The organism is Nocardia citri (assembly GCF_054065835.1).
This window is the reverse complement of the sequence record NZ_JBSUQM010000038.1, coordinates 1-43,847: the sequence shown is the minus strand read 5'-3', so window position 1 is coordinate 43,847 and position 43,847 is coordinate 1. Positions and strand designations below refer to the sequence as shown.

Genomic DNA, 43,847 nt, shown 5'->3' with positions numbered 1-43,847 from the left:
CGCGATGCCCAGGGTCGCGTAAACCAGTGTGGTGTAACCGAAGATCGGCTTACGCGAGAAGACCGGGAAGATCTCCGAGACGATGCCGAAGAACGGCAGCGCGATGATGTACACCTCGGGATGTCCGAAGAACCAGAACAGATGCTGGTAGAGCAGGATGCCGCCGGTGGCCGGATCGTAGATGTGGCCACCGAGGTGGCGGTCGTAGGCCAGGCCGAACAGCGCGGCGGTCAGCAGCGGGAAGGCGAGCAGCACAAGGACGCTGGTGACGGCGATATTCCAGGTGAAGATCGGCATCCGGAACATGGTCATACCGGGGGCACGCAGGCAGACCACGGTAGTCAGCATGTTGACGCCACCGAGGATGGTGCCCAAACCGGAGACCGCGAGACCGAGGATCCACAGGTCGGTGCCGACGCCGGGCGAGTGCAGGATGTCGGTCAGCGGCACATATGCCGTCCAGCCGAAGTCCGCGGCACCGCCGGGGGTGATGAAGCCCGCGGTCGCCATGCTCGCGCCGAACAGGTACAGCCAGTAACTGAAGGCGTTCAGCCGTGGGAAGGCGACGTCGGGTGCGCCGATCTGCAGCGGCAGGACGATATTGGCGAAGCCGAACACGATCGCGGTCGCGTAGAACAGCAGCATGATCGTGCCGTGCATGGTGAACAGCTGGTTGAACTGTTCCGGGGACAGGAATTGCAAACCCGGCCGGGCCAGCTCGGCACGCATCAGCAGAGCCATCAGACCACCGATGAGGAAGAACGCCATCGAGGTGGTCAGGTACATGACACCGAGGACCTTGGGGTCGGTGGTGGTGACCATCTTGACGATGAACGAGCCCTTCGGCCCGGTCCGAGCTGGATACGGCCGAGTCGCTTCCAACTGAGGGACTGGCTTTGGCTCTACGGCAGTCACTGATCCTCCTGAAAGGTGCCTTTAGGTCGCTCCGCAGGCTCCGCTGCTCGCATCCGTCCCACTACCGGGGACAGACGAGGAGTTCGCTTGCGCTCCTGAGATCGTAAACGGTGCGGCCGCAGCCATCCGCACGGGTCCTACTCTGCGTCGTATTTCGTCATCGGGGCGGCGGTCCCCGCGTGCTCGGCGATCATGAGGTTCGCCACGGAGCGTGCGATTACTTTCGCAGGCAGCCGCCGTCTGTATAGGTGACAGTGTTCCGATCTCGGCAAGGAGACCACGATGAGTACAGCATCGCGCAACGATTCGATGACGGGTGGTGGCCGGGCGACGGGTGGTCCGACACCGAAGACCGGCGATCCGTGTTGGGTCGAGGTCTACACCTCCGATCCGGAAGGTGCCATCGCCTTCTACGGCCAGTTGTTCGGCTGGACCGCCGATCGCGCGGGCGAGGAGTTCGGCGGCTACATCACCTTCCGCAAAGACGGTAAGGCCGTGGCGGGCGGTATGGGCAAGACGGCGCACGGGGCCGATGGACCCGATCAATGGACGGTGTACCTCGCCTCGCCCGATGCGAAGGCCACCGCAGACGCGGCAGTCGCACAGGGCGGCGTGGTAGTCGTGGCCCCGATGGATGTGGGCGATCTCGGCGCGATGGCCGTGCTCGGCGATGTCGGCGGTGCGGGTGTCGGCATCTGGCAGACCGGCACCTTCGGCGGTTTCGAGGCCATCGGGATCGCCTCGGGCGGCAACTGGAGCGGCCACGTCGGCATCCCGTCCTGGTTCGAACTGCACACGCGCGAATACGCGCGCTCCCTCGACTTCTACCGCGATGTCTTCGGCTGGAGCGATACCTTCGCCATCGCCGACACCCCGGAGTTCCGCTACACGACCATCCACGCCAGCACCCCGATGCTCGGCGGTGTCATGGATGCCTCGGCCTTCCTGCCCGAGGGTGTGCCTGCCGGCTGGAAGGTGTACTTCGGCGCCGAGAACGTCGACGCGGCCGTGGCGAAGGTCGTCGAGTTGGGTGGGACCGTACTGACCCAGCCCGAGGACACCCCTTATGGCCGGATCGCGCAGGTCGCCGATCCGACCGGGGCACGTTTCAGCATCGGCGGCAACACTGGGTAGCCGATTCGTCTGCGGCGCGGAATCCGCTGTGCGACAGCGGAATTCCTCGCGGTCGCGGCCGTGCTCCGAAGGCGGCGGGCGCGCGGTGATGGCCTTCGCATCCCGGCAGCCACCGAACGCGGTACCCTCACCCGCATGCCGGTGAGCGCCCTTGTTCGGACCCGAAACCGCACCGATAGCGACCACAACACAGACTCCCGCCGATACGGCACCGCATGGAATCGCGCGGTCCGGCACGGGGGTTGCGCGGTCGCTCTGCTCTGCGCCGCATTGCTCGTCGCGGGCTGCGGTCAGAAGGACGACGCCAGCTCGATCGTTCGTACCACGACAAACATCGCGGGCGCGGGTGTGGTCGGCCTCGAGCGTGACACCTCGCGAGCCTGCCCGCTGCCGAGCGCACCCGATCCGGCGAACGGCAAGACCCGCACCGTCGCCCATGCCGCGGGCACCTCGGAGGTGCCCGCCGATCCACAGCGCGTCGTGGTGCTGTCCACGTCCGCATTGGATGCCGCCTGCGCGGTCGGCCTGTGGGAGCGGGTAGTCGGCGCGGTGACGATCGACGGACCCCGCTCGCAGCCCGTCTATCTCGGTTACGGCGTATTGAAGATTCCCGCCGTCGGTTCGGCGGCACAGCCCGATCTCGGGCAGATCGCCGCCTTGCATCCCGATCTGATCATCGGCGATATTCCAGGCGGTCCAGACGGTTTCGCCGCATTGCAGGCGATCGCGCCGACCGTCCTGGCCGATCCCGACAGTGGTTGGCGGGCCGAATTCGGCACGCTCGCAGCGGGTCTCGGCCGCTCGAATGCCGCGGCAACGGCATTGGAGAACTACCGCACCGAGGCCCGCGATACCGGTAATGCGTTGGCCGCCAGCCAGTCCCAGGCCTCCGTGGTCCGCTTCACCGCCGACCACGACCAGGTCCAGGGCAGCAATAGCTTCGCGGGACAGGTCCTCGCCGATGTCGGCGTGCAGCGGCCGACCGCCCAACGCGGCAGCTCCTTCGATGTGACCGAGCAGGACCTGATCAAGGCCGAGGGCGACATCATCTATGTCATCTTCGCGGGCGAATCCGGTGCGGAGCACGGTGAGAAGGTGCTGCGCAGCGACGCGTGGAAGGACCTCGGCGCCGCCGGCGACAAGCGCGTGTTCGCGGTCGAGGACACCGTCTGGCACGGTGCCGGGCTCACTGCCGCCCGCGCCCTGCTGGCCGATCTGCGCAGCAGTTTGAACGGGTACGTCACCGACTGACTGTGTTTGATTTGCCACGCCTGCGGCGCGGCGGGTTCGCGGCCCCCTGGGGTCTCGCGTCCGAGCCGTCGAGACTCGCGCCTGCGGCGCATGCGCTTCGACAGCTCGGACGCGAGACGGGCCGCGAACGTCGCTCGTAAGACTCGCTCCGTGGTGGTCGCTGATGGCGGGTTGTTCGGCACTTCATGCACGCGCGCTGGACGGGCGAGTCCAGTGCCTGCGGCGCATGCGCTTCGACGACTCGGACGCGAAACGGGCCGCTTGCAAGACAGAGAGGATTGGTGAGAGCCCCGCATCATTGCGAGTGGCCTTATCGATCCTGTCGTCCCCACACACCTTGGGTATCGATTCACTCACCCTTGGAGTGCGCTCACCAGCATGTGGGTAGCTGTCGCCAACCTCTCCCGGCAGCGAGATTGGAAGGGCACCGAGAACGAGACGGAACCTGTGAGGGGTCACAATGAGCGCACTGGTCGAATCGCCCGCCACCAACGTCATCCAGCTGCAGCCGCGCCCGCGCAACGCAGCCGAACTCGAGCAGTGTGTGGTCCCCGGCGACTCCGGGACGCTCGCCAACGTCGAGCTGGATCGTTGGGCGAACCGGCTGGCCCGGGTACTGATCGCCCGTGGCGCCGCCGTGAACGCGCGGATCGCGCTGGCGATCGACCCGCAGATCATTGAAGCAACGGTTGCCGAGTCCGCCGTCGTCAAGCTCGGCGCGACCCCGGCACCGGTGGCCGAGGATGCGGCCGCCGTCCCCGGTGCCTACCTCGGCGTCACCACCAAGGCCCGCCGTCCTGAGCTCAGCGATGACATCGACTGGCTGCTCCTGGACGACCGTTCGACGCTGCGGCGCTACCTGGTCAGCTCCGACGCCCCGATCACCGATGCCGATCGGCTGACCGAGCGGAAGTCCGCCTGACCTGCTCTTCGGCCTGCGCGCCCGAACCCACGGAGTTCGGGCGCGTTACGGCGCGTATACCGGGCCCCGGAGGCGGCAGCGTCGCGCAATCACACCGGCCCCCGGGACGCGGCCGATCGAACACAGTGTTGTCAATACGCCTTCGGTCGGCTCGGCGCCGGTCCAAAATGAATTTGCTACTACGCGACGGTCGGGACCAGCGGTGCGCAACCGCTCCAGACCTCAGAACGCAGGTGTGCTTATGCAAGAGCCATCGTTTTCGAACGGAAAAATAGGCACCGCACCGCCCGACAGCGCGTTCCCGCTGTCGGCAGCCCAGCGCGGCATCTGGTTTGCCCAGCACATCGCGGGCGATACGCCTATCTCGATCGCCCAGTACGTCGAACTGATCGGCGAACTGGATCTCGACGCACTCGCCGCGGCCGCCAAGCAGACCGGACGCGAATTCGGGACCGGATATGTCCGGCTGCTCGATGTCGAGGGTCAGCCGTACCAGTTCGTCGACACCACCATCGCCGACGAACTCACCCTCATCGACCTGCGCGATAAGCTCGATCCCGAGTCGGCGGCACATGCCTGGATGCGTGAGGAGTACTCCGCACCGCTCGATCTGATGCACGACCGGTTGGTCACGGTGGCCATGCTGCGGCTGGCCGAGGACCGCTGGTTCTGGTACTCGCGCATGCACCACATCGTGCTGGACGGTATGGGTGCGCTCGCCCTGGTGCAGCGCACCGGCGAGATCTACAACGCCGTCATCGAGGGCCGCGAGGCGCCGCCTGCCAAGGCCGAACCACTACAGCAGATCGTCGACGCCGATCTGGCCTACCGTGGCTCGGACCGATTCGACGCCGACCGCGAGTACTGGCGCGAGCATCTGGCCGGTATGGCCGACCCGGTCAATCTCGCGGGTCGTGAGGCCGACGTCGACGCGCCGCCGAGCCGGGTCTCGGGCGCACTGCCCGCCGCGACGGCCGAATTGCTCGATACCGTGGCGAAGGCGGCGGGCTCGAACGCCGCGCCGACCATCGTCGCCGCCTTCGGCGCTTATCTCGCCGCGATGACCGGTGCGCCCGAAGTCGTACTGAGCCTGCCGGTTTCGGGACGCACCACGGCGGCGCTGCGCCGCTCCGGCGGCATGGTCGCCAATGTGGTTCCGATGCGGCTGACGTTGTCGCCGACCACCACGGTCGGTGACCTGATTCGGGCGGCGCAGAATGAGCTGACCGGGGCCCTGCGCAGGCAGCGTTACCGGCAGGAGGACATCGTCCGTGATCTCGGCTGGTCGATGGACGAGGCGTCGTCGTTCGGTCCGGCCGTCAATTTGATGATGGTGGACACCAGGATTCAGCTCGGCGCGGTCACCGGACGACTGCACGTGCTGACGTCCGGGTTGATCGATGACGTGTTCTTCAACCTGTATCCGGGCGTCGGCGGCGAGAGCACCCATATCGATCTACAGGGCAACGGGAACCTGTACAGCACCGATGAATTGGCGGCACACCATGCCCGCTTCTTGATGTACCTGCACGAGTTGCTAACCGCCGGACCGGATGCGCCGCTGTGTACCGTCCCGGTCATCTCCCCGCAGGAGCGGGATCAGCTGGTGCCCGCGCGCGGACCCGAAGCAGTCGCACCGCGCACGCTCCCCGAAATCATCGCGGCCGGTGCCGCACTCGACCCGGATGCGGTGGCGCTGCGCGGCGGCGACACCAGCATGACCTACCGTCAGGTCGACAAGTACACCAACCGCCTGGCCCGCGTGCTGATCGCGGCGGGCGCCGGACCCGAACGCACTGTGGCGATTTCGATTCCGCGTTCGGCCGAATCCGTCCTCGCCACGCTCGCGGTGGCGAAATCCGGTGCGGCATTCGTCCCCATCGACCCGACCTATCCCGCCGACCGGATCGAACATATGGTCGGCGACAGCGGTGTCGTCGCGGGCCTGACGGTGCACCCGGCGCGAAAGTCCTTGCCGGACCGCGTGAATTGGCTGCTGCTCGACGATGAAGCCACGGCCGCAACCGTGGACGCGCAGGATTCGGCGGCGATCACCGATGCCGAACGCCGCGCGCCGGTACTCCTGGATCAAATCGCCTACATCATCTACACCTCCGGCTCGACAGGACTGCCCAAGGGTGTGCTGGTGTCGCATCGCGGCCTGGCGAATTTGGTCACCGGTTCCGGCGCCGGATTCGGTGTCAGCGCCGATTCGGTAGTGGCACACGCGGTTTCGCCGAGTTTCGATATCTCTGTCGAGGAGATCCTGGTCACCCTCGCGGCGGGTGCGACCCTCGCCGTCGTGCCGCCGTCGGCGTATGCGGGCGAGGAGATGGCCGAAGTTTTACGCGCGCACCGGGTCACCCATCTCAACGTCACCCCGACGGTGGTGGGATCCCTGGACCCGGCGACGCTGCCGGATTTGCACACGATCGTCGTCGGCGGTGACGCGTGTCCGCCGGAGCTGGCGACCACCTGGTCCGGGCGGACGCTGCTGAACGGCTACGGGCCCACCGAAACGACCGTCACCGTAACCCTGAGTGGACCCTTGCGCCCCGGCGGGCCGGTAACCATCGGCAGCATCGCACTCGGCGTCACCGGTGTCGTGCTCGACCAGTGGTTGCGGCCGGTGGCACGCGGCGCGGTCGGTGAGCTGTACCTGGCCGGCGCTGGTGTTGCGCGCGGCTATCACCAGCGCAATGGGCTGACCGCCAGCCGTTTCGTCGCCAACCCCTACGCGCCGGGTGAGCGGATGTACCGCACCGGTGATCTCGTGCGGTGGCGCGCGGATGACGAACTGGAGTACCAGGGCCGCAGCGACTTCCAGGTCAAAGTGCGCGGGTTCCGCATCGAACTCGGCGAGATCGATGCCGCGCTGCAACGGCAGCCCGATGTCGACTTCGCGCTCACCATCGGCGCCGAGACCCCCGCCGGAGCGACCGCGCTGGTGGCATACGTGCTCGGCAAGCCCGGCACCGAGATCCACCCCGAGGCGCTGAAAGCCGCTGTCGGTGAGAGGCTTCCGGCCTACATGGTTCCCTCGGTCATCATGGTGCTCGACAGCATCCCGCTGACACCGCTCGGCAAGGTGGACCGCAGGGCGCTGCCCGCACCGGATTTCAGTGTCCGAGCCGTGGTGAGCCGGGCGCCGTCGACGCCGCGTGAAGCCGCACTGGCCAACTTGTTCGCCGATGTCCTCGGACTCGAGACGGTCGGTGTCGACGACAGCTTCTTCGCACTCGGCGGTGACAGTATCGTCTCGATCCAGCTGGTATCGCGCGCGAAGGCCGCCGGGATCGGCTTCAGCGCACGAGATGTGTTCGAGCGCAAGACCGTTGCCGCGCTGGCCGCCATCGCGACCGACGTACGCGCGCAGACGGTCACCGAACTGCCCGGCGGCGGGGTCGGCGCTGTGGAACTCACGCCGATCGTGCACGCCATGGTGGAGCAGGGACCGACCTGGAACCGCTTCGGTCAGGCCGTCTTGATCGGTCTCCCGGAGGGTTTCGACCGCGATCAGCTCAGCGCCGCGGTCCAAGCGCTCATCGACCATCACGAGGTGCTCCGCTCCACCCTGCGGCACACCGAACATGGATGGGAATGGGTTGTCGCCGAGCGTGATTCGATAACAGCCGACGACCTGATCGAGGTGGTCGCGGCGGACGTGGACTCCGACGACAGCTACGAGCGCGAATTACAACAGGCGGCGGATAGGCTCGACCCCGAGGCGGGTGTCGTCACGCGCTTCGTGCTGATCGAGCGGCCGGGGGCCGACCCACGGTGCTGGCTGGTGCTGCATCATCTGGTGACCGACGGCGTCTCCTGGCGAATCCTGCTGCCGGACCTGGCGATCGCGGCGACGGGCGGCACACTCCTGCCGGTCGGCACCTCCTTCCGACGGTGGGCATACGGTCAAGCGCAACAGGCGGCCGAGCGGGTGGCCGAACTGCCACTGTGGCAACAGATGCTGGCCACCCCGGATCCGCTCATCGGCTCGGCGGCCCTGGATCCCGCGGTCGACGTCGTCGACACCATGGGCCAGTGCCGGACCACCGTCGAGCCGGGTATCGCCAACACCGTGCTGGCCACATTGCCCGACCAATTCCATTGCGGCGCAGATGATGTGCTGCTTACCGGCCTGGCCCTCGCGGTGGGCCGCTGGCGCGATCGCGATACCGCGCTGCTCACCCTGGAAGGCCACGGCCGCTCCGAAACGCTGCTGCCCGGCGCCGATATCGCCCGCACGGTCGGCTGGTTCACCAGCGTCTACCCGGTGGCGGTCGATGTGACCGGCATCGATCTCGACGACGCGTTCGCCGGTGGCGTCGCGGCGGGCACGGCGATCAAGACGGTCAAGGAACAGCTGCGCGCGGTGCCGGATAAGGGCATCGGCTACGGCATGCTGCGCTATCAGCATCCGGACTCCGCCGCCACCCTCGCGGACGCGCCGATCCCCCAAATCAGCTTCAACTATCTCGGCCGTGCGCTCACCGGCGGGCACGCGGGAGCGTGGCTGCCACAGCGTTTCGCGGCGACGCACAACCAGTCGGCACCGCTGGCCGCGGTCGTCGATATCAATGCCGTACTCACCGACGCTGGTCTGGAGGTCACCTGGGCCTACGCCTCGCGGCTGCTCGACGAGGCGGATGTCGGTCAACTCGCCGAGCTGTGGTCACAGGCGCTGCGGGCGCTGGCGGCGCACGCCGGCGCGCCGGGCGCGGGCGGGCGCACCCCATCCGACTTCGAACTGGTCCCGGTGCGGCAACAGCAGATCGAGAGCTGGGAACGCACCTACCCGAATCTCGTCGACGTGTGGCCGCTTTCGCCACTGCAGTACGGTCTGCTCTTCCACACGCTCTACGACACCGACACCTCCGACGACTACACGATCCAATCCATACTCACCCTGGCGGGCACCGTCGATTCCGCCCGCCTGCGCAATGCGGCACAGGCCTTGCTGGAACGGCACGAGAACCTGCGCGTGGCCTTCGCCGAAACCGACGACGGTCCGCGCCAGCTCGTCGTCGCCGATGCCGAAATCCGCTGGCACGATATCGATCTCACCGACATCGCCGACGTGGACGAACGCGGCCGCGAAGTCGACCGCCGCATCGCCCTCGATGCCCGCACCCGATTCGAACTCGACCGCCCACCGCTGATCCGCTTCACTCTCATCCGCACCGGGGCCGATATCTATCGGCTGGTCATGACCAACCACCATCTGGTACTGGACGGCTGGTCGACGCCGCTGCTGGTGCGCGAGCTGCTGACGCTCTACGTCACGAGGGGCGACACCTCCGCACTGCCGCCCGCGCATTCCTACCGGGAGTTCCTGAAGTGGCTCGATGAGCAGGACGGCGAGGCCTCGCTGGCGGCGTGGACACAATCGCTGGCCGGCGTGGATACGCCGACGCGTGCGGTCCCGACGCTGGCCGGGATCGAATCGACCGAGGCCGGAATGATCACTCACGACCTGCCTCGCGCCACGGTCGAGCGGCTGGAGACCACCGCACGCGAATCCGGCGCCACGGTGAATACGATGGTGCAGGCCGCATGGGCCATGCTGCTCGCCATGTCGACCGGGCGCACGGATGTGGTGTTCGGCGGCACCGTATCCGGTCGGCCACCGGAGCTGCCCGGTGTCGAAGAGATGGTCGGACTGTTCATCAATACGCTCCCGGTACGGGTCCAGCTCGATCCCGCGGAGAAGGTCGCCGACCTACTGACCCGCGTCCAGGCCGAGCAGGCGCGCCTGCTGGACCACCAGCATGTGGGGCTGGCCGCCATCCACCGTGCCGTCGGTCTCGCCGAACTCTTCGACACGCTCACCGTATTCGAGTCATATCCGATCGACCGGGAGGCGCTGTCGCAGGCGCTCGATATCGCGGGTATGCGGGTGCTCGATATCGAGGGCACCGACGCGACACCCTATCCGTTGGGCCTCATGGTCATTCCGGTGCACGGCGAAGGCGGGCACGACACGCTACGCATCAGCCTGAAATTCATGGCCGACCAGCTCGATCTCACGGCGGCACAACCACTGCTGGATCGCTTCATCCGGCTACTGAGCCAACTCGCCGACAACCCGCATGCCCTGGTCTCCCAATTGCGATACTGCGACGATGCCGAACTGGCTACTCTGGTGCCGGTGCGCGGCGCGGAATCGGTTCCGCCGCAGACACTTCCAGACATCCTGTCGGCGGGCGCGCGGATCGATCCCGATGCCATCGCGATCACCGCGGGCGATCTAGCCATGAGCTATGGCGAGCTCGACGCCTGGTCCAACCGCTTCGCCCGGGTACTGCTCGGCCGCGGTGTCGGTCGGGAGGTCTTCGTCATACTCGCACTCACTCGATCACTGGAATCCGTGGTGGCCGTCTGGGCGCTCGCCAAGTCGGGTGCGGCCTTCCTGCCGCTGGATCCGAGCTACCCGGTGGAGCGCATCGAGCACATGCTCACCGATTCGAAGGCGCCGATCGGAGTTACCGTCACGGCGACCGGTGAAACACTGCCCGGCAGCATCGACTGGCTGCTGCTCGACGACCTGAACACGATTCGACGGGTCATGCTCGTCTCCGACGCGCCCATCACCGACGAAGAGCGCGGCGGCCCCATCAATATCGACCAGACCGCCTACCTGATCTACACCTCGGGCTCCACCGGTAAGCCCAAGGCGGTCCTGGTCAGCCACCGTGGCCTCACGAATATGGCCACCGCACAACGAGAGGCCCTCGAACTCGATCCCTCGATCAGTTCGCTACAGGTCGCTTCGCCGAGTTTCGACGCATCGGTCATGGAGCTGCTGATGGCGCATTCGACGGGTGGCCGCCTGGTGGTCGCGCCACCGGATGTCTACGGCGGCGGCGATCTCGAACATTTGCTGCGCACCGAGCGGATCACCCATGCCGTGATCACGCCGTCAGCGCTCGCCACCATGGAACCGACCGATCTGGCCGACCTGCGGGTGCTCGGGGTCGGCGGCGAGGCCGCCGCACCCGAACTGATCGACCGGTGGGCGGTCGGGCGGCGGATGGTGAATCTGTACGGCCCCACCGAATTCAGCGTGTGTGCGACCAGCCCGGCCGAACTGCTGCCGGGGAAACCGATCACCATCGGCGGTCCGATCCGCGGCGCGTCGAGTCTGGTGCTCGATACCTGGCTGCGCCCGGTACCGGTGGGCATCGCGGGTGAGCTGTATCTGGCCGGTCCGGCGCTGGCACGAGGTTACTTCAATCGATTCGAGATGACCGCGGCACGCTTCATCGCGAATCCGTATGGCGCGGCCGGGGAAAGGATGTATCGAACCGGCGATATGGTCCGATGGGTCATCGGAGCCGAGGACGCGCTCGAACTGGAATACCTGGGCCGCAGCGACTTCCAGGTCAAGATCCGCGGGTTGCGCATCGAACTCGGCGAGATCGATGCCGTGCTCTCCCGTGACGAACAGGTCGAATACGCGGTGACCATCGGCCAACCGGGACCGGCTGGCGCGACCGTGCTGGTCTCCTATGTGCTGCCCGCCAGCGGCACCGAATTGGACGCTGAGCGGCTGCGGGACCAGGTGGCGGCCGAACTGCCCGGCTATATGGTCCCCAGCCATCTCGTCGTGCTCGACGAGATCCCGCTCACCCCGGTCGGCAAGCTGGATCGCAAAGCCCTTCCGGTGCCGGACTTCTCGGTCACCCAACGGCCGTATCTCGCCCCGCGCACACCCGTCGAACAGGCCGTTGCCGAGGTATTCGGCACTGTACTCGGCAGTGAACAGGTGGGCGTCGACCAGTCGTTCTTCGAACTCGGCGGGAACTCGCTCAGCGCCACCAAAGTTGTCGCACGGATCAATTCGACTCTCGGCTCGACCATCGCGCTGCGCGATCTGTTCGACGCGCCGACCGTCGCGCAACTGTCGGCGCGGGTGATCCCGGCCACCGATGGCAAACCGGGCCGTTTCGTCCTCGCACCACGGATCAGGCCGGACCGAATTCCCTTGTCCCCGGCCCAGCAACGCATGTGGGTGCTCAATCGGCTGGATCCGACCTCATCGGCGTACAACATCGCGGTCGCGCTGCGGCTCACCGGCCACCTGGATATCGACGCGATGCGCCGGGCGATGGCCGATGTGATCGGCAGGCACGAGAGTTTGCGCACGCTGTATCCCGTCGACGCCGAGGGACCACGTCAGGTGGTCGTCGGCGTGAAGATGGCCGCGCCGCCCATGCCAGTGCTCGACAGCGAAGACGGCGCGCCGCTGCGCGCTCGGATCAATGAGCTGGCCGGTACCGGATTCGATCTCGTTACCGAGCCGCCGGTGCGGGCCGGGCTGTTCCGGATCGTGGATCCGGTCGCTGCCGCATCGAATTATGCCGCCGGCGATGTGCCGGAGGCGGCGGAGCACTCCTGCGGCAGCGCACCGATCAGCTCGAGCCCGTCCGCCGGCGTCCCGCCGGTGTCATCGGGCCCCTCCTCGGGCCTGGCTTTGGTTTCCTCGAGCTACACCGCGACGGATGTCTCGGTCTTGGATTCCAGCGGTGACGTACCGGCCGATGTGCACGTCGTCGTGCTCGTCGTACACCACATCAGCGCCGATGGCGCATCGATGGCGCCGCTGGCGACCGATCTGGTCGCCGCTTACTCCGCGCGGGCCAGCGGGGCCGAGACCGCCAGGGGGCCGCTGACGGTGCAATACGCCGACTTCGCCCTCTGGCATCGGGAACTGCTCGGCAGCGAGACGGATCCGCAATCGCTGGCGACACGACAGATCCGGTATTGGACCGACACCCTCGCCGGTGCCCCGGAGCTGCTGGAGCTGCCCGCGGACCGCCCGCGCCCCGCCGTGCAATCGATGCGCAGTGCCGATCTCGGTTTCACCCTCGACGCGCCATTGCACCGTGCCATTATCGAATTCGCGGCCGCGAACAACGTCAGCGTATTCATGGTCGTACACGCCGCGCTCGCGGTACTGCTCGCGCGGCTCGGCGGTACCGATGACGTGGTGATCGGAACGCCGGTCGCCGGTCGCGGTGCAGAGGCACTCGACGAACTCGTCGGCATGTTCGTCAATACGCTCGCGCTGCGCACCCCGGTCGATCCGGGGACTGGGTTCCGCCAGTTCCTCGCCACCGTGCGGGCCGCGGATCTGGATGCGTTCGGCAATACCGATGTGCCCTTCGAGCGACTGGTCCAGGTACTCAACCCCACCCGATCGACCGCACACCACCCGATATTCCAGGTCTCGTTGTCACTGCAGAACTTCGTCGAACCGGTCCTGGAACTTCCCGGATTGCGATTCGAGGTAGAGGATTTCGACCGAGCAGCTTCACAGTTCGACCTGACGCTCGATTTGCGCGAGCGCTTCGGCGTCGATGGCCCGGACGGTGTCGAGGGTGTAGTGACCTATGCGACAGATCTTTTCGATGCGAGCACGATCGCGACCTTCGCCGCGCGGTGGCGTCGTGTACTCGCCGCGGTCGTCTCGGATATCGATGTGCGTCTCGCCGATATCGATATCCTCGGCGAATCCGAACGCACACAGCTTGTTCCGGTGCGTGGTCCGCAGTCCGCGGGGACGACGACACTGGCCGAGGCCCTCACCGCATCCGCCACGTCGTACCCGGACCACCCCGCAGTAGTCGCCGACGGTCGAACGACGACCTACCGAGAGCTCGACGTGCGGTCGAATCAGCTGTCCCGGCTCCTCCTCGAAGCGGACATCGGACCGGAAACCGTAGTGGCGCTCGGGCTCCCGCGCTCTGCCGAACTGCTGACCGGCATGTGGGCCGCCGCGAAGGTCGGCGCGGCCTTCCTGCCGGTCGATCCGAAACATCCCGTGGACCGCATCGATCACATGCTTACCGATTCCGGTGCGCGGATCGGGATCACCCTCTGCGCCTATCGGCCGCTGCTGCCCGACAGCACCGAATGGCTCGTCCTCGACGACATCGCATTCAGCGCACGCCGGCAGGCGGCGAGTGCTGCTGCCCTGCCGCCGAATTCGATCCATCCCGACAATCCGGCCTGGATGATCTACACCTCGGGGTCGACCGGTACACCGAAGGGCGTCTCCGTCTCACATCGTGGCCTCGCCGATCTCATTGCCGCACAACGAGAATCGCTCGGCGTCGACGCGAACTCCCGGATATTGCAGGTGGCCTCACCGAGTTTCGACGCATCGGTGTTCGAGGCGTTGATGGCATTCGGGTCCGGTGGCGCGTCGGTTGTCGCACCGCCGGAGGTCTTCGGCGGCAGCGCACTCGCCGAACTGATCGCCGCCGAACAGGTCACGCATATGGTGATCACGCCATCGGCCTTGGCCACGATCGATCCCGCCGAGGTTTCGAGTGTGCGGGTGCTCGCGGTGGCGGGCGAGGCGGTCGGTGCCGAACTCGTCGAGCGCTGGTGCACCGACCGGACCATGGTGAACCTGTACGGTCCGACCGAATTCACCATCTGGGCGACGGGTTCGGCACCACTGGTCGCGGATACGCCGGTCACCATCGGTGCGCCCATTCGCGGGGCCGCCGTATTGGTCCTCGACGATCGGCTGCGCCCGGTGCCCATCGGTGTCGCGGGCGAGCTATACCTCACCGGGCCCGCATTGGCCCGCTGCTATCACGCTCGGCCGAGCCTGACCGCGTCGCGGTTCATCGCCAATCCCTTCGGCGAGCCCGGCGAACTCATGTACCGCACCGGCGACCTGGTGCGCTGGACCCGTACCACGGGCCAGGCTCTGATGCTGGAGTACATCGGCCGCACCGACTTCCAGGTCAAGGTGCGCGGCCAGCGCATCGAACTGGGTGAGATCGACGCGGTGCTCGGCCGCGCGGCAGGCGTCGATTTCGCCGTGACGCTCGGCGTCCCCGGCCCCACCGGATCGACCGCGCTGGCGGCCTATCTCGTGCGCAAGCCCGGTGTCGAACTCGATATCGCGCAGGTACGCGCGGTCGCCGCCGACGCCCTGCCCGCGTATATGGTGCCCGCCGCCTTCGTCATCCTGGATGCCATCCCGCTCAACGCCGTCGGTAAACTCGACCGAAAAGCCCTGCCGGAACCCGAATTCGTCGTCGAGGAGACCGAATACCGCGCCCCCTCGACCGCGACCGAGCAGTCCTGGCACATATCTACGCCGAACTCCTCGACCGCGACAAGGTCGGCGTCGATGATTCGTTCTTCGCGCTCGGTGGCGACAGCATCCTCGCGATCCAGCTGGTATCCCGTGCGAAGCTGCGCGGCATCCAGTGCACGCCACTGCAGCTTTTCGAACATCGCACCGTGGCCGCGCTGGCTGCCGCCGTCGACGCCGCCCACGGGGTCGTCCCGCTCGATGAACTGCCCGGCGGTGGTATCGGTGAACTGCCGCTGCCCCCGAATATCCGCGCGATGGTCGAGCGCGGCGCTAACTTCGATCGCCGCGCGCGGGCCGCGGTGTTGGAACTTCCGGTCGGTATCGAACGCCGCCAACTGGTCGCCACCGTTGCCGCCGTGGTCGACCGGCAAGACATGCTGCGCTCGCGGCTGTGGCAGACCGAGGACGGGTGGCAGCTACGGGTCGACGAGCCCGGATCGGTCGATGTCGACGCGCTGGTCCACCGCATCGAATTCGATGCCGCCGCCGACTCGCTCGATCTGCGCGAATACGCGGTAGCCGAATTGGATGCCGCGGCGGACCGGCTTCGTCCATCGAATGGCATTGTGCTGCAATGTGTCTGGTTCGACCCGGTCGGCAACGCGGGAGCCAGGACGAGATCTGGCCGATTGCTGGTGTTGGTGCACGCGATCGCCATCGACACCCCGTCGTTGCGAATTCTGGTGCAGGACTTGATCTCCGCATGGGCGCAGGTGTCGGTCGGGAATACGCCGGTACTGGCCGAGACCGGCACGTCTATGCGCCGGTGGTCGTACGCCCTCGTCGATGACGCGCATACCGACCGCCGTATCGCCGAACTCGACTATTGGCGCCGCGTGCTCACCGGTCCCGATCCGCTGGTCGGCTCCCGCGAACTCGATCCGGCGATCGATCAGGCGCACACATTGCGCACGGTCGAACTCGAGGCCTCCGAGCAAGTAACCGACGCGCTGCTCACTACCCTGCCTCGGCTACTGCGCAGCACCGGCACCGATACCTTGCTCGCCACGCTGGCGCTGGCGCTGAATCGCTGGCGAGCACGCCACGATGTCGACGAACCGACGGCCGTGCTGCGCCTGACGGCCGATGGTCGAGCGGGGCAGGCGATCGCGGGCGCTGACCTGAGTCGGACTCTGGGCTGGATCACCCCGACCTATCCGGTGCGGCTGGATCTGACCGAGATCGATATCGATGACGCCTGCGCAGGCGGCGTCGCCATGGGTGCGGCCATGCGCGCGGTCAAACATCAGCTGCTCGCCGTGCCGGACCAGGGCATCGGATTCGGTGCCCTGCACTACCTCAATGACGCTGTGGCACAACAACTTCCGACCAAGCTACCGGGCCGAATCGGCTTCGAATATTGGGGTCGGCGCGCGGCCGGCGATATTCCGGCCGGACTCGAAGGGCTCGGCTGGTCGCCCACCGACGAATTCGGTGAGCTACACGCCGACGAGCACCCCGATGTCCCGGTCACAGCCGCGATCGATGTGACAGCGGTCGTCATCGACGATCGGTTGCACGCGAATCTCCACTTCCCCGAAACACTCCTGGACCGCGCCGAGGTCGCCGAACTCGCGGCCCTGTGGTCCGATGTGCTCACCGCGGCAGCCCATTTCGCGCAGACCCCAGCAGGGCAGCAGGCCGCCGCGGACGAAACTGCCGCTTTGGCGGCGCAGGCAGCCGCACGCGAAACCGCCACCGCGCCAGCCGGACTCGGCCTCGACGTGCTGCTGCCGATCCGGCTCGGCGGCACCGATCCGGCCTTGTTCTGCATCCACTCCTCCTCCGGAATGTCGTGGAGCTACCTGGGATTCGCGGAGCGGCTGCGGCCGGGCCGCCCGATCTACGGCCTGCAAGCACCGGATCTCGGTGGCGAACCGTCGACGCACTCCATCGAGGAGTCCGCCGACCGCTACATTCGCGAAATCCGCGCCGTCCAACCGAGCGGGCCGTACCACCTGCTCGGCTGGTCCTTCGGCGGTCTCATCGCCCATGCGATGGCGGCGAAACTGCAGGCGGCGGGCGAAACCGTCGGCGTCGTCGCGCTATTGGACTCCGACCACGCCGATATCGACGGCGACACCATCGAACGGCTCTCGGCGGGCGCGTTCGTCAATACCTTCGGCTCGATCTTCGGCATCGACGACGTCCCCGCCGAGGCGACCGCCCGGGAAGCGGCCGACCTCATCAAGGCCCGGCTGGGAATGGAGGTCATCGATGCCGAGATCATCGAGCGAATGGCCAATTCCTACAACGCGTCCGCGCGCACCCGTACCGGATACCGCCGTCCGGTCTACGACGGCGACCTGCTCTATTTCAGCGCCACCGTCGATACCTCCGATATGGTCGGCCCCGACGGTTGGCGTCCCTACGCCACCGGCCGCGTCATCAACCACGATATCGACGTCACCCACAATGAACTGACCTCGCCACAAGCGCTCGCGATCATCGCACGCGTTCTCGACGACCAATTGACCGCCACCATCACCGAGTGAACTCCATATGCGAAGCAACCGGATTGTCAGCGATCGCCGAGAATTCGGATCAGTGCCACGTATTGTTTGCTACGACCGCCTGGCGTCATTCGACGCCCACCGTGATCTGAAGAACTGAAATACCAGGATCACGGGCAGGATAAATGCCTTGAAGACCAGGAAATAGGTGCCCCCTTCGAAGACAAAGGCCAGGTAGAAGCCGTATCCGAAGAACAGTACGCCGACGATGGCGTCGAATGCGCGCATACCCGCGCTCTGCGTCTTGAAGTAACTCATGGCGATCAACGCGATTCCGCTGACCAGCAGTAGAATCACATACCACGAGAACAACGGGTCGGCACTGAAATCCAGGTTCATGGATATCCCCAATCATGTACGGAAACAACAGAGTTGGGCGATACCCCCGATGAGAACCCCCCGGACTGCGATGAAGAATGCCATAGCCGACGAATCCACGCAAACGACAGGCGCGGCACCACTCACAGTGCACGCACAGCTGAGAAGTCACAGAACACCCGGTCCGACAGCGACAGCGGGACGCCACCTGGCCACAGTGGACCGGGCGGACCACCCCCGCGAATGAAGTGCGCCGAGGACCAGGCCCCCGACCCGTACCCAACGGATCGGGGGCATAGCGAAATCTATTGCGCTACTTTGGATCCGAGCTGGCGCGCCAGCGCCCAGATGATCAACACATCGATGGCGATGATCACCAGCGACCAGAACGGATACATCGGCGCGAACAGGAAGTTGTCCATCAGGCTGATCGAGGCCATCACGATACCCGCCCAATAACCCCAGGTCCGTCCGGTCACGATGCCGATGCCCGCGGTAATGATCAGCACCGCGATCACCAGGTGGACCCATCCCCACACCGAGACGTTCACCTGGAAGACCTGATCTTCGGTCAATACGAAGAAGTCGCGCTTCGCGATCGCGGCGATGGCGGCGAGCAGATGCAGTATGCCGTTGATCAGAATCAATACGCCCGCGAAGATCGTCATGTCATTGAGCGCGGGTCCGGTCCTGGTCGGGCCGAGACTGGTCATAACACACACTCCTTCCGAAACGCGTGGTAATCGACGGCCACAACGTAACCCTCGACGCGCCCGAAATGCCGCAGCGCGGCGGCGGGTCACTGACTGAGACTGATCTCCGGTTCACGATCGGCCACGGGCCGCGGCCGGGCCAGCGCGCTCGGCCACCAGATCCGGTCGCCGATATCCAGCGTCAAAGCGGTGACCAGGATCGAACGCACGATCACGGTGTCGAGCAGCACGCCGACGGCGATGACAATTCCCATTTCGGCGAAGGTCACCACCGGCATGGTCGCGAATACCGCGAATGTGCCCGCGAGGACGAGTCCGGCCGAAGTGATCACCCCGCCCGTCGCGGCCAAACCGATGAGCGAGCCCGCCTTGGTGCGATGCTTGATCGTTTCCTCGCGCACCCGCGACATCAGGAAGATGTTGTAGTCGATACCCAGTGCCACCAGGAAGACGAAGGTCAGCAGTGGCAGTCCGGCGTCGGCACCCTTGAAACCGGCCAGATCGAAGATCCAACGACTCAGCCCGAGCGCGGCGAAATAGGACAGCACCACCGTCGCCGTGAGCAGAAGCGGCGCGACCACCGCGCGCAGCAGCACCGTCAGGATCACCATCACAATGGCGAGCACCACCGGCACGATGACCCGATTGTCGTGTGCCACAGCGCGTTTGATGTCCAGCACAACAGCCGTCTGCCCACCGACCCGGGCCGATGGATCCACCTCGTGCACTGCCGCGCGGACCCGATCGATGGTGACCTCGGCCGCCCGACTGTCCGGCGGATCGGTGAGCGTGCCCTCCATATAGGCCAGATCATCTTTGACGATCGGTCGCGACGGCGCCGTGATTCCGGGCGTCGATCCCAGGGCGGTGGCGACCGCGTCGACGCGTGCGGATGCGGCGACGATCATTACCGGCTGACCGGTGCCCGCCTCGAAATGCCTTTGCAGCACCTCGGTTCCGGTGACCGCGGCCGATGAGCCGACGAACGCGTCCTTATTCGCGATGCCCTCGGCTTGCAGCCCGCCGGCACCGAGCGCGAGTGCGCCCAGTGCCAGTGCGGTGCCGATCCAGACCGTGCGCGGCCGCCGGGCAATGGCGAAGCCGACGCGCGCCCAGATGCCGGATTCGGTCTCGTTGACGGTGCCGAAGTTCGGATGCCGCGGCCAGAAGATCCACCGTCCGACGATCACGAGCAGCGCGGGTAGCAGCGTCAACATTGCCGCCAGCGCCACCGTGATGCCGATGGCGCACACCGGCCCGGTGCCCTTGGTGGAATTCATCTCCGCCACCAGCAGCGCCAACATCGAGACGATCACGGTGGAACCGCTGGCCAGTACCGCCGGTCCGGCGCGATGCAACGCGACCGCCATCGCCTCGTGTTTATCGGGATGGCGACGCAGTTCCTCGCGATAGCGCGCAACCAGCAGCAGCGCATAGTCGGTGCCGGCACCGAAGACCAGGACGGTAAGGACGGCCTGGCTCTGCGCGTTGACAGTCAGGCCCATCCTGGTCACGCCGAAAACCGCGGCCTGCGATATCACCAGCGCGAAAGCAACGGCGACCAACGGCAGCGCCCACAGCATCGGGCCGTAGGTGATCAGCAGAATGACGATGACGACCGCGGCGGCCGAGTAGAGCAGCAGACCGTCGATGGTCTTGAACACCGCACCGAGTTCGGCCGCGTACCCGGCTGGTCCGGTGGCATAGAAGGACAATCCGTCGGGTCGGTCCCCGGCCGCGTCATCGATAGCGTCGACCACATTCGTCAGGCGGTTCCAGCCCTCGGATCCCATCGAGATCGGCACCAGAATTTCGAGGGCCTGACCATCGCCGGACTGAATCGGGCCGAACACCTTGTCGGACACCACATGTTCGACCTGCCGGAACCGACTGGCATCGGCCCCGACCGCGAGCCGATCGGCCTCGGTGATCCCGTCGCGGCGCTCGTACACCAGCACCACCGGAACCTGGTCGCTATTGCCGAATTTCTCGGCCAGCTTGAAGGCCTGCGTGGATTCGGCACTGTCCGGCAGCCAGGTGAGGTTGTCGTTCTTCTGTGCGCCGGTGAGCTTTCCGGCGAAGGCGCCGAGTGCCAACAGCGCGATGATCCAGACGCCGAGCACCGCCCATTTGCTGCGACGGCCACTCGGCACCCGCGAGAGCCGGCCGAGCAGGTCGGACATATCCGGATCGGTTGGTGCCGACATCGGGATCCCCTCGGTCGCCGCCACACACTCGGACCGATGCTACTGCGGGCTCCGGTATCCGCGAGTGAAAATGTGACACTGCGCCCACTTCGGTGCAGCCGACCGGGCCCGGCGCACCATCGGTTGCCGCCGAGCGATTGCAGCTATCTCGGTGCCGACACCTGAACCACGCACCGGGCCCGCGACCGGCCGGCTCGCAAACTGCGGGCGACCGCGATGGCAGCGGCGGCATCGATGCACGGATTTCGCGGCGCGTGCCGCACAATGGGTGCCGCACGCGGTGGTCACCGGCGCACCTGCGCCATCACGAAATACACCGCTGTGACACAAGGTGTTGTGCTGCATGGAGTTGTCGCCCCCAAGGAGTAGTGTTCTGGGTGAAGCAATTCCGCCACGGCAGCGTGCTCGGGAAGGGTGTGGAGGCAGGATGAAACTGATCGATCGGGTCTCGTCAATCGTGATGGAAAGGCGGAACCATGTCTCCTGAGCCGCGTGCAACTAAGGCGATCGATCGGGTCTCGGCGATCAACTGGAATCGGGTGCCCGACGAGAAGGATGCCGAGGTCTGGGATCGTCTGACCGGCAACTTCTGGCTGCCCGAGAAGGTGCCGGTGTCCAACGACATCCCGTCGTGGAACACCCTCACCGCCGATGAAAAGCAATTGACCATGCGGGTGTTCACCGGCCTGACGCTGCTGGACACGATCCAGGGCACGGTCGGCGCGGTGAGCCTGATCCCGGACGCCGCGACGCCGCACGAGGAGGCGGTGCTCACCAATATCGCTTTCATGGAGTCGGTACACGCCAAGAGCTACAGTTCGATCTTCTCTACGCTGTGCTCCACCCGCGAGATCGATGACGCGTTCCGCTGGTCGGAGGAGAACCGAAACCTGCAGCGCAAGGCCGAGATCGTACTGGAGTATTACCGTGGCGACGATCCGCTCCAGCGCAAGGTGGCCTCCACCCTGCTGGAGAGCTTCCTGTTCTACTCCGGCTTCTACCTGCCGATGTACTGGTCTTCGCGGGCCAAGCTAACCAACACCGCCGACCTGATCCGCCTGATCATCCGCGATGAGGCGGTGCACGGCTACTACATCGGCTACAAGTACCAGAAGGGCCTGGAACTGCTCGGTCAGGCCGAGCGCGACGACCTCAAGAACTACGCCTTCGAACTGCTGTTCGAGCTATATGACAACGAGGTCGAATACACCCAGGATCTCTACGACGAGGTCGGCCTCACCGAGGACGTCAAGAAGTTCCTGCGCTACAACGCCAACAAGGCGCTGATGAACCTCGGCTACGAGGGCCTGTTCCCCAAGGACGAAACCGAAGTCAACCCCGCCATCCTTTCGGCACTGTCCCCGAATGCCGACGAGAACCACGACTTCTTCTCCGGCTCCGGCTCCAGTTATGTCATCGGTAAGGCCGTCAATACCGAAGACGAAGACTGGGAGTTCTGAGACTTCCTCGATCTCACGCTGACTCGAACTTGGCAAGAGTTCGAGTCAGCTGGGCTCAGATGCCGAGGACCAGTTTGGCGGTGGTGAAGTAGATGATGAGGCCGGTGGCATCGACCAGGGTCGTGACCATCGGGGCCGAGACGACCGCTGGATCGATACGGAATCGCTTGGCGAGCAATGGCATGGTGCCACCGATGGTGGCGGCCCAGCCGCAGATGATGACCAGGGTGATGCCGACGACCAAGGCGGTCCCCGGATCGACGAACAGCGCGCCGATGGCAGCGCCCGCGGCGGCCAGCATGGTGCCGAGGACCAGGCCGACACGGCATTCGCGCCAGATCACCGTGAACAGGTCCGAGACGCGTACCTCGCCGACGGCGAGTGCGCGCACACATGCGGTCGCTGCCTGGGCACCCGCATTCCCGCCCGCGCCGATGAGCAGCGGAATGAACAGCGCCAGATGCGCCGCCTGCTGCAGGGTGCCCTCGAAGAAATCGGTGACACTGACCGTCAGGGTGGCGGCGAACAGCAACAGCAGCAACCACAGCGCACGGTAACGGGCCAGCTGGAACACCTTGGCCGCCATGTAGTGGCCCTCCCACGGTGCCGAACCCGCCTGCTTGGCGACGTCCTCACTGTCGGCAGCCTCGATGACCTCGACGGCGTCATCGATGGTGAGCAGGCCGACCAGCCGGTCCTCGCTGTCGACGACCGGCAGATTGATGACATTGGTTTCGCGCATCAGCCGCGCCGCATCCTCGGCGGAGTCGGTGGCGCGCACGAATGTCGGTTCGGTGACGACCAGATCCGACACCATGGTGTCGGGAGGGCTCAGTACCAACGCGCGCAGTTCGACAATGCCCGTCAGGCGGCGACCGGAGTCGACAACGGGCAGCGTGTATACCGTTTCGGCATTGCTCCCTTTGATCCGTACCGTCTGCAGTGCGTCGGGCACGCTCAGATTGCGCGGCAGCGCAACGACTTCCGGCGTCATGTACAGCCCGACCGAGCCCTCCGGATAGCCGAGCAGTGCGGCGGTCATCCGGCGCTCGCGAGCGCTCAGTCCGGCCAGCACCTTCTTGGCGACCTTGGCCGGCGCCTCGCGCAGCATCCTGGCGCGGTCGTCGGGATCCATGGCCTCGACCAGATCACGGAAGCTCTGATCGCGCAGACCCTCCAGAATCTGTTGCTGGTCAACGGGTTCGAGCTCCTCGAAAACCGCGAGCGCGAGATCCTTGTCGAGCAGACGGAAGGCGACGCCCGCTTGGACGGCGTCCATGCGCGCGAGTTCGTCCGCTATGACATGCGGCTGCTGGTTGTCGAGCCAGTCGAGTGCGGCGTCGACACGGTGGGTGTCCACGATGTCCTGTAGGGATGCGGACAGCGTCGGACGTGCTTCGGCGAGATGGGTCTGTGACATGGGAGGTCCTCAGCGCACGGCAAGTAAGCGAGTGAATCGAAAAACGAAGTCACACCGCGGGCGCCAACCCCGGGACCGACTACTTCAAGACGGCTTACGAAGGGGCAGCGCCGCGCGGCCTTCGACTGGGAGGTTCGCTGCGCATCGCAACCCCACCTCCTCAATGCCGCCACAGGGCCGCCACCACTGCGGAATTATCGAATGCGCCGCCCGATCGGGCGGACCGCACAGCTTCCGGTTGAAGAATACATGCGCTGACGCGGGTATTCACACTCGAACCACGGTGAGATCGACGATATCTCGCTCGGCTACGAGCCGACCTACATCCGGTGTCCTGGTGTCAAGGTCGCCCCGACGGCGACCTCGACATCGGTCCAGGCTTCGAACTCCTCGGCACTCGGCGGTGATGCCAGCGCCTGCTCGATTCCCCCGGACAGAAATACGGTATCCGCGGCACCCGCCGCGAAGGCCGCCCCCTGAATGACCCGGCCGAAGTCGATGCCGAGTCGATGTTGTCCATCTCTGTTCATCGAACTTCAGCATGCCCCGGACCGCGCCTGCCCGCCAGCGGGTTTCCCCGGCGGCAAATGATTCGACGCAGGCCGAGCCGAACTCTGCGCCGATCACGGAAGGCCTGCGAAGATCGTTGCGGCTGAGACTCACCCACCCCGCCGACGGCGCAGGCTGCCATCGCCTAGGTTCGGTGTACACACATGTAAGGAGAGATCTGTGCGCTTTGGCATCTTCATTCCGCAGGGGTGGCGGCTGGATTTGGTCGATATCGACCCGGCGGCGCAGTGGGGGGTGATGCGCGATCTCGCCCAGCGGGCGGATGCCGCGGATACCTGGGAGTCGCTCTGGGTCTACGACCACTTCCACACGGTGCCGGTACCGACCGAGGAGGCGACACATGAGGCGTGGACACTGATGTCGGCATTCGCGGCCACCACATCGCGAATTCGGCTGGGTCAGATGTGTACCGCGATCAGCTACCGCAACCCGGTCTATCTGGCCAAGGTCGCCGCGACGACCGATCTGATTTCCGGCGGCCGAGTCGAGATGGGCATCGGCGGCGGCTGGTACGAACATGAGTGGCGCGCTTACGGTTACGGATTCCCGTCGCCGGGTGAGCGGCTCGGGCGGCTCGACGAGGGCGTGCAGATCTTCCGCCAGGCCTGGACCGCGGGCCAGGCCACATTGGACGGTAAGCACTACCAAGTCGACGGTGCGATCGTGCGGCCACTTCCATTGCAGGAGGGCGGTATTCCGATCTGGGTCGCGGGCGGCGGCGAGAAGAAGACGCTGCGTATCGCGGCAAAGTACGCCCAATACACCAACTTCAGCGGCGCGCCCGAGGAATTCACCCACAAGTCCGAAATCCTGCGCGCGCACTGCGCCGATGTCGGCACCGATTTCGACGCCATCGTGCGCTCCTCGAATTTCAACGCCGTCATCGGATCCACCGAAGCCGAAGTCGAACAACGCCTTTCGGCCCTGCAGGCCCGCTTGGCGACCGTAATCAGCGAAGCCGAGGCCAAATCTTTCGTGGACGGCATGCTCCGCCCCTCCGCCGCGGTCGGCACGCCGGAACAGATCGCCGAGCGATTGTCCGCCGTCGGCGACCTGGGACTCGGCTACGCCATCTTCAACTTCCCCGAATCCGCCTATGACACCAGCGGAATCGAGCTGTTCGAACGCGAGATAGCCCCAGCTCTGCGCTGACACCATCGGCTGAAGCGGCGCTCGCCCAACGGCGTGCGCCGCTTTCGGGCACCATACGGCTGGCAGCGACTACAGCATGCAGGACACGCAGCCCTCGACTTCGGTTCCCTCCAAAGCCATTTGGCGCAGACGGATGTAATAAAGGGTTTTGATGCCCTTGCGCCAGGCGTAGATCTGAGCGCGGTTGAGGTCGCGGGTGGTGGCGGTGTCCTTGAAGAAGAGGGTCAGCGACAGGCCCTGGTCCACGTGCTGGGTGGCGGCGGCGTAGGTGTCGATGATCTTCTCGTAGCCGATTTCGTAGGCGTCCTCGTAGAATTCGAGGTTGTCGTTGGTGAGGTAGGGGGCCGGGTAGTAGACGCGGCCGATCTTGCCTTCCTTGCGGATCTCGATCTTCGACGCCACCGGATGGATCGAACTGGTGGAATGGTTGATATAGGAGATCGAGCCGGTCGGCGGCACGGCCTGCAGGTTCTGGTTGTAGATGCCGTGCTCCATGACCGAGGCCTTCAGCTCACGCCAATCGTCCTGGGTCGGAATGTGCACGCCCGCATCGGCGAACAGTTGCGCGACCCGTTCGGTCTTCGGCTCCCAGACCTGATCGGTGTACTTGTCGAAGTACTCACCGGAGGCGTACTTGGATTCGGGGAAGCCGCCGAAGTAGGTGCCGCGCTCCTTCGCGATCAGATTCGAGGCCCGAATCGCGTGGTACACCACGGTATAGAAGTAGATATCGGTGAAGTCGATACCCTCTTCGGACCCGTAGTGCACGCGTTCCCGAGCCAGGTACCCGTGCAGATTCATCTGCCCGAGGCCGATCGCGTGCGATTGGTTGTTGCCCTGCTCGATCGAGGGTACCGAGTAGATATGCGTCTGATCCGATACCGCGGTCAGCGCCCGGATCGCCACCTCGATGGTCCGCGCGAAGTCGGGTGAATCCATCGTCTTGGCGATATTCAACGACCCGAGGTTGCACGAAATGTCCTTGCCCACCTCAGCATAGGACAGATCGTCGTTGAACCGCGACGGCGTCGACACCTGCAGGATCTCCGAGCACAGATTCGAGTGCGTGATCTTGCCCGCGATCGGATTGGCCCGATTCACCGTGTCCTCGAACATGATGTACGGATAACCGGATTCGAACTGCAGCTCGGCAATGGTCTGGAAGAACTCGCGCGCCTTGATCTTCGACTTGCGGATGCGCTTGTCGTCGACCATCTCGTAGTACTTCTCGGTGACACTGATATCGGCGAACGGCACGCCGTAGATGCGCTCCACGTCGTAGGGCGAGAAGAGGTACATATCCTCGTTCTTCTTCGCCAGTTCGAAGGTGATGTCCGGGATCACCACGCCCAGAGACAGCGTCTTGATGCGGATCTTCTCGTCCGCGTTCTCCCGCTTGGTATCCAGGAACCGGTAGATATCCGGGTGGTGCGCGTGCAGATACACAGCGCCCGCGCCCTGCCGCGCGCCGAGCTGGTTGGCGTAGGAGAACGAATCCTCGAGCAGCTTCATGATCGGGATGACACCCGAGCTCTGGTTCTCGATCTTCTTGATCGGCGCACCGTGTTCACGAATATTGGTGAGCAGAAGGGCAACTCCGCCGCCGCGCTTGGACAGCTGCAGCGCCGAGTTGATCGAGCGCCCGATGGACTCCATGTTGTCCTCGATGCGAAGGAGAAAACAGCTGACCGGCTCGCCGCGCTGCTTCTTACCCGAGTTGAGGAAGGTCGGGGTGGCGGGTTGGAAACGGCCGTCGATGATCTCGTCGACCAGCTTGCTCGCGAGCACCTCGTCACCGGCTGCCAGCGTCAGCGCCACCATGCAGACCCTGTCCTCGAACCGCTCCAGGTAGCGCTTACCATCGAAGGTCTTGAGCGTGTAAGAGGTGTAGTACTTGAACGCGCCGAGGAAAGTTGGGAATCGGAACTTCTTGGCGTAGGCCTGTTGGAACAGCGTCTTGATGAACGGGCGGCTGTACTGCTCGAGCACCTCTGCCTCGTAATAGTTCTCCTCGACCAGGTAGTCCAGCTTCTCGTCGAGATTGTGGAAGAAGACGGTGTTCTGGTTGACGTGCTGCAGGAAGTACTGGTGCGCGGCCTCGCGGTCCTTGTCGAACTGGATCTTGCCGTCAGCTCCGTACAGATTCAGCATCGCGTTGAGGGCGTGGTAGTCCATGGCCTCGCCGGTATCGGCGGTACGGACCGGGGCCTGCTCTAAGCGAGCCGTTTTTCCGGTCGGTGCTGTCGTTGCTGTTGCCAAAACAATCCCAATCCCTCGCGGACGCGCTCGACGTCCTCAGCGGTTCCCATGAGTTCGAAGCGATACAGGTAGGGCACCCCGCACTTACGCGAGATCACCTCGCCCGCATAGCAATACGTATCGCCGAAGTTCGTGTTTCCCGCCGCCACGACACCGCGCAGCAGCGCGCGATTATGCGGATCGTTGAGGAACTTGGCGACCTGCCGCGGCACAAAATCCTTATCGGATCTATTTCCCCCCAGTACGTGCCGACCGCCCCCGTAGGTGGGGACGATCAACACGTATGGTTCGTCTACGCGCAGTGAGTCAGCGGTGTGCAGTGGTATGCGAGTCGCCGGGAGACCCAACTTCTCGACAAAGCGGTGCGTATTCTCCGAGGCGCTGGAGAAGTAGACCAGCGCTGTCTCTGTAGACATGGCTACCTCCTCCCCCTTCCATCGGATACACCGGAAAGCTGGATGCGATCAGGCCGCCACGGTCGCCAGCGACTTGATGCGGTCGGGCCGGAAGCCGGACCAGTGGTCTTCACCGGCGACGACGACCGGCGCCTGCAGGTACCCCAGCGCCATGACGTAATCACGCGCATCGTCGTTCTCGGAGATGTCGATGACTTCGTACTCCACCCCGGCCTTGTCGAGCGCCTTGTAGGTGGCATTGCACTGGACGCAAGCGGGCTTGGTGTACACGGTGATGGTCATTGATGTCCCTCTCTCCTATGCCTGATCCATAGCCTGTGATCCATATGCTGATCGTTCGAGCGACCTGTACGCAGTCGCTAGCGGCGCTTGATCCGACGTACGCTGCGCAAACTCCTGGATCCGTCGGAACCGCTGCTCAGCCGCCTGCGACCGAAGCTGGTCTCATCCCGTCTTCCAGTACCGAAGACACTACACCTAGTGGCCGACAGATTCATACAACACGACATGTTGCGAGTCACAAAGATGAAATTCCCAAGCGGTAAGTCCCTGGACGCTCAATTCGCAACCCGACGCAACAGTGGCACAGATCACAATTTCGCACCTTGGCGCCCTTCCAGCAAACCTCCCTCGGCGAGCAAAAAGGCCGCCCCCGGAACTCCACGGATGGAGCTGGGGGCGGCCCTGCTGGCGGAACCCGACGACGCTTAGGCGGACACCAGTTCGCCGGTCGCCTGGACCAGTTCGCGCACGGTCGCGCCGAGCTGAGTCAACGCCTCGGCATCCTCGCGCGGATGCGACTCGGCGAACCGCTCGCCGAATCCGGCGAAGTGCAGGTGGGCGTTCTCGACCACGCGGGCACCCGCGACGCCGAGCGCCTTGACCACATCGCCGTGCGCCCACTTGGCCGCATTCGGACTGACCGAACCGCTGACCACCGCGACCGGTCGATCCTTCAGCGCACCGGTGCCATACGGGCGCGAAGCCCAGTCGATGGCATTATTCAGGACGGCGGGGCTGGTGCCGTTGTATTCAGGTGTCACGAAGAGCAGGCCGTCGGATGCGGCGACCGCGTCACGCAGCGCCTGCGCGGCAGCGGGTACGGAGCCGGGCACGTCGAGATCCTCGTTGTAGAACGGGATATCGGCGAGACCCTCATAGATGGTGATCTCGACACCCTCCGGCGCGGTCTGCGCCGCGGCCTCGGCGAGCCCGCGGTTGATCGATGCGGCGCGAAGGCTGCCGACAAGAGCAAGGATCCGGGTCTGACTCATTACGACTCCTGATGTACTGGATGTGATGCCCAACTTCCGCCTACACTAACCGGACCATGGTCCGATTCCATTCCCGGAAGAACCGCGAGAGACCTGTGAGCTACAGCACATCCATGCCGGACGGAATGATGCCCGAGCGGCCACTGCTCGGCGTCGGCGCGCCCCTGCCCGGAAATCATGAACGCGCCGATGCCGCGCGCAACCGCCAGCTTCTCCTGGACGCGGCACAGGAAATCGTGCGCGAACAAGGGGTGGACAGCCTGACGATGGACGCGCTCGCCAAGCGGGCCGGGGTCGGCAAGGGCACCGTCTTCCGACGGTTCGGCAGCAGGTCCGGGCTGCTGCGCGCGCTCTTGGACCACGCCGAGCGAAAGTTCCAGGGAGAGTTCATGTTCGGGCCGCCACCGCTGGGGCCGGGCGGGCCCGCGGTGGAGCGACTGGTCGCCTTCGGCCGGGCCCGGCTACTCGATATCGAGGTCGCGGGCGAACTGCATCGGGCCGCGGAAATCGGCGAGGCGAGCGACCGCTATACCAGCCCACCCTACGGACTGCTCCGCGCGCACGTGACGATGCTGCTGCGGCAGGCGCGGATCGACGGCGACGTCGTGCTGGTCGCCGATGGTCTGCTCGGTCTGCTCGGCGCCGCCTTGGTGATGCATCAAATGCATGTCCTCGGCTATGACCGATGTCGGATCGGCGACAACTGGGAGGCATTCGTTCGGCGGGTTGTCGCCTCCGGGCGGCCAGTAGAGTGATGCGTCATGGGCAACCTGCGTGAACAGATCATCGCCGAATTGGGCGTCCAATCGAATATCGAACCGAAGCTCGAAGTCCGGCACCGGATCGATTTCCTCAAGGACTATCTGAGCGCAAGTCCCGCACGGGGTTTCGTACTCGGCATCAGTGGTGGTCAGGACAGCGCGCTGACCGGACGACTGTGCCAGCTCGCCGTCGAGGAATTGCGTGCCGATGGTGCCGACGCCGCCTTCGTCGCGGTACGACTGCCCTACGGTGTGCAGGCAGATGAGGCCGATGCCCGGATCGCGCTGCGGTTCATCCAGCCCGACCGCTCGGTTGTGGTGAATATCCGCCCCAGCGCCAATGCCGTTGCCGCCGAGGTCGCTTCGGCGCTGAGTTCACCCACCCCGTCGGCTCCGCCGACTGCCATCCCCCAAGGTTCACCCACCCCGTCGGCTCCGCCGACTGCCATCCCCCAGCGCGTCGACAAACTCCGCGATTTCGTGCGCGGCAATATCAAGGCCCGCGAACGCATGGTGACCCAGTACGCCATCGCTGGTCAGGAGAATATGCTCGTCGTCGGCACCGATCACGCGGCCGAGGCGGTCACCGGTTTCTTCACCAAATTCGGTGACGGCGGCGTCGACATCACTCCGCTGACCGGCCTTACCAAACGTCAGGGCGCGGCGCTGCTGCAGGAGCTCGGCGCACCATCGAGCATCTGGTCCAAGGTTCCCACCGCAGATCTCGAGGACGACCGCCCCGCCCTGCCCGACGAGGAGGCGCTCGGCCTGCGCTACAGCGAGATCGATGACTATCTGGAGGGCCAGGACGTCACCCCGGAGGTCGCCCAGAAGCTCGAGACGATCTTCCTGAACACCCGCCACAAGCGCACCGTCCCGGTCACGCCGTTCGACACCTGGTGGCGCTGATCAAACCGGATCCGGGGCCTCCACCAGCCGGCGATGCAGTTCCTTGGTCATCTCGTGGATGGCCCTGGTCAGCTCGGTATTGGTCTTGAGCTCCAACTCCTGCTCGTTGAAGTCGTGATCGGCCTTCATCTGCTGGAACTGCGCCTGCCGGTTCTGGCCGATCATCACGAAGGTGGACAGGAATATCGCCTCCAGGGAGACGACCAGGGTCAAGGTCGGCCACGGACTCTGTTCGGCCCAGATCATCCAGACCGCGAAACCGATGGCATGGATGTAGACGAACTGCATCGACCCCGCGAACTTCGTGATCCAGTCCGCCACCCGTAGTTGCAAACTCTCGCCCCGCACCTCGTGCATTCGCACTACCGCCGGGTGCTGCACACGTACCTGATTCGACAGCTGAGACATATCGACGCGACTCCTGAACCAATCCGGCGAACTGCGTTGGCGCCGATGCTAACCCGGCCGACCATCAGCTTCCCGCCCGCACACCGTCACGCGGAGTCAGCCGCCGGCGAAAGGTGGCAGGACATCGACGCGCGGAGTCAGCGCGACCGATGGGTCACGAGTGAGTTCGTCGCCGATGAGGTAGGCACAGACGGCGAGCATCTTGTCCAGGTCGGGACCGTAGGACTGCGCGAGGCTGGTGCGCAGGTCGGCGACGGTGGCGTCGGCCGGGAAATCCAGCGTCTCCCGGTCCTTGCCGACGGCGTCGGCGATCGCGGCGAAGTAGCGGATCTCAACCACCGATGGCTCCCATCGTGCGTTCCGGCGGGACGAAATCCTCGGCATCGATACCGTGTCCAGCCCATTTGTTCCACATGGCGCCGCGCCAGATGGTGGCGATCGCCTCATCATCGGCACCCGTGCGCAGTGCCTGGCGCACATCGAATTCCTGATCGCTGAACAGGCACGACCGCAGCATGCCGTCGGCGGTGAGCCGGGTCCGATCGCAGGTATCGCAGAATTTGCGGGTCACCGTCGCGATGATGCCGACCGTCGCCGGGCCGCCGTCGACGAGCCATTTCTCCGCCGGGGCCGCGGGATCCGACCGGCCGATCTCGGTCAATGTGAACCGGGTGCCGAGCACGGCGAGCAATTCGGCCGCGGTCACCATATTGGCACGGGCCCATTCGTGATCGGCGTCCAGCGGCATCTCCTCGATGAACCGCAGTTCGCAGCCCTCATCCAGACACCAGCGCAGCAGATCCGGCGCACCAGCGAGGGTCTCAGGCATCAGCACGGCATTGATCTTCATCGGCGCCAGTCCGACATCCCTGGCAGCGCGGATGCCCGCGAAGACCGATTCGAGCCGATCGCGGCGGGTCAGACGGGCGAAGCCGTGCCGATCCACCGTATCCAGCGACACATTCACCCGGCTCAGCCCGGCGGCCGCGAGACCATGGGCACGATGGGCGAGTCCGACGCCATTGGTCGTCATCGACAGCGGAACCTCGGGCACCCGCTCATGGCAGCCCGCGATGATCCGCTCCAGATCGCGGCGCAGCAGCGGCTCGCCGCCGGTGAACCGGACCTCGCGCACCCCCAACTCCCGCACCGCGAGTGTGACCAGTCGCACAATCTCCTCGACGGTCAGCAGCTCGTCTTGCGGTATCGCGGGCAGGCCCTCTTCGGGCATGCAGTAGGTACATCGCAGCGAACACTTCTCGGTGATAGATACGCGTAGATCGCGTGCGGTGCGCCCGAATCTATCAACCAGGTACGGCGTATCGGGCCGTCCGTCGAGTGAGGGCAGCCTGGACCGCACAGCGGGAATCCCCATCTCGACCAGCGTCACAAGTCCATTATGACCGGTCCGCGCGCCGTGCTCGTGGGCGGACCGCACCATCCTGGGCTCTCGAGCGCCGCGTTGAGCGGGTGAGCGTAGGTGGGATCGACAAGCGAACTCGCTTCGGCTCGGCGATTAGGCTGACCCTATGACCTCGCGTGCCGACACCTCCGGTGGCCACCGGCCCAGCCCGCCCGCCACCGCCCGGTCCGTCGACGCCTACCGGGACACCATCGAGGCCCTGCTGCGCCCGCTGGCCGCCCGCGCGGTCGAATCAGTCGCGGTGCCCGTGGCGCTGGGCCGGCAGCTGGCCGACGATATCCACGCGCCGGTGGACCTCCCGGTGTTCCGCAACTCGGCGATGGACGGATACGCGGTGCGCGCCGAATCGGTGGTGGTCACCCCGGTGACACTGCCACTGGTCGGTGTGGTCGCGGCCGGTGCGGCCGGTCGGGCGCCATTGCCGCACGGCGCCGCGTTGAAGGTGATGACCGGTGCCCCGATTCCGCCCGGCGCCGATTGTGTGGTGCCGGTGGAGGATGTGCACAGCGATGACACGACGGTGACCATCGAGCGGGGTCGCACCGCTGGTGAGTTCGTGCGCGAACCGGGCACCGATGTGCACGCCGGCGATCTGCTGGCCCGCGTGGGGACCACGCTGGCACCCCGCCACATCGCCGCACTGGCGGCGGTCGGACTGCCGCATGTGCCGGTATTCCAACCGATTCGGGCGGCCGTCATCACCACCGGTGACGAATTGGTCACCGCCGGAACACCATTGCGCCCCGGCCAGATCTATAACTCCAACGGTATCGCCCTCGCCGCCGCGCTGCGCGCCAACGGTGTCGATGTCGTATCGGTGGAGCATAGTACCGACGCTCCGACGAAATTCCGCGCATTGCTTTCCGCCGCAACGAAATCCGCCGATATCGTCTTCACCTCCGGCGGGGTTTCCAAAGGCGATTTCGAGGTGGTCAAGGAGGTGTTGCAACCGCTAGGAGGCGAATTCGGCTCGGTCGCGGTGCAACCTGGTGGGCCGCAAGGGCTTACCGTCGTCGACGGCGTGCCGGTGCTGAGTTTTCCCGGGAATCCGGTGAGCACCATGGTGTCTTTCGAGGTATTCGCGCGGCCCATGCTGCGCCATATCGCGGGCCTGCCCGAGGTGGAGATCTACGAGGTACCGCTGCGCAATGCGGTGCGCTCCCCCGAGGGACGACGCCAATTTCTGCGCGGACAGCTGGTGCGCGATGACGCCGTCGCGGCCGGATTGCATCGCGGGCCGACGGCCGTCGAGGTCGTCTCGGGACCCGGTTCGCATCTCATCGCGAGCATGGCCTGGGCAGATGTATTGATCGATGTGCCCGCTGAGGTCACCTTGCTGCCGGTCGGCGCACCTGTGCGAGTGTGGTCGCTATGAGTGAGTTGTCCCATGTCGACAGGGAAGGTCGCGCCCGCATGGTCGATGTGAGCGCGAAATCCGACACCACCCGGATCGCGGTCGCGGCCGGTGAACTGCACACCACCGCCGAGGTGGTCGCGCTGGTCCGGGCCGACGATATGCCGAAGGCCGATGTGCTCTCGACCGCGCGAATCGCCGGTATCGCGGGCGCGAAGAAGACCTCGGAACTGATTCCACTGTGCCATCAGCTGGCCTTGTCCTCGGTCACGGTCGAATTCGGCTTCACCGAGGACGCCATCACGATCGAGGCGAGCGCGAAAACCAAGGGCCCCACCGGTGTCGAGATGGAAGCATTGACGGCGGTCGCGGTGGCCGGACTCACGCTGCACGACATGGTCAAGGCGGTCGATCCGGCGGCGACGCTCAACGGCGTGCGGCTGCTCACCAAAGAGGGTGGCAAACACGGACATTGGGTGCGTCCCGTGGCGCAGGCGCCGGTGGACATCCCCACGTTCGCCGACGAACCGGAGTCCCCCACGGAAGACGCTGCGCCGGAACAGATCTCGGATGACAACCAGCGCTCCGCCGTCGTCCTGGTCGCCTCCACCGGAGCCGCGGTCGGCACCCGGGTCGATACCACCGGTCCGGTACTCGCGCAATGGCTTGGCGGACTGGGTTTCTCGGTGCGCGGCCCGCTGATCTACGCCGATGCCGAGATCGATATCGGCCTGGCCGACGCCCTGCGGTTCGAACCGTCGCTGGTAATCAGCACCGGCGGCACCGGCGCCTCGCCCACCGATGCGACCCCCGAGGCGACGCTGGCCGTACTGGACCGTGAATTGCCCGGTGTCGCCGAGGCGATTCGGCAACACGGCACCGCGAAATTCCCCCTCGCCGCACTCAGTCGCGGAGTCGCCGGACTGTCGGGCCGATCGGTCGTGGTGAATCTGCCCGGCTCTCCCGGTGGTGTCAAAGACGGCATGGTGGTGCTCGAGCCGCTGCTGGATCATCTGCTCGCGCAAGTAGCCGGAGGCGGCAACCATGACAACAAGTGAATTCGCGGCCGTACGCCTAGCCGGGATCAGCGCAGAACCCCTCGATCCGGCGGTGGTCGAGGCGACGGTGACCGGGCCGGAGCACGGCGCCGTCGTGGTCTTCACCGGCAAGGTACGCAATCACGATGGCGGACAAGCGGTTTCCGCTCTGGAATATTCGGCGCATCCGGAAGCCGAGCGGTTCCTGCGAAAGTGCTGTGCCGAACTCGCCGAGCGCTCCGGACTTCCGGTCGCCGCCGTGCACCGGATCGGGCAGCTGAGCGTCGGCGATCTCGCGATCGTCGTCGCGGTCGCCGCCCCGCACCGCGCCGAAGCCTTCACCGCCTGTGCGGAATTGGTGGATCGCATCAAACACGAAGTGCCGATCTGGAAGCGCCAGCTCTTCACCGACGGGTTGTCGGAATGGGTCAACGCCTGCGGGTAAAGGCCCACTGCCTGCGCATAACCACGTCGTGAGCTCCCGCAGCTGTTACTTGAAACAACACTGTGACGCGAAATTACTGACGATTCAACAGGACCGGGATAGGTTCTCCCGCACAAAGATACGTCGATCCGCGGTAGGAGGGGCGCATTGGGAACCGATCAGGTACTGCTGCACAGATTCGTCATCTCGCAGCTCACGGATGCGGGACTGGATCGAGATCGGCTGATCCGTGAGACCGGCCTACCCGAGTGGACCATGGTCGGCCAGGACGTCCACCTGCCGAGTCACACCTTCTCACGACTCTGGGAACTGGGCGAACACGGCCTCGGTGATCCGAATGTCGCCTTGCATGTCGCCAGCCGCTACCAGCTCAGCAGCCTCGGCCTGTACGACTATCTGTTCTGCACCGCGCCAACACTCGGTGCGGGCCTGGCCACCTGCGGCCCGTATGTGGCCGCGGTGACCACCAATCACCGCTTCGACCTGGTCGTCGAGAACAACCACGAGGTCACGCTCTATCTGGACATGATCAATGGCGAGGGCCGCGGCCGCGACCTCACCCAGTTGTGGGGGCTGACCGCGGTGCTCAGCCGGGCCCGACGGGTGGTCCGCGAACCGCTCATTCCGCTACAGGTGATGCTGCGGCAACAGGCACCGGCCAAAATAGATACCTTCGTAGCGGTATTCGGTACGACCGCCATCGAATTCGAGGCACCGGTCGATGCCATGACCTTCCACGCCGCCGATATGGAACTGCCGCTGACCACCAGCGATCCAGTGCTTGCGACGGTGCTGCAACCGCTGGCCGATGCCCTCCCACCACCACCGCCCTTGGCGACCGCATGGCCGGATCGCGTGGCCGACGCGCTGGCCGAGGCCCTGGCGGAGGGCTCGGTATCGCTGGATCGGGTGGCCCGCCGACTCGCCACCAGCCCGCGGACGCTGCAGCGTCGGCTGATGGAGGCGGGTACCACCTGGCGGCTGGAATTGGAACGGGCGCGCAATGCGCGCCTCGCGCGTGCGAGCACGAAGGGCACTGCACTGAGCCGAACGCGCCAGGCCGAACTGCTCGGATATTCGGATGTGGGTTCGATGCGACGGGCAGCCCGCAGACGATCCATGACCCAGCTCATGTACCGATCGGAGCAACCGGCCTGATCGGCCGTATCCTCACCGCCGCATCCCGTCCCCGAGGCCCGATCAGACCTTCAGGAAGGTCGCCGCTATCCGCCAGAAGGTCGCATCCTCGATGGCGCGAAAATCCCAGCTGTCGGCAATGTCTCGGGATGCGGCGACAATGGCGGGCACATCGAAATCGTCACGGGTCGCGGTGCCCTTGGCTTCCAACGCGGCGACCACGTACGCGGTGGCACTCTCTCGGGTCTCTGACACGGAACTCTCCAATCGGTCGTACAAACAAATACGGTCGATCACGGTTCTTGGGCCGAACCGACACCGCACGCGCCACGTTCGCTCCGTTTGTGTACAGGCCGCGTGCGGCGGGCAATGCTTCAGTCTTATGTCCGCGCGATCGCCGCGCCAAGTACCGAACGCGCCAGTTTCGAGCAGAACGCGCCAACTTCTCGAGACGTCAGTGCGGGGTATAGCGCCAGATACCGAGCATGGCGTGCGCATCCAGCGGTTCGGCGGCGGTGTGCACGGTATCGTGCAGCCGCGCCAACGCCGCGGCGGCCGGCAGACCCGCACCGATCAGCACCAATCGCGTGGTGCGGGCTTCGCCGCGCGACCAGGTGTCCGGTTCGAAGACGATGTGGCGACCGACCATGTGCAGCACGAACTTCCGGCGTTCGGCCGCGACCCCGAACGCGGCGAAGCCCTTCACGCGAAACAGGCCGGGCGGCGGATCCTCGAGGAATTCGACCAGGCGGCGTGGATCCAATTCCCGGTCGCTGGTGAAGGACACGCTGGTGTAGTCGTCGTGCAGATGGCGGTGCAGCCCGTAGCGACTGCTTGCAGGTCGCTCGAAAAGATCGGCATGGTCGTGGTCGTCGTGGAGCAGTTCGTCGAAGCTCAATTGTTCGGCGACGCGCCGGATTTCCCGCAGCGGTTCGTCGAACAGCAGGCCGGGGTCGATGCGGCCACCGGTGGTCGCGTACACCGGCACCTGCCCGATCAGGTCGGTGATCTCCTGCCGCAGCCCGGCCAGCCGCTCCGGCACTACCCGATCGGCCTTGTTGAGCACCACCAGATCCGCCAACCGCAGGTGAATGGCGAGTTCGGGATGCCGCTCACGACTGTCCGGAAACTGCTCGGCGTCGACCACTTCGACCAAACCGCCGTAGCGGATGCGCGGGTTCTCGCTGCCCACCACCATCCGAATCAGATTGCGCGGTTCGGCCAGCCCACTGGCCTCGACCACGATCACATCGATCTTGGCGCGCGGCTGGGCGAGCCTGGTGAACAGGTCATCGAGGTCGCCGACGTCCACCGCGCAACAGACGCACCCGTTGCCGAGCGAGACCATCGCGTCGACCTGCCCGGCCACCAGCATGGAATCGATATTGACGGCCCCGAAGTCGTTGACCACCACCCCGATCCGCGTGCCCCGGTTATTACGCAGCAGATGATTGAGCAGCGTCGTCTTCCCGGATCCGAGAAACCCGGCAACGATCAGAACAGGAATCCGCTGGGCCACGGGCCGAGTCTATTTGCCGCGCCTGCGGCGCGGCGTGTTCGCGGCCCCGAGTGTCAGCATCGCGGTGCGATTCGATGAGGGGTGGTGGTCGGGCGACTGCGGTTATTTGGTCGGGCCGAGCAGGGTGCTGGCCAGGGTGTATGCCAGGTTGATCAGCTCGGAGGTGAGCACGCTGTTGTCCATACCGAGGGACCTCGCCAACGGCAGCATCATTTGCATGACGGTGCCGACCAGCGCCGGCAGAGTAACCGTCGTGCTCGGGGCGGCTTGGCCCGGCGACAGTTGGGAGCCGGGCGTCTGGGTCGAACCCGGTGATTGCGGGGTGTTGGGCGCGAGTCCGTAGCCCTGTGACCGCGGGGAACCCGCCTGCGGAGTACCGGGCGACTGCCCCGGTGTCTGTGTGCCCGGCGAGCCGGGCATCGGGGCGTATCCCGGTGCCGGTGCATACCCCGTCGGCGGATTCGATGATGCGGGCGCGGTCGGCACCACCGTCCCCGCCGATGGTGCCGAAGTCGGCGCCGCCGCGGGTTCGGGGAGCGCCCGCGGCTGCGGGACGGCCGGAGCCTGCGTCGTCCCGGGAACCTGCGGCGCGTTGGGAGCTTGCAGCGGAGCCGAGGCGGGCCGACCGGCCGCCGACCCGGTCTGCGCCGGAACCGTTCCCGTTGCCTGCTGCGGTGCGCCGAGCAGGAAGCCGACCAGGCCGGTCGTTATGGCCAGCGCATGCTTGACCTGCCCCTCTGGACTCTCCAGCAGTGCGGCGTCCTCGGCATTGGCACCATTGCCCATCTCGACAAATACATCGGGCACGGTGGTCAGTGCCGGACCGGCCACATCGGCGCGCGTCTGCAGCCCGTCCTGTGCGCCCGCGTAGTTCGCGGCCGGGAATCCGGCGTCCAGATACGCGTCGCGCACCGCCGTGGTCGCCGCGAGACCGCGCCCGGATTGGACCTGATCGGCCTTCGAATTCGGGATCGGCAGCTGCGGCACGATCAGGTGGAAGCCGCGGTCCTGCGCTGGTGCGCCATCGGCGTGGATACTGACCGCGACATCGGCGCCGGAGGCATTGGCGGCCTGCGCGCGTTCGTCGATGCAGCCGCCCCATCCGGAGTCGTCCTGGCGACTGAGCACCACCTTGGCACCCAGCCCCTGCAGGGCGGCCCGGACGAGCTCGGCCACCTTCCAGTTGATGGTGTGCTCCGGCACGCCGTTCACCGTGGTCATGCCGGTGGTCTGGCAGTCCTTGGTGCCGCCGCGACCGTCGCTGACTTGCTTCGCCAAGTTCTCGGCGTGGTTGGGCCCCTGATGACCCGGGTCGAGGAATATCGTTTTGCCGACGAGTTTCGTGGACGCGTCCGGCGATGCCGGATCGGCGATCGCGGCCGGGGCCAGCCCCGACAGCGTCACCACCACGGCAGCGGTGACCGCGCCGCAGATACCGGTACCGATGATGCCTGGTTTCACGCGAAATGCCTGGTAGATAGACAAAGCAGCTCCCTAGTCCCGTGATGGTCCGGTGAGCGCTTCCAGCGAATCGACCTAGGCGGTAGCGCTCTCGGTGTTACTGCTGGTGCTGTTGTTACGGGAGAGCATAGCGTCTACTGACACGCGAATCCTAGACTCCGCGTCGCCAGGAACGAGTCCAGTCGACGCACGCATCCACCCAGATCGCGTTCTTCGACCCGCCCGCCCGTGTGCCACCGGAGTAGTTCCGGCCCCGACCACTGTCTCCCCCGTCCGGACCAGGTGCGGCAGGACCACGAGTCAGGCGCGGCGCAACCACCAGAGAAGCGAGACCGGGTCATAGATGGCGGGCTCGAGCCCCCATCGGCGAGCGACGCAACGCCCGCAATGCGTAGTGCACCCGGGTCTTGACCGTGCCGACCGGAATGCCGAAGTCATCGGCCACCTCTTGATAGGCCCGGTCGCGCAGGATCACCTCCACCACCGCGACCCGCTGTGATTCGGGCAGCCGGGCGAGCAGATCGGCGACGAACAGACCGTCGACGAGGCGCTCGGCGAAGTCCGGATCGGCGAGGCGCACATCGCTGAGCTCGGTGATCTCATCCCATCCGGTATCCGCGGGCCGGACCGCACGGGCACGGGCGATATCGACGATGACATTGCGTTCGATGGCGAGCAGCCACGTGCGCACCGTGCCCTTGCGTTGGTCGAACACCGCGCAGGAACGCCAGGCCCGTAGCAATGTCTCCTGCACCGCCTGTTCGGCGAGTCCGGAATCGCCGAGTCCACGCACGGCGCGCCAATGTAGTAGTGCCCGGTCCGCGGCAAGCACGGCGGCCAGCCCATCATCGGTACAGAGCCCAGCACATGCCGTCCCGCAAGTCGACCGCCTGCCCACGACATCGACCACCGGACAAATACCACTCATACAACAGATATCGCGGGAGTGCGCGCTAGTGGAATCACCGTCGGCCACAATCTCGCGATTCCACCGAAATCGACCACCGACTCTGGTAGACGTTGGCCCCGGAGATTCGGGGATCTCCGCAGGTCAACCGCCACTGACGGCAGTGGACGACTCGAGGAGACAGCAGTATGCGTGCAAGCACGCTGGTGATCGCGGGGGCAATGGCGTCCACCGTGACACTGCTGGGCACCGCAACCGCGGCCGCCCAGCCCCACGACACCATCACCGAAGATGGTGTCTATCTGGTCGGCGTCGATATCTTTCCCGGCATCTGGGAGGCCCCCGGTACCCCCGACCCAGCCGTCGGCTGCGACTGGCGGCGGCTGCGCGAGGTCGAAGGCGATAACACCGATCAGCACTACATCATCAATAACGACTTCACCAGGAACAGCCCGGTCCGCGCCGAGATCGCGCCGACCGATGTGGCCTTCAAGACGGTGAACTGCGGCGCCTGGCATATGGTGCCGCCGAGCACGGGCTCATTCGGCGGCTGACTCGATCAGAAGGGATATCGACTCGCGTTCGGTAACCGCTATGGTTCGCAACCATGACGCGGACCAAGATCCTGATCACCGGCGCGAGCGCCGGACTCGGCGCGGCCATGGCGCGGGAATTCGCCGCCAAGGGCCGTGACCTGGCCCTGTGCGCCCGACGCCGGGACGCGCTCACGGCCCTGCGCGACGAACTCACCGCCGCACACCCGGGCATTACCGTCACGGTCCGCGCGCTCGACGTCGATGACCATGCGGCCGTTCCACGGGTCTTCGCGGAACTGCGCGATGAACTCGGCGGACTGGATCGGGTGATCGTCAATGCCGGTATCGGCAAGGGCGCGCGGCTCGGCACCGGTCGCGCCGATGCCAATCTCGCCACGGCCACCACCAATTTCGTCAGCGCCCTCGCCCAGGCCGAGGCGGCATTGGAGATTTTTCGCGCTCAGCAGTCGGGCCACCTGGTGCTGGTGTCCTCGATGAGCGCCGTGCGCGGCTTGCCGGGGAACAAGGCCGCCTACTCCGCGAGCAAGGCCGGACTGGCCGCCCTCGGTGAGGCGCTCACGGTCGAATTCGCGAACTCACCGATCGCGGTGACCACGCTGCTTCCCGGCTTCATCGCCACCGATATGGCCGCGCAGGCCGAAGGCGCACGCATGGTCGCGCCACTGACGAAGGGGGTGGCGTCGATGGTGCGGGCGATCGAGCGGGAGCGGATTCGCGCCTGCGTGCCGGGGTGGCCGTGGCGACTGGTCGATGTAGTGCTGCCACACCTGCCGCGCGCGGTCGTCGCCCGGATGAGCTGAGAGGGCGGCGGCGGAAAACGCGATCGCGCCGAATAGTGCGGCACAGCACCGGCATTCGCGGCCGGAGAACGTCACCGCGTTCCAGGCGACCCGCTGTGTCGGGGCGCTGTCGAATTTTCTGCGGGCCGTGCGTTTCGGCTATGCGACCGCGTCGGCGCGACCGCTGCACGCCGGACGGTCCTTCATCGTGGTGGAGACCGAAATCCATGATGCCGTGGACGAACTCGTCGCGAAGGTGACCCCGGCCCAGGCCGTACTCTGACCCCCCGAGCCCGCAGGGCTCACTTCACCATCGTGAACTGCATGACATCGATGTGCCCGCTACGGAAGTACTGGGCACATCCGGTGAGGTATTTCAGATATCTCGCATAGACATCCTCGGAGGCTATCCGCACCGCCTCATTGTGGTGGTCCACCAGCGCGTGTGCCCACTGGTCCAGCGTGCGCGCGTAATGCAGGCGCAGCGGCTGGATTCGCTCGGTGCCGAATCCCGCCTGTCCGGCCAGGCGGGTGATCTCGGCGGGCTGGGGCAGCTGTCCGCCTGGGAAGATCTCGCGCTTGATGAAAATGTGGAAGAGAGCGGCCTCCCGCGTCACCGGAATATTCATGCGACGCAGGTCGTTGAGGGTATGGCCGATGATCGTATGCAACAGCATCCGGCCGTCGGGCGGCAGCATGCAATAGCAGCGTTCGAAGAATGCGGGATAACGCTCACGGCGGAAATGTTCGAACGCACCGATGCTGACGATCCGATCCGCACCCCCGTCGAACTCCTCCCAGCCCTGCAGCAGAATCTCGACGCCCGCGACACCGCGGCGATCGATCTCCGAGCGGACGTGCCCGTACTGATTACGGCTCAAGGTGAGACCGACGGCCTTCACGGCATAACGCTCAACCGCGCGGAACATCGTTGCGCCCCAACCGCATCCGATATCGAGCAGGGTCATGCCGGGTCGCAGATCCAATTTGCCGAGCGCGAGATCGATCTTGGCGAGCTGAGCCTGTTCGAGGGTCATATCGTCGCGCTCGAAGTAGGCGCAGCTGTAGGTCATCGATGGGTCGAGGAAGAGCCGGTAGAAGTCGTCGCAGACGTCGTAATGCGATTGAACTTGCTGGTAGAACGGTTCGAGGTCAGCCATTGCAGCTCCTGCCGTCGGTCGGTCTTGACCCGGATACCCACTGTTACGAGATACACCGCCGCGCCGTTTCGCATCATCGGCTACCGATACGAAAATGTGGCCCGCTCCGGTCGCCGTGGCCGGACTGTAACATTGCGCGACGGCTGTTCTACGATGTAGGCTCGGCCCTGTCCTTGTGGATGTTGACGTCCCGGCTGATCAAAGCCCGGGCTTCCCACACGATCTTTCCTCCGGCTCCCCCACCACCGTGGTGGTCATGGTCCGCCTCGTTCCCGGAGCCCACAGGGACATTCACCGCAGTGTGCCATCGCCGCTGCCTCACACGGCTGTTCGCCGTATCCCACATA

At 65.6% G+C, this 43,847-nt stretch carries 33 protein-coding genes and 3 pseudogenes; 18 read left to right on the top strand and 18 right to left on the bottom strand.

All coding sequences use genetic code 11. The features are described 5' to 3' along the window. The coding region (locus tag ACW2Q0_RS29630; RefSeq protein ID WP_457194218.1) for a cbb3-type cytochrome c oxidase subunit I at positions 1–915 on the bottom strand (915 nt) is incomplete at its 3' end. Between the two features lie 282 nt (positions 916–1,197). Between ACW2Q0_RS29630 and ACW2Q0_RS29625 the strand changes: the two genes are divergently transcribed. The 7 genes and pseudogenes from ACW2Q0_RS29625 to ACW2Q0_RS29595 all read left to right on the top strand — a co-directional run bounded on the left by ACW2Q0_RS29625 (position 1,198) and on the right by ACW2Q0_RS29595 (position 17,836). Next, positions 1,198–2,049 carry a VOC family protein gene (locus tag ACW2Q0_RS29625; RefSeq protein WP_457194217.1) on the top strand — a complete coding sequence of 284 codons (852 nt, stop codon included), beginning with the start codon at positions 1,198–1,200 and terminating at the stop codon, positions 2,047–2,049. Between the two features lie 135 nt (positions 2,050–2,184). After that, on the top strand, positions 2,185–3,300 hold the full coding sequence (locus tag ACW2Q0_RS29620) for an ABC transporter substrate-binding protein (protein ID WP_457194216.1): 1,116 nt from the start codon (positions 2,185–2,187) through the stop codon (positions 3,298–3,300). A gap of 460 nt (positions 3,301–3,760) precedes the next feature. Then, positions 3,761–4,222, top strand: coding sequence for an AMP-binding protein (locus ACW2Q0_RS29615; RefSeq protein WP_457194215.1), 462 nt, complete (start codon positions 3,761–3,763; stop codon positions 4,220–4,222). A 241-nt stretch (positions 4,223–4,463) separates the two neighbouring features. Then, positions 4,464–5,771 (top strand): annotated as a pseudogene (locus ACW2Q0_RS29610) (condensation domain-containing protein); the annotation flags it as partial. Positions 5,772–5,939: 168 nt separating this feature from the next. Continuing rightward, positions 5,940–15,203, top strand: a pseudogene (locus ACW2Q0_RS29605) (amino acid adenylation domain-containing protein); the annotation flags it as partial. A 68-nt stretch (positions 15,204–15,271) separates the two neighbouring features. Next, a pseudogene (locus ACW2Q0_RS29600) lies at positions 15,272–15,451 on the top strand (phosphopantetheine-binding protein); the annotation flags it as partial. A gap of 189 nt (positions 15,452–15,640) precedes the next feature. Then, positions 15,641–17,836 carry a thioesterase domain-containing protein gene (locus ACW2Q0_RS29595; RefSeq protein ID WP_457194214.1) on the top strand — a complete coding sequence of 732 codons (2,196 nt, stop codon included), beginning with the start codon at positions 15,641–15,643 and terminating at the stop codon, positions 17,834–17,836. Between the two features lie 69 nt (positions 17,837–17,905). On the opposite strand, the gene ACW2Q0_RS29590 is transcribed toward ACW2Q0_RS29595, so the two are convergent. The 3 genes from ACW2Q0_RS29590 to ACW2Q0_RS29580 form a co-directional block, all read right to left on the bottom strand. Continuing rightward, on the bottom strand, positions 17,906–18,193 hold the full coding sequence (locus ACW2Q0_RS29590; protein WP_457194213.1) for a hypothetical protein: 288 nt from the start codon (positions 18,191–18,193) through the stop codon (positions 17,906–17,908). Positions 18,194–18,477: 284 nt separating this feature from the next. After that, entirely contained in the window at positions 18,478–18,885 is a 408-nt protein-coding gene (locus ACW2Q0_RS29585) for a DUF7144 family membrane protein (RefSeq protein ID WP_457194212.1), read from the bottom strand. A gap of 86 nt (positions 18,886–18,971) precedes the next feature. Beyond that, complete coding sequence (locus ACW2Q0_RS29580; protein WP_457194211.1) at positions 18,972–21,092, bottom strand: MMPL family transporter; 2,121 nt, start codon at positions 21,090–21,092, stop codon at positions 18,972–18,974. Positions 21,093–21,568: 476 nt separating this feature from the next. Here ACW2Q0_RS29580 and nrdF point away from each other — a divergent pair, with 476 nt between their 5' ends. Then, complete coding sequence (nrdF, locus tag ACW2Q0_RS29575) at positions 21,569–22,552, top strand: class 1b ribonucleoside-diphosphate reductase subunit beta (protein ID WP_457194210.1); 984 nt, start codon at positions 21,569–21,571, stop codon at positions 22,550–22,552. Between the two features lie 55 nt (positions 22,553–22,607). On the opposite strand, the gene mgtE is transcribed toward nrdF, so the two are convergent. Continuing rightward, positions 22,608–23,972 carry a magnesium transporter gene (gene mgtE, locus ACW2Q0_RS29570; RefSeq protein ID WP_457194209.1) on the bottom strand — a complete coding sequence of 455 codons (1,365 nt, stop codon included), beginning with the start codon at positions 23,970–23,972 and terminating at the stop codon, positions 22,608–22,610. Positions 23,973–24,292: 320 nt separating this feature from the next. Continuing rightward, positions 24,293–24,502 carry a hypothetical protein gene (locus ACW2Q0_RS29565; RefSeq protein WP_457194208.1) on the bottom strand — a complete coding sequence of 70 codons (210 nt, stop codon included), beginning with the start codon at positions 24,500–24,502 and terminating at the stop codon, positions 24,293–24,295. 199 nt (positions 24,503–24,701) lie between these two features. On the opposite strand from ACW2Q0_RS29565, the gene ACW2Q0_RS29560 reads away from it, so the two are divergent. Then, on the top strand, positions 24,702–25,694 hold the full coding sequence (locus ACW2Q0_RS29560; protein WP_457194207.1) for an LLM class F420-dependent oxidoreductase: 993 nt from the start codon (positions 24,702–24,704) through the stop codon (positions 25,692–25,694). Positions 25,695–25,763: 69 nt separating this feature from the next. Here the strand turns inward: ACW2Q0_RS29560 and nrdE are convergent, their stop codons facing one another. From nrdE to ACW2Q0_RS29540, 4 genes are all read right to left on the bottom strand, one after another. Continuing rightward, positions 25,764–27,869, bottom strand: a complete 2,106-nt coding sequence (nrdE, locus tag ACW2Q0_RS29555; RefSeq protein WP_457194221.1) for a class 1b ribonucleoside-diphosphate reductase subunit alpha — start codon at positions 27,867–27,869, stop codon at positions 25,764–25,766. A gap of 38 nt (positions 27,870–27,907) precedes the next feature. Then, on the bottom strand, positions 27,908–28,369 hold the full coding sequence (gene nrdI, locus ACW2Q0_RS29550; RefSeq protein ID WP_457194206.1) for a class Ib ribonucleoside-diphosphate reductase assembly flavoprotein NrdI: 462 nt from the start codon (positions 28,367–28,369) through the stop codon (positions 27,908–27,910). Positions 28,370–28,417: 48 nt separating this feature from the next. Beyond that, positions 28,418–28,651: a glutaredoxin-like protein NrdH gene (nrdH, locus tag ACW2Q0_RS29545; RefSeq protein WP_457194205.1), complete on the bottom strand. Its 234-nt coding sequence runs from the start codon at positions 28,649–28,651 to the stop codon at positions 28,418–28,420. Positions 28,652–29,076: 425 nt separating this feature from the next. Continuing rightward, positions 29,077–29,643 carry an NAD(P)H-dependent oxidoreductase gene (locus ACW2Q0_RS29540; RefSeq protein WP_457194204.1) on the bottom strand — a complete coding sequence of 189 codons (567 nt, stop codon included), beginning with the start codon at positions 29,641–29,643 and terminating at the stop codon, positions 29,077–29,079. 128 nt (positions 29,644–29,771) lie between these two features. Here ACW2Q0_RS29540 and ACW2Q0_RS29535 point away from each other — a divergent pair, with 128 nt between their 5' ends. Both ACW2Q0_RS29535 and nadE read left to right on the top strand, forming a co-directional pair. Continuing rightward, positions 29,772–30,398: a TetR/AcrR family transcriptional regulator gene (locus tag ACW2Q0_RS29535; protein ID WP_457194220.1), complete on the top strand. Its 627-nt coding sequence runs from the start codon at positions 29,772–29,774 to the stop codon at positions 30,396–30,398. A gap of 6 nt (positions 30,399–30,404) precedes the next feature. Next, positions 30,405–31,313: an ammonia-dependent NAD(+) synthetase gene (nadE, locus tag ACW2Q0_RS29530; protein WP_457194203.1), complete on the top strand. Its 909-nt coding sequence runs from the start codon at positions 30,405–30,407 to the stop codon at positions 31,311–31,313. Here the strand turns inward: nadE and ACW2Q0_RS29525 are convergent, their stop codons facing one another. The 3 genes from ACW2Q0_RS29525 to moaA form a co-directional block, all read right to left on the bottom strand. Then, positions 31,314–31,721 (bottom strand): DUF1003 domain-containing protein, encoded by a 408-nt coding sequence (locus ACW2Q0_RS29525; RefSeq protein WP_457194202.1) that lies wholly within the window; start codon positions 31,719–31,721, stop codon positions 31,314–31,316. 96 nt (positions 31,722–31,817) lie between these two features. Beyond that, positions 31,818–32,060, bottom strand: coding sequence for a MoaD/ThiS family protein (locus ACW2Q0_RS29520; RefSeq protein ID WP_457194201.1), 243 nt, complete (start codon positions 32,058–32,060; stop codon positions 31,818–31,820). Then, the gene (gene moaA / locus ACW2Q0_RS29515) at positions 32,053–33,111 is read right to left on the bottom strand and encodes a GTP 3',8-cyclase MoaA (RefSeq protein WP_457194200.1); all 1,059 of its coding nucleotides are present in this window, start codon (positions 33,109–33,111) and stop codon (positions 32,053–32,055) included. Before moaA ends, ACW2Q0_RS29520 begins: the two co-directional genes overlap by 8 nt. A 139-nt stretch (positions 33,112–33,250) precedes the next feature. Here moaA and ACW2Q0_RS29510 point away from each other — a divergent pair, with 139 nt between their 5' ends. The 4 genes from ACW2Q0_RS29510 to ACW2Q0_RS29495 all read left to right on the top strand — a co-directional run bounded on the left by ACW2Q0_RS29510 (position 33,251) and on the right by ACW2Q0_RS29495 (position 37,138). Then, positions 33,251–34,519 carry a molybdopterin molybdotransferase MoeA gene (locus ACW2Q0_RS29510; protein WP_457194199.1) on the top strand — a complete coding sequence of 423 codons (1,269 nt, stop codon included), beginning with the start codon at positions 33,251–33,253 and terminating at the stop codon, positions 34,517–34,519. Further along, on the top strand, positions 34,516–35,556 hold the full coding sequence (gene moaCB / locus ACW2Q0_RS29505; protein ID WP_457194198.1) for a bifunctional molybdenum cofactor biosynthesis protein MoaC/MoaB: 1,041 nt from the start codon (positions 34,516–34,518) through the stop codon (positions 35,554–35,556). Before ACW2Q0_RS29510 ends, moaCB begins: the two co-directional genes overlap by 4 nt. Continuing rightward, positions 35,543–35,980, top strand: coding sequence for a molybdenum cofactor biosynthesis protein MoaE (locus ACW2Q0_RS29500; protein WP_457194197.1), 438 nt, complete (start codon positions 35,543–35,545; stop codon positions 35,978–35,980). Before moaCB ends, ACW2Q0_RS29500 begins: the two co-directional genes overlap by 14 nt. Before the next feature lie 147 nt (positions 35,981–36,127). After that, on the top strand, positions 36,128–37,138 hold the full coding sequence (locus tag ACW2Q0_RS29495) for an AraC family transcriptional regulator (RefSeq protein ID WP_457194196.1): 1,011 nt from the start codon (positions 36,128–36,130) through the stop codon (positions 37,136–37,138). A gap of 42 nt (positions 37,139–37,180) precedes the next feature. Here the strand turns inward: ACW2Q0_RS29495 and ACW2Q0_RS29490 are convergent, their stop codons facing one another. The 4 genes from ACW2Q0_RS29490 to ACW2Q0_RS29475 form a co-directional block, all read right to left on the bottom strand. Next, complete coding sequence (locus tag ACW2Q0_RS29490; RefSeq protein WP_457194195.1) at positions 37,181–37,372, bottom strand: hypothetical protein; 192 nt, start codon at positions 37,370–37,372, stop codon at positions 37,181–37,183. Positions 37,373–37,571: 199 nt separating this feature from the next. Beyond that, complete coding sequence (locus ACW2Q0_RS29485) at positions 37,572–38,636, bottom strand: CobW family GTP-binding protein (protein ID WP_457194194.1); 1,065 nt, start codon at positions 38,634–38,636, stop codon at positions 37,572–37,574. A gap of 102 nt (positions 38,637–38,738) precedes the next feature. Further along, a complete protein-coding gene (locus ACW2Q0_RS29480) occupies positions 38,739–40,097 on the bottom strand; it encodes an N-acetylmuramoyl-L-alanine amidase (protein ID WP_457194193.1) in 1,359 nt (452 codons plus the stop codon). A gap of 337 nt (positions 40,098–40,434) precedes the next feature. Next, positions 40,435–40,929 (bottom strand): sigma-70 family RNA polymerase sigma factor, encoded by a 495-nt coding sequence (locus tag ACW2Q0_RS29475; protein ID WP_457194192.1) that lies wholly within the window; start codon positions 40,927–40,929, stop codon positions 40,435–40,437. A gap of 263 nt (positions 40,930–41,192) precedes the next feature. On the opposite strand from ACW2Q0_RS29475, the gene ACW2Q0_RS29470 reads away from it, so the two are divergent. From ACW2Q0_RS29470 to ACW2Q0_RS29460, 3 genes are read left to right on the top strand one after another with little or no spacing between them, the layout of a single operon-like run. Beyond that, a complete protein-coding gene (locus ACW2Q0_RS29470; RefSeq protein ID WP_457194191.1) occupies positions 41,193–41,558 on the top strand; it encodes a hypothetical protein in 366 nt (121 codons plus the stop codon). A gap of 53 nt (positions 41,559–41,611) precedes the next feature. Continuing rightward, complete coding sequence (locus ACW2Q0_RS29465; RefSeq protein ID WP_457194190.1) at positions 41,612–42,361, top strand: SDR family oxidoreductase; 750 nt, start codon at positions 41,612–41,614, stop codon at positions 42,359–42,361. Positions 42,362–42,383: 22 nt separating this feature from the next. Next, entirely contained in the window at positions 42,384–42,623 is a 240-nt protein-coding gene (locus tag ACW2Q0_RS29460; RefSeq protein WP_457194219.1) for a hotdog domain-containing protein, read from the top strand. Between the two features lie 19 nt (positions 42,624–42,642). Here ACW2Q0_RS29460 and ACW2Q0_RS29455 read toward each other — a convergent pair whose 3' ends face one another. After that, the gene (locus tag ACW2Q0_RS29455; RefSeq protein WP_457194189.1) at positions 42,643–43,500 is read right to left on the bottom strand and encodes a cyclopropane mycolic acid synthase family methyltransferase; all 858 of its coding nucleotides are present in this window, start codon (positions 43,498–43,500) and stop codon (positions 42,643–42,645) included. Positions 43,501–43,847 lie beyond the last annotated feature (347 nt).

What these genes read in the sequence shown, in the direction of transcription:
- ACW2Q0_RS29625 (WP_457194217.1), top strand. Translation starts at nt 1,198, where the DNA reads ATGAGTACAGCATCGCGCAACGATTCGATGACGGGTGGTGGCCGGGCG.
- ACW2Q0_RS29620 (WP_457194216.1), top strand. Translation starts at nt 2,185, where the DNA reads ATGCCGGTGAGCGCCCTTGTTCGGACCCGAAACCGCACCGATAGCGAC.
- ACW2Q0_RS29615 (WP_457194215.1), top strand. Translation starts at nt 3,761, where the DNA reads ATGAGCGCACTGGTCGAATCGCCCGCCACCAACGTCATCCAGCTGCAG.
- ACW2Q0_RS29590 (WP_457194213.1), bottom strand. Translation starts at nt 18,193, where the DNA reads ATGAACCTGGATTTCAGTGCCGACCCGTTGTTCTCGTGGTATGTGATT.
- ACW2Q0_RS29585 (WP_457194212.1), bottom strand. Translation starts at nt 18,885, where the DNA reads ATGACCAGTCTCGGCCCGACCAGGACCGGACCCGCGCTCAATGACATG.
- ACW2Q0_RS29580 (WP_457194211.1), bottom strand. Translation starts at nt 21,092, where the DNA reads ATGTCGGCACCAACCGATCCGGATATGTCCGACCTGCTCGGCCGGCTC.
- nrdF (WP_457194210.1), top strand. Translation starts at nt 21,569, where the DNA reads ATGTCTCCTGAGCCGCGTGCAACTAAGGCGATCGATCGGGTCTCGGCG.
- mgtE (WP_457194209.1), bottom strand. Translation starts at nt 23,972, where the DNA reads ATGTCACAGACCCATCTCGCCGAAGCACGTCCGACGCTGTCCGCATCC.
- ACW2Q0_RS29565 (WP_457194208.1), bottom strand. Translation starts at nt 24,502, where the DNA reads ATGAACAGAGATGGACAACATCGACTCGGCATCGACTTCGGCCGGGTC.
- nrdE (WP_457194221.1), bottom strand. Translation starts at nt 27,869, where the DNA reads ATGGACTACCACGCCCTCAACGCGATGCTGAATCTGTACGGAGCTGAC.
- nrdI (WP_457194206.1), bottom strand. Translation starts at nt 28,369, where the DNA reads ATGTCTACAGAGACAGCGCTGGTCTACTTCTCCAGCGCCTCGGAGAAT.
- nrdH (WP_457194205.1), bottom strand. Translation starts at nt 28,651, where the DNA reads ATGACCATCACCGTGTACACCAAGCCCGCTTGCGTCCAGTGCAATGCC.
- ACW2Q0_RS29540 (WP_457194204.1), bottom strand. Translation starts at nt 29,643, where the DNA reads ATGAGTCAGACCCGGATCCTTGCTCTTGTCGGCAGCCTTCGCGCCGCA.
- ACW2Q0_RS29535 (WP_457194220.1), top strand. Translation starts at nt 29,772, where the DNA reads ATGCCCGAGCGGCCACTGCTCGGCGTCGGCGCGCCCCTGCCCGGAAAT.
- nadE (WP_457194203.1), top strand. Translation starts at nt 30,405, where the DNA reads ATGGGCAACCTGCGTGAACAGATCATCGCCGAATTGGGCGTCCAATCG.
- ACW2Q0_RS29525 (WP_457194202.1), bottom strand. Translation starts at nt 31,721, where the DNA reads ATGTCTCAGCTGTCGAATCAGGTACGTGTGCAGCACCCGGCGGTAGTG.
- ACW2Q0_RS29510 (WP_457194199.1), top strand. Translation starts at nt 33,251, where the DNA reads ATGACCTCGCGTGCCGACACCTCCGGTGGCCACCGGCCCAGCCCGCCC.
- moaCB (WP_457194198.1), top strand. Translation starts at nt 34,516, where the DNA reads ATGAGTGAGTTGTCCCATGTCGACAGGGAAGGTCGCGCCCGCATGGTC.
- ACW2Q0_RS29500 (WP_457194197.1), top strand. Translation starts at nt 35,543, where the DNA reads ATGACAACAAGTGAATTCGCGGCCGTACGCCTAGCCGGGATCAGCGCA.
- ACW2Q0_RS29470 (WP_457194191.1), top strand. Translation starts at nt 41,193, where the DNA reads ATGCGTGCAAGCACGCTGGTGATCGCGGGGGCAATGGCGTCCACCGTG.
- ACW2Q0_RS29465 (WP_457194190.1), top strand. Translation starts at nt 41,612, where the DNA reads ATGACGCGGACCAAGATCCTGATCACCGGCGCGAGCGCCGGACTCGGC.
- ACW2Q0_RS29455 (WP_457194189.1), bottom strand. Translation starts at nt 43,500, where the DNA reads ATGGCTGACCTCGAACCGTTCTACCAGCAAGTTCAATCGCATTACGAC.